Here is a 40,374-nt window from a genome sequence, read left to right on the forward strand (position 1 = left end):
AGCGCTGTGGTCCCACCCGATCCCATCCCGAACTCGGAAGTGAAACGCAGCCGCGCCGATGGTAGTGTGGCTTGTCCATGCAAGAGTAGGTCACCGCCAGGGGCTTTATCCAAAAACCCTCACCGATTTCGGTGAGGGTTTTTCTTTGCGCGGGCCTCAAAGCACGCGTCGCGCCGACGCGGGCTGCCCAATGCCGCGGTCGCGGGGATCTGAGCGCTTCCGCCAGCTGCGGTCCGGGATCCATCGCCACGCTGTGCGGGCTGGAATCCATCCGGTGCCCGCGCCGCGTCCGCGCACTGGCATGAGCGGGCCTGCCTGCCACGCAAGTCACGGTGTCAAACGCGGCAGGGTTCAGCCCTTCCTACCGGTCCCCGCGGCCCCGGCATCGCGGTCGCGCACAGGTGCGCTCCCACAAGAGCCCGGCGGACGGCGACTCAATTTGTTCGGTCGAAGTCAGGCTCGTCACCCTGGGCTGGCTAGACTGGCCGCAAGGAGGTGAGCCGTGGAGCATGCCGACGCGCGTTGGCTCGGGTGGTCGTTGCCGGCGCTCGCCTGGGTGGGCGGAAGCTTGGACGCGGTGAGCTATCTGGCACTCGGGCACGTGTTCACGGCAAACATGACCGGCAATACCGTATTGCTGGCCATGGCGCTCGGCTCGGGTGATCTCGCGCGTGCGCTGCGGTCGCTGCTTGCGGTGGCCGGCTTCGCGCTGGGTGTGGCTGCAGGAACCGGCATGCTGCTTGGGCAGGCGACCGGATGGAGCGCGCGGGTGAACCGCGTTCTATGGGTGGAAACCCTGCTGCTCGGTGCAGCGGTACTGATATTCGCGAGGGCCGGCCATGCCACATTGCCGACATCGTGGGTCCGAGGCGTGATCGTCCTGCTGGGCGCGGTGATGGGCATGCAAAGCGCGGCGGTGCGGCAGGTACACCTGGCTGGCGTGTGGACGACCTTCATCACCGGCACACTGACCGAAATGGTTGCCGGCCTGGTCGAACGCTCGCCGCCGAAAGGCCTGCCGCTGGTTAGCGTCCAGGCCACGGTCTATGCAACCTACGGCGTGGCCGCGCTGGTCACCGCGTGGGTGCAACAGCGCTGGCCACCCTGGGCAGTGGCGCTCCCTTGGCTGGTCCTGCTGGGCGTGGTCGTTTGCGGCGCGCGGCACACGCGGCGCGCCGAGCGGACTTAAAGCGCGTAGTCGAACTGCTCGCGGAAGGCTTCGGCGAACTCGTCGTAGGTAAAGCGCTGATTCTGCGTGCCCGGATGCTCGACCTTGAGCGCGCCCATCAGCGACGCCATGCGACCGATCGTCGGCCAGTCGTAGCCCCGCATGATGCCGAACATCAGGCCCGCCCGGTATGCGTCGCCGCAGCCGGTGGGATCGATCACCTGTCGCTCGCGGGCAGCAGGAATCTCGATCACCTTCCCGTCGGTGTGGATCAGCGAGCCGCGCGGACCCAGCGTCACGATGTAGGCCTGCGTGCGACTGGCGATCTCCTCGGCAGACCAGCCCGTGCGCTGCTGCAGCAGCTGCGACTCGTAGTCGTTGACGATGACGTAGTTCGCCTTGCCGATCATCGAACGGAATTCGTCGCCGTTGAACAACGGCATCGCCTGGCCGGGATCGAAGATGAAAGGCACGCCGCGGGCGGCAAAATCGTCGGTGTGCTGGAGCATCGCCTCGCGCCCGTCCGGCGCCACGATGCCGAACCGGGCGTCGGCCACGTCGCCGACGTGGTTGTGGTGCGAGCTGGACATTGCGCCTGGGTGGAAGGCGGTGATCTGGTTGTTGTCCAGGTCCGTGGTGATGAAGCACTGCGGGGTGAACTGGTCCTCGAACACGCGCACGCCTTCCAGACGGATGCCGCAGCGGATCATGTGTTCGCGGTAGGGACCGAAATCCTGCCCGACCGTCGCCATCGGCAGTGGGTCGCCCCCCAGCAACTTCAGGTTGTAGGCGATGTTGCCGGCGCAGCCCCCGAACTCGCGGCGCATCTGCGGCACGAGGAAGGAGACGTTGAGAATGTGGACCTTGTCCGGCAGGATGTGGTTCTTGAACTGGTCCGGAAACACCATGATGGTGTCGTAGGCCAGCGAACCGCAGATGACGGCTGACATGTTCGAGAAAACCCCAGTGTGAGCGGCGCGGACGGTAGTCGTCCGGCAAACCCTGCAATCGTAGCGCGACGCTTCGCCCAAGGCGACAGTCGGTTGCCCGACGAAGCCGCGGCGGGGCTCAGGAAATGCGCGCATCATCGCGTTCTACAAGGCTTTCTTAACGTCTTCGCGCTTGCGTGGGTAGGACCCGCTCACTAGACTGACGCGCTTACTTTTTCCCTTTCCAGCCGGCGCGCCAGGCCTCATGTTCAAGAAGTTCCGCGGCATCTTTTCCAACGATATTTCCATCGACCTCGGCACCGCCAATACGCTGATCTATGTGCGTGGGCAGGGCATCATCCTCAACGAGCCGTCGGTGGTGGCGATCCGCCAGGATCGTGGCCCGGGTGGCCCGCGTGCGGTGGCAGCGGTGGGTGGCGACGCCAAGCGCATGCTCGGCCGCACGCCGGGCAACATCGCCACGGTGCGCCCGATGAAGGACGGCGTCATCGCCGACTTCACCATGACCGAGGCGATGCTGCAGCACTTCATCAAGCAGGTGCACAAGTCGCGCATGCTCCGCCCCAGCCCGCGCGTGCTGGTGTGCGTGCCGTGCGGTTCGACCCAGGTCGAGCGCCGCGCCATCAAGGAATCGGCCGAAGGTGCCGGCGCCCGCGACGTGTTCCTGATCGAGGAGCCGATGGCCGCTGCTATCGGCGCCGGCATCCCGGTGCACGAGGCGCGCGGCGCCATGGTGCTGGACATCGGTGGCGGCACCTCGGAAGTGGCGGTGATCTCGCTCAACGGCATCGTCTATTCGCAGTCGGTACGCGTGGGCGGCGACCGCTTCGACGAGGCGATCATCAACTACGTCCGCCGCAACCACGGCACCCTGATCGGCGAGTCCACCGCCGAGCGCATCAAGATCGAGATCGGCTGCGCGTTCCCGCAGAGCGAGGTCAAGGAGATCGAGATCTCCGGCCGCAACCTCGCCGAGGGTGTGCCGCGGATGTTCACGATCAACTCCAACGAAGTCCTGGAGGCCCTGCACGAGCCGCTGTCGGGCATCGTGGCGGCGGTCAAGTCCGCTCTGGAGCAGACCCCGCCGGAACTGTGCTCGGACGTGGCCGAGCGCGGCATCGTGCTGACCGGTGGCGGCGCCCTGCTGCGCGATCTGGACCGGTTGATCTCCGAGGAGACCGGCCTGCACGTCCAGGTCGCCGACGATCCGCTCACCTGCGTGGCCCGCGGCGGCGGCAAGGCGCTGGAGCTGATCGACCAGCACGGCAGCGATTTCTTCGCGCCGGAGTGAGGCCAGGCATGGCTGCCGCGCTGCGGCGGCCGTGCTCGCGCAGGGGGATGCGAGCCGTGTTGCTGACATGGGACTGAGGCCGATCCGGCCACCCGTCCCGGGCCTCCTGTGCGATGGAGGGCGGCCCATCCGTTGTGCCATGCCGGTGCGTTCTGCCACGCTTGATGGCGACCGTCTGCGTCGCCCCTTCCTTTTCGGATTCTCTTGATGGGCCAGGAATCCTCGCCCCTGTTCGCCGGCTCGACCGGCACCCTGCGGCTGATCGGCTACCTCGCGCTGGCGATGGTGCTGATGGTGCTCGACCATCGCAACGGCTGGATGTGGCGCATCCGCTACGGCGCTGCCGTGGCGGTGGAGCCGCTGTACCGGCTCGCCGGCCTGCCGGTCGAAGGCATGCGCACGCTCTCGGTGGCCTTCGCCGACCGCCAGCGGCTGACCGATCAGAACCAGCGCCTGCGCGAAGACCTGTTGCTGGCCAACGCCAAGCTCAATCGCATGGCCGCCGTGGCACAGCAGAACGCACACCTGAAGGAACTGCTCGATACCCAGCGCAGCCTGGAGCTCAACGTGCAGCTTGCCCGCGTGGTCGGCGTCGACCTGGGCGCCTACCGCCATCGCCTGTTGCTCAATGTCGGCGCCCGCGACGGCGTCAAGCCCGGGCAACCGGTGATCGATGCGCGCGGCGTGATGGGCCAGGTCATCCAGACGCTGCCGACGACCTCGGTCGTGATGCTGATCACCGACCCGAACAACGCCCTGCCGGTGACCGTCGAGCGCACCGGCCTTCGCACCATTGCCTACGGTTCCCGCGAGGGCGACCGGCTGGTGCTGCCGACCATCCCGATGGCGGCCGACGTGCGTGAAGGCGACCGCCTGCTGACCTCGGGCCTGGGTGGTCGCTTTCCACCCGGCTTCCCAGTCGGCGAGGTCACCCGCGTGGCGCCCGCGGCCACCGGCATGTTCCTGGAAGCGCAGGCGCAACCCAGCGCGGACATCAGCCGCAGCGAGGACGTATTGCTGCTGCACGACCAGGCCGAGCCGGTCGGTCCGCCCGAGCCGGTGCCGCCGATGGGGCCACCGGCCGATCTGGCCCCCGCGGGAGCGGGCCAGGCCACCAAGACCGCCCCGCCGACGAAGGGACAGCCATGAACCGCCAGCGCCTGGCTCTGTGGTGGTTCGTCGGCACGCTGGTGATCGCGTTGCTGTCGATGCTGGTGCCGCTACCGGATGTCCTCGAGCCGTTCAAACCCTACTGGCCGGCGCTGGTGCTTTTGTACTGGTCGCTGGAATCGGGCGACCGGGTGACACTGGGACTGGCCTTCACCATGGGCCTGGCCGCCGACCTGCTCGACGGCGTGCTGCTGGGCGAGCAGGCATTGCGCCTGACTGCGCTGGTGTTCATCGCGCTGCGCTTCCGCTCGCGGCTGCGCTTCTTCCCGATGTGGCAGCAGACACTGGCAGTGCTGGCGTTGCTGGTCAACGATCGCATCCTGCTGACGATCGTGCGCGTGTTCGCCGGCGACGCGCTGCCGCCGGCCAGCTGGTGGATCTCGCCGTTCGTCGGCGCCGCCTTGTGGCCGTTCGTGTTCCTGCTGCTGGACGACCTGCGCATGCGCCTGCGCCTGCAATGAGATGAAGAAGCGGCGTGCCCTCAAGGACCCGCGCGGCGAGGCGGCGCTGTTCCAGCGACGCTCGCTGGTCGGCTTCGCCCTGATCGTGCTGGGCCTGATTGCGTTGTCCGGACGCTTCTTCTACCTGCAGGTGATGCGCCACGACGAGTTCGTGACCCGGTCGGAGAACAACCGCGTCAAGCCGAAGGTGATCCCGCCGGCGCGCGGCCTGATCTATGACCGTAACGGCGTGCTGCTGGCCGACAACGTGCCGGCCTTCCGGCTCGAAGTGGTGCCCGAGCAGGTCCCCGACATGAGCGCGATGCTCGCGCAGATCGGCGCCGTGGTGCCGCTGGACCCCGACGACGTCGCCGACTTCCGCAAGCGCCTGAAGCAGAGCCGGCGCTTCGAGAGCGTGCCGCTGAAAATGCACCTCTCCGAGGACGACATCGCGCGCTTCGCGATCAACCGCTGGCGTTTTCCCGGCGTGGACGTGGTGCCTTATCTCACCCGTCACTACCCCTACGGCGAGTTGTTCGCGCACGTAATCGGCTACGTCGGCCGCATCGACGCGGACGACCTCAAGCGGCTGGACCCGGACCGCTACCAGGGCACCAGCCATGTCGGCCGCAGCGGCATCGAGCGCTCCTACGAGGACATGCTGCACGGCACGCCCGGCTACGAGCTGGTCGAGGTCAATGCGGACGGGCGTACCCAGCGCGTGCTCGAGACCCATGCGCCGGTCCCGGGCAAGAACCTCTACCTGTCCATCGACGTGCGCATCCAGAAGGCCACGATGGCCGCGTTCGACGGGCGCGCCGGCTCGGCGGTGGCGATCGACCCGCGCAACGGCCAGGTGCTGGCGATGGTCAGCGTGCCGAGCTTCGATCCGAACCTGTTCGTCAACGGCATCAGCAGTGCCGATTACAAGGCGCTGACCACCGCGCCGGACAAACCGCTCTACAACCGCGCGCTGCGCGGGGTGTATCCGCCCGGTTCCACGGTCAAGCCGTTCCTCGCGCTGGGCGGCCTGGCCTACGGCATCCGCAAGCCGCAGGACACGGTGCTGTCGACCGGCGAGTTCTGCCTGCCCGGGGCGTCACGCTGCTACCGCGACGACAAGCGCGGCGGCGATGGCGTGGTCGACATGGTCGAGGCGATCGAGAAGTCCACCAACACCTACTTCTACAAGCTGGCGCTGGACCTGGGGATAGACCGGCTGAGCGACTGGATGGGCCGCTTCGGTTTCGGCAGGAAGACCGGCATCGACCTCGATGGCGAGGAGAACGGCATCCTGCCTTCACGCGAGTGGAAAATGGAGCACTCGCGCCAGCCCTGGTACCCAGGCGAAACCGTCATCGCCGGTATCGGCCAGGGCTACTGGGCGGTGACGCCGCTGCAGTTGGCACATGCGGTGTCGATCCTTGCCGGCAAGGGCATTCCGCGGGCGCCGAAGCTGGTCATGGCCACCCAGGATGGCGTCGATGCACCCAAGCTTGCCGTATCCAATCCGCCGACCGGGCCTTCGCTGGTCAGCGACCCGGCGCACCTGGACGTGATCAAGCAGGGCATGGAAGCGGTGGTGGCCAGCGGCACCGGCGCCAGGCAGTTCATCGGTTTTCCGCTGGTGGTGGCCGGCAAGAGCGGTACGGCCGAGCGCTTCTCGCGCACCAGCTCGGCCTACGACACCAACAAGAACACCGCCTATCTGGCTGCCCGTCACCGTGCCTGGTTCGAGGCCTTCGCGCCCGCTGACGATCCGAAGATCTCGGTGGTCGCCATGCTCGAGGCGGGTGCCTGGGGTGCCGAGGCGGCGGGGCCGATCGTGCGCACGGTGATGGAGACGTGGCTCACCACGCCGGAAGGGGCCTCGGCCAGACCGCCAGCGCCGGCGACTACGCCGCCGGCCGCGCCCGGGGACGCGCCGGTGCCGGCCGATGGGGGAGCCGCGCGATGATCGGCATGCTCTACGCGCGCATGCGCCGCTTCATACGCCGCATCCTGACCCGGCCGCGGATCGATCTACCGCTCGCCACCGGTTTGCTCATGCTGGCCACGGTCGGCCTGGTCACCCTGTACAGCGCCGGTGGCGGCGACCTCGGTCTGGTCGGTGGGCAGGCGGCGCGCTTCGTGCTCGGCGCGGCGCTGTTGCTGCTGATCTCGCGCATTCCGCCCACCGTGTTGCGGAGCTGGACGCCCTGGCTTTACGCCGGCAGCACCGCGCTGCTGGTGGTGGTGGCGATCCTGGGCGAGGGCCGCGGTGCCGACCGCTGGCTGGACCTGGGCTTCATGCGCTTCCAGCCGTCGGAGCTGCTCAAGCTCACCATGCCGATGATGGCCGCCTGGTACCTGCATCCGCGCCAGTTGCCGCCGAGTTGGAAGGACATGGCGGTGGTCGGTCTGCTGATCGCCGTCCCCGCCGGCCTGATCGCCAAGCAGCCGGACCTGGGTACCGCGCTGCTGGTCGCCGGCGCCGGCGCGTTCGCGCTGTTCCTCTCCGGCGTTGCCTGGTGGCGCATCGGCCTGCTGGTCGGGATCGCCGCGTCGATGGTGCCGGTGGGCTGGCACTTCATGCACCAGTACCAGCGCGACCGCGTGCTGACCCTGCTCAACCCCGAGGCCGATCCGCTGGGCAACGGCTGGCACATCATCCAGTCGCAGATCGCGGTGGGTTCCGGCGGCATCTTCGGCAAGGGCTGGCTGCACGGCACGCAGTCGCGGCTGGACTTCCTGCCCGAGCACACCACCGATTTCATCTTCGCCGTGTTCTCCGAGGAATTCGGCCTGGTCGGCGTGGTCTGCCTGCTGGCGCTGTACGCCTTCATCATCGGCCGCTGCCTGTGGATCGCGATGGAGGCGCGCGACACCTATTCACGCCTGCTCGCCGGCGCGATCGCGATGAGCTTCTTCGTCTACGTCTTCGTCAACGGCGGCATGATCGCCGGCATGCTGCCGGTGGTCGGCGTGCCGCTGCCGTTCGTCAGCTACGGCGGCACCTCGGCGGTCAGCCTGCTGAGCGGTTTCGGCGTGCTGATGTCGATCCACGCCAACCGCAAGATGCATGACTGAGCGGCGTCAGTCCGTCGCCCCGATTCCGCCCCGGATCGTGCGTGCACGCGTGTTAGGCTTGGGTGCGATGTCGATCCGCGCGGTGTTTCCCATGCCTTTTCTTCGCTCGTGCCGCCTGCCCGGCGTGCTCGCCGCCCTCCTGCTGGCCGTCGTGCCGGTCCACGCCGAAAAAACGGTCCATCCCGGCCAGCCCGAACTGGTGCGCGAGATAGCGCGCGACACCGGCAAGGACCCGGCGAAACTCAATGCGCTGCTCAGTGGCGCGCAGATGCAGCAGTCGATCATCGACGCGATGAACCGCCCGGCCGAAGCCAAGCCGTGGAAGGATTACCGGCCGATCTTCATCACGCCCAAGCGGATCGACGAGGGCGTGGCGTTCTACCGCGAGCACCGCGAGCTGATCGAGCGCATCGCCGACCAGTATGGCGTGGCGCCCGAGTACCTGGTCGCCATTCTCGGCGTGGAAACTTTCTACGGCCGCAACACCGGCAAGTACAAGGTGCTCGATGCGCTGGTCACGCTGGGCCTCTACTACCCGCCGCGCGCGAAGTTCTTCCGCGAGCAGCTGAAGGTGCTGCTGGAACTGCCGGCCGACCACCTGGCCGGCCCGGTGGACATGCTCACCGGCTCCTACGCCGGTGCACAGGGCTGGGGCCAGTTCATGCCCTCCAGCATCCGCGACTTCGGCGTGGACGGCGACCACGACGGCCGCATTGACATGCTCGGTTCGCTACCGGACATCCTGGCCAGTGTCGCCAACTATTTCGTCGGTCACGGCTGGGAGCGCGGCGGCCCGGTGGCCGCCCGGGCGCAGCCGGATAATGCGCCGCGTCCGCTGGAGGTGCCCGACGCGCAGCCGCGCTGGCCACTGGAGCAGCTGGAGGCCTGGGGCTACGCGCCGCTCGAAGCGTTCGATCCGGGCCGGATGACCAGCCTGCAGGCGCTCGAGGGCGGCAACGGCCCCGAGTACTGGTTCACCTTCCAGAACTTCTACGTCATCACCCGCTACAACAAGAGCCCGCTGTACGCCCTGGCCGTGCACCAGCTCGCCCAGGGCATTGCCGCCGGCGTGCGCTCGGCGGACGCCGTGCGATGAGCTGGCGCGCGGGCGTCCTGGTGATACTGGCGCTGGCGCTGGCCGGGTGTGGTGGTTCGCATCCACGCCCCTCGCGCGGCGGCAAGGCGGTGGGGCCGCGGGCGGAGGGCAGCCGCGGCGGTTTCCGCGACGACATCAGCCGCCCGCAGTCCAGCCGCTATAACCAGAGCAGCGACAGCGTCCCGCCGCCGATCGACGTCAGCCAGATTCCCGAACCGGTGCCGAAGGCCGAGCCGCGCTCGCTGTATGGCAACAAATCGCCCTATACCGTGCTCGGCAAGACCTACCGCGTGCTTTCCAGCGCGCGCGGCTACGACGAACGCGGCATTGCTTCGTTCTACGGTGCCAAGTTCCACGGCTACAAGACATCGAGCCTGGAGAACTACGACATGTACGCCTTCAGCGCGGCGCACAAGACGCTGCCGCTGCCGAGCTACGCCCGCGTGACCAACCTTCAGAACGGCAAGAGCGTGATCGTGCGCATCAACGATCGTGGGCCGTTCCACGAGAACCGGCTGATCGACCTGTCCTACGCCGCCGCCGTAAAAATCGGCATCTGGCCCAAGGGCACCGGCCTGGTCGAGGTGCACGCGATCGACCCCACGCATCCTGAGAAGGATGCACCGCCTGCGGAACTGACCGGCCAGCCGGCGGTCCCATCGGGTAGCGCCCATCCGGCGATCTGGCTGCAGGTGGGTGCCTTCTCGGACCTCGCCAACGCCGATCGCGTGGCCAGCCGGCTGCGCTCGGCCAGGCTGGCACCGGTGCAGGTGAGCGACGTGGAGGTCAACGGGCGCAACGTACGCCGCGTACGCGTCGGCCCGCTGGACGACGTCGACCAGGCCGACCGGATAACCGGGGAGATCGAAGAGCTCGGCCTCCCCCGTCCGCAGGTCGCGGTAGACTGAGCGATGCACATTCGCGCCGGCGCGCGGGGCGCCGGCCACAGCCACACTAATTGAAATGGGATCGAAACCGACGATGAGCTTTTTCCGCCGTACCCTAGCCACCTTCGCCGCCGCCGCGCTGGTCGTCGGCGCCGCGTTTGCGCAGCAGACGCCGCCGAAACCCTCGCCGGTGCCGCGCCCGACCGTGCCGGAGGCGCCGGTGCCGCCGCCGCCGGACGTCGACGGCAAGGCCTGGGTGCTGATGGATTACGCCACCGGACAGATCCTCGCCAGCAAGAACCCTGACGAACGCGTCGAGCCGGCCTCGATCACCAAGATCATGACCGACTACGTCGTGTCGGCCGAGCTTGCCAACGGCAAGATCAAGATGACCGATCCGGTCACCATCAGCGAGCACGCCTGGCGCGGTGGCGGTGCGGGCACCGACGGCTCGACCAGCTTCCTCAAGCTCAACAGCCAGGTCCCGCTGAAAGACCTGCTGTACGGCATGATCATCCAGTCGGGCAACGACGCGGCGATCGCGCTGGCCGAGCACACCGCCGGTTCCGAGGAGGCCTTCGCCAACCTCATGAATGCCTATGCCAAGCAGCTGGGCATGACCGGTTCGCACTTCGAGAACGCGTCCGGCTACCCGATCGAGAACCACTACACCACCGCGCGCGACATCGCGATCCTTTCGCGCGCGTTGATCCACGACTTTCCCGAGGACTACGCGATCTCCGCGGCCAAGCAGTTCGAGTGGAACGGCATCAAGCAGGGCAACCGCAACACCCTGCTGTGGCGCGACCCGAGCGTGGACGGCATCAAGACCGGCCACACCGCCGCCGCCGGCTACTGCCTGGCCGCCTCGGCCAAGCAGGGCGACTCGCGCATGATCGCCATCGTGATGGGCGCCAGCTCCGAGAAGGCCCGCGCCGATTCGGCCATGGCGCTGCTCAACTACGGCTTCCGCTTCTACGAGTCGCACAAGCTCTACGACGCCAACAAGCCGCTCGCCACGCCGAAGCTGTGGAAGGGCGAGACCGACACGCTGCCGATTGGCATCACCCAGCCGCTGGACGTGACGGTCAAGCGCGGGCAGTACGACCGGCTCAAGGCCACCATGGACATCCCCGCCACGCTGATCGCCCCGTTCAAGAAGGGCCAGCAGGTGGGCACCCTGCGCGTCACGCTGGATGGCAAGCCGCTGCAGTCGGCGCCGCTGGTCGCGCTCAATGACGCCCCCCAGGGCGGCTTTTTCAAGCGCCTGTGGGATTCCATCCTGCTGTGGTTCCACGGCGACAAGAAGGACGACGCTGCGGCCACGGCCCCTGCCGCGGACACAAAGTGATGCAAGAAATCGACTTCAGCCAGGCGAAGAAGGAAGGCAAGGGTTTCCAGTTCCCCGGTGAATTCGAGATCACCGCGCTGGGTGACGCCAGCGCGGACCTGCCCAGGCGCGTGCCACAGATCCTCGAGGCGCAAGGCCTGCATGTGCTGCACGAGACGGTCAGCCAGCGCCCCTCGCGCGAGGGCAAGTTCGTCTCGGTGACGGTCAGCTTCCGCTGCGACAACCGCGAGCAGTACGACGGCGCGCACGCCGCGCTGCGCGCCGATCCGGCGATCCGCTATACGCTTTAGGCTTTTGCTCCCTCTCCCCTCCGGGGAGAGGGCTGGGGTGAGGGGCCGCGCTTGCCTTGAACTTCAGCAACCGGCTTCCCCGCGAGCCCCGCCCCTCACCCAAACCCTCTCCCCGGAGGGGAGAGGGCTTCAACTCGCCGCCGCTTGCATTTCGCCCCGCGCGCCTCATCTGCTTCCCATTTCCCCGGTAGCGCCTGCATGCCCCCCGACTCCCGACCGCTTCTCATCCGCCGCCTCGGCCGCCAGCCCTACGAGCGCACCTGGAAGGCGATGAGCGCCTTCACCGACGCGCGCGGCCCGGACACGCCCGACGAACTCTGGCTGCTGGAGCACGACCCGGTGTTCACCCTCGGCCAGGCCGGCAAGATGGAACACGTGCTGGCACCGGGCGACATCCCGCTGATCCCGGTCGACCGCGGCGGCCAGGTGACCTACCACGGCCCCGGCCAGATCGTCGGCTACCCGCTGATCGACCTGCGCCGCACCGGCGTGGGCGTGCGCGAGCTGGTAAACCGCATCGAGCAGTCGCTGATCGATACGCTCGCGCACTGGTCGATCGAGGCCGCCCGGATGGAAGGGGCCCCCGGCGTCTACGTGGCCGGCGCCAAGGTGGCTGCCCTGGGCCTGCGCGTGCGCCGGGGCTGCAGCTTCCACGGACTGGCCTTCAACGTGGCCATGGACCTGGAGCCGTTCGGCCGCATCAACCCTTGTGGCTACAAGGGTTTGGCGGTCACGCAAGTGCTAGACTTGGGCGGCCCGTCGCAGTTGGCGCAAGTCGAGGACGTGCTGGTGGAACAGTTCTGCCGCCAGTTCGGCTTCCACGCGGTGCCGGCCGCCCCCGTCCTCCCCGAACTCCCCGCGCGCGCCGCGGTCTAGGCAGTCGCAGATGAGCGAAATTTCCTCCAGGGTCATCCCGATCAGCGTGGTCGACGCGCCCGAAAAGCAGGTAGGCAACGACAAGATCGCGCGCAACCGCGCCGCGTTCGACAGCAGCGTGCCGACCTTGCGCAAGCCCTCCTGGATCCGCGTGCGGCTACCGCAGGGCAACGCCGTGCAGGAACTGAAGGCGCGCCTGCGCGAGAACGCGCTGGTTACGGTGTGCGAGGAAGCCTCCTGCCCGAACATCCACGAGTGCTTCTCCAAGGGCACCGCCACGTTCATGATTCTCGGCGAGGTGTGCACCCGCCGCTGCTCGTTCTGCGACGTCGCCCACGGCCGCCCGCAGCCGCCCGATCCGCTGGAGCCGGCGCGGCTGGCGCAGACCATCGCGGACATGCGCCTGAAGTACGTGGTGATCACCTCGGTCGACCGCGACGACCTGCGCGACGGCGGCGCCGAGCACTTCGCCAGCTGCATCCGCGCCGTGCGCCATGCCAGCCCCAACATCAAGATCGAGATCCTGACGCCCGACTTCCGCGGCAAGGGCCGCATGGAGCGCGCGCTGGAGGTGCTCCAGGCCTTCCCGCCGGACGTCTTCAACCACAACCTCGAAACCGTCCCGCACCTGTACCGCGAGGTGCGCCCGGGCGCCGATTACCAGTGGTCGCTGGATCTCCTCAAGCGCTTCAAGGCGCAGCATCCGGCCGTGCCGACCAAGTCCGGCATCATGCTGGGCCTGGGCGAGACCTTCGAGCAGGTCATCGAGACCCTGCGCGATCTACGCGCCCATGACGTGGACATGATCACCATCGGCCAGTACCTGCAGCCCACGCCGCACCATCACCCGGTCGTGCGCTACTGGACTCCCGACGAATTCGACGCGCTGCGCGAGGCGGGCGAGGCGATGGGCTTCCATCACGTCGCCTCCGGTCCGCTGGTGCGTTCCTCCTACCATGCCGACCTGCAGGCCCATGCAGCCGGCGTCACCGAACTCGCCTGAGATCCCCATGACCCTGCGCCCCTCGCTCGCCCTGCTGCTCGCCCTCGTCCTGCCAGCCGCCCATGCCCAGGCGCAGGCGCCCGCCGTGCAGGGCGAGGAGGGCCACAAGGCTTCCACGCTGCCGCTGAAGTCTACGGACACCCAGGCCGATGCCGCGCAGCTTTCCGCGCGCTTCCTGACACGCTTCCACTACGACGCCAAGCCGCTCGACGACGTCATGTCGGCCAAGATCTACAAGGCCTACTTCGACATGCTCGACGGCGAGAAGGTGTTCTTCACCCAAGCGGACATGGCGCGTTTCGAACCGCTGAAGACCAAGTTCGACGACGCCATCTGGAACAAGGACCTGTCCGGTCCGTTCAGCGTGTTCAACCTGTACGTGCGCCGCGCGATCGACCGCATGAACTTCGCGCGCGGCCTGCTCAAGCAGGGCTTCGACCTGACCCGCGAGGAGAATTACACCTACGATCGCGAACACGCCGCCTGGCCGGCCGACGAGACCGCGCTGGACGACCTGTGGCGCAAGCGCACCAAGAACGACTGGCTGCGCCTGAAGCTCGCGGGCAAGAGCGACGAGGACATCCGCAAGACGCTGGACAAGCGCTACGCCGGCTACATTGACCGCGTGAAGCAGCTCGACGGCGAGGACGCGTTCCAGACCTTCATGAACGCCTACGCCGAAACCACCGACCCGCACACCGATTACCTCGGTCCGCGCGCGGCGGAAAATTTCGACATCGCCATGAAGCTCTCGCTCGAAGGCATCGGCGCGGTGCTGCAGGCGCGTGACGAGTACACCCAGATCCGCGAGGTCGTGCCCGGTGGCCCGGCCGACAAGTCCGGCAAGATCCACGTGGGCGACCGCATTGTCGCGCTCGGCCAGGGCACCGACGGTCCGATGGTCGACGTGATCGGCTGGCGCCTGGACGACGTGGTCGACAAGATCCGCGGCAAGAAGGACACCACCGTGCGGCTGGAAATCCTGCCTGCCGACGTCGGCCTGGACGGCAAGCACGAACTGATCACCCTGGTGCGCAAGAAGGTGAGCATCGAGGAGCAGGCGGCCAAGAAGAAGATCATCGAGGTCAAGGACGGTGACGTCACCCGCAAGATCGGCGTGATCGACCTGCCCACGTTCTATTCCGACTTCGGCGCGCGCCGCGAGGGCGACAAGGACTACAAGAGCGCCACCCGCGACGTCGCCAAGCTGCTCGGCGAGCTCAAGACCGCCGGCGTGCAGGGTGTGGTGGTCGATCTGCGCAACAACGGCGGCGGCTCGCTGGCCGAGGCCAACGAACTGACCGGCCTGTTCATCGATCAGGGACCGGTGGTGCAGGTGCGCGACGCACGCGGCCAGGTCGAAGTGCAGGGCGACGACGAGGCGGGCCTGACCTGGAGCGGCCCGATGGCGGTGCTGGTCAACCGTGGTTCGGCCTCGGCTTCCGAAATCTTCTCGGCCGCCATCCAGGATTACGGCCGAGGCCTGATCATCGGCGAGCCGACCTTCGGCAAGGGCACCGTGCAGAACCTGGTGGACCTTGACCGCTTTGCCCAGGGCGACAGCGAGAAGCCGCAGTACGGCGAGCTGAAGATGACCATTGCGGAGTTCTTCCGCATCAACGGCGGCTCGACCCAGCTGAAGGGCGTCACGCCGGACATCCAGTTCCCGAAGAACGGCGATGAGAAGGACTTCGGCGAGTCGACCTACGACAACGCGCTGCCATGGACGCAGATCCAGCCCGCGCCGTACAGCCAGGTTGCCGACCTCACCGCCTACCTGCCGCAGTTGAAGACGCGGCACGATGGACGCGTGGCCAAGTCGCCCGCCTGGCAGCTGATGCTCGACGAGCTTGCTCAGTACAAGAAGATGCGCGACCAGACCACGGTGTCGCTCAACCTCGCCGAGCGCCAGGCCGAGCGCAAGCGCCAGGACGCGATCCAGGCCGACTTCCGTGCCCGCCACAAGGCGATCGATGGCACCGACGGCAGCCTCGCCGGCGAGGAATCGCCGCTGGACGATGGCCTCAATGCCAACGAGCGCAGCCTCAAGGCCGAGCTCAAGCAGGAAAAACAGGCCAAGAACGCCAAGGATCCCGAGCTGCAGGAAACGGCGCACATCCTGTTCGACGCGATCGGCATGATCAAGGCCAACCCCAAGCTGGCGGCGGAGGTGCTGCCCTACGGCGGCAAGTTCTCCACCGCGGCGGTGACGCCACCGGAAAAGCCGGCGACCCAGCCTCGTTAAGCGAAAAAGCCCGGCCTAGCCGGGCTTTTTTTGGTTGGTTCTGCCATGCCTTAGAACCCTCTCCCCTGCGGGGAGAGGGCAGGGTGAGGGGCGGGGCTCGCGGGAAAGCCGGTCGATGCGGCAGCGCTCTTTACCGATGGCTCCGTCAGCAGGGCCGAGACCAGTGCGCCCCCTCACCCCAACCCTCTCCCCGCAGGGGAGAGGGAGCTGGCCGCGCGCAATCGGGTAAACACCCGCGGCCATGCCTTTGAACACTCTCCGCTGCCCGCGGCCATGCCTTTGAACCCTCTCCCCTGCGGTGATGGGCAGGGTGAGGGGCGAGGCTCGCCGTGAAGCCGGTCGATACGCGTGAAAGGGGCGAAGAGGATTCGGGGCGTCCCGCCCGACTCAACACCCTCAGTCCTTCTTGCCGCCCTTCTCCTTGGCCTTCTTTTCCGTCTTCTGCGCCTTCTCCCACGCCTGGAACGCCTCCGCGTGGGGCATCTCGCGCAGCACCTTCGAGCGCGGGTCCACGATCATCAGGCTTCCTTCCGGTACCTGCAGCTCGCCGGTCCCGTCGGCCATTGCCAGCGTATGCACGGTGTCGCCCAGCTGCACTTCAAGCGGCATCGGGAAAGGCTCGCCATGCCCGGTCACCCAACGGAACTGCAAGGTGTCGCCATGCCGGCTCGACTCCAGCCTCGGCAGCTTCGCGTCGTACAGGTACACGTCGAAGAACCACTTCAGGTCCTTGCCGGTCACCTGGTCGACGATGTCCATGTACTCCTGCGTGGTGGCGTAACGCGGCTTGAAATTGCCGGGCCTGGGATCCGGCCGCCCGTAAACCAGCCGTCGCACGCTCTCGAAGAACGCGTCGTCGCCGATCAGCCCGCGCAGCGTGTGCAGCATCAGCGAGCCCTTGTAGTAGATGTCCAGGCCCGGCCCGAGTTTGCCGTCGGACACGCCTTCCTCGGTCTTGGGCTGCCCCGACACGATCGGCACGGCGTTCGTCAGCTTCATCCGCTCGTCGTGCAGCATCGCGAAGTACGGCATGTCGCCATGGAGGTACTGCCCGTACAGCGGCTGCATGTAGGTGCCGAAGCCCTCGTGCAGCCACATGTCGTCCCAGTTGCGGTTGGTCACCTGGTTGCCGAACCACTCGTGCGCGAACTCGTGCTGCAGCAGCCAGTCGAAACCGTATTCGCTCTTCGGGTAGCCGTTGCCGTAGGCGTTGATGGTCTGGTGCTCCATCCCCAGGTGCGGCGTCTCGACCACGCCCATCTTCTCGTCGCCGAACGGGTAGGGACCGATCTCCTGCTCGAAGAAGTCGAGCATGCGCGGGAACTCGCCGAACAGCGCCTTGGCGCCCGCCTCGTGGCCGCGCAGGTACCACAGCTCCATCGGGATCGTGTTCCCGTAGCGGCTCTTGTAGTTGCCCTTGAGCTCCTCGAACGGTCCCACGTTGAGGGTGATCGCGTAGGTGTCCGGCTGCTTGATGCGCCAGTGCCAGGTTCGCGTGGCGCCGTTGTCCTTGATGCCGACCAGCACGCCGTTGCCCGGCGCAGCCAGCGCCTCGGGCACGGTCACCCAGGTGTCGACCAGGTCCGGCTCGCCGGTGGGCTGGTCGATACACGGCCAGAACAGGTCGCAGCCCTCGCCCTCGACGGCGCTGGCGATCCACGGCTGGCCGTCATCGGTATGGCTCCACACGAAGCCGCCATCCCAGGGCGCGCGCTTGGCGACGTGCGGCTGGCCACCGTATGCAATGGTGGTACTCACACTGCCGCCCTTGGCTAACGGCTTGGGCAAGTGAATGCGCAGGCGGCCGTCAGGATTGCTCCATGCACTGCGGGCCAACGTTTTGCCGTCGACGGCGATGCTGCGGATCGGCAGGTTCTTGTCCAGGTCCAGCAGCAGCACGTCGGTCGGCTCGCGCGCGGTGAAGCGCAGCGTGGCTTCGCCATCGAGATGGCGCCTGGCCGGATCGATCGTGAAATGCAGATCCGCATGATCGAAATGAAGGCGCGCCTGCTCGGCCGGCATGGTGCCGCCGGAAGCGAGCGTCTGCGCAGTGAGTTTGGGCTGCTCGACGGCGGCCGGTTCGGCGGCGTGCGCGCTGGCGGCCAGGCCGAGCGCGACACCAAGCGCCAGCAGGGACAGGCGTGGGTGCATGGGGGACTCCTTGGGGTTCGATCGACCAGCATGCCGCGTGCGCCGCTGGCGCGAGTAGGCCAGAAGTCACGCCGGCGCCGACGTCTCAGAGTGCGTAGCCGAACCGATCGATCAGTGGCCGCAGCAAGGGCAGCACCGGCGCGAACTGCTCGCGATAGCCGTGCCAGCGGTTGACCGCCCGCGGGTGGATGCCATGGGTGACCTGCGCATAGCTGGGCGTGCTGATGAAGCGCTTGCTCCGCGCATGCTCGGCGAAGCGGGTCATCGGCGAGACATCATCGACCTCGAGGAACGCGCCCAGCCGCGCGAGGTGCGTATCAAGATCGTCGACGACCGATTCGTAGCGCCACTCGAGCACCCGTGGCGCGAACACCTCTACCTGCCGGTACCACTGCTCGAAGGCCTGCACGTAACCCCGTGCCAGGCGCTCCAGCGACGAGCACAGCACCATGAACGCCGGTGAGCGGAACGGCTGCATGCTGCAGCTGAGCAACACGTCGCAGGGATGGCGCAGGCACAGGACGATCCGCGCCTTGGGGAACAGCCGCATGATCATTGGCAGGCACAGCATGTTGAGCGGATTCTTGTCGACCAGCCGATGCGGCTCGCGGTCGGGCAGCACGCGGTCGACCATGCGGAAGTAGGCAGCGCGCAACTGGTCGGCTTCCGCGCCGGTGAGGTTCGCCAGGTCGGAGGGATAGCGCTGACCGACCTGTTCCATGCGCTCGGTCAGCTCGTGGATGAAGGCGCGCTCGTCCATCGAGCGGAAGTCCGGGTGGGCGTCGAGCATCTGCTCCAGCAACGTGGTGCCCGAACGCGGAAAGCCGACCACGAAGACCGGACTCTGCCGACTGTCCGGCGCGCTCAGCGGCTGCCATCGTGCATAAGCGGCGTGGTCGACCTCGGCCATCTGCAGTGGCCGGCTGCCGGGTGCCAGCAGGTCGGGAAGGACGTTGCGTGCGATCTCCACCTGCCTGGCATGCGCGGTTTCCAGGGCTTGCCAGGCTTCCGCGTGCCGACCCAGCCGGTCGCACGCCGAGGCCAGCGCGAATGCGGCGCTGGCGCGGGTATCGTCGTCGTCGGCGTGCGCGAGTGCGCGTTGGTACAACGCCGCCGCCTCGCCATAGGCGCCGGTGCGCATGGCCAGCGCGGCGTGTGCGCGCCAGACATCCGCGCGCGCCTGGCGGGCATCCGGTGGCAACGCGTCGAGAGCGTCGAGCGGGAGCCGCTCCAGTTCATGCCGGGCCTGGTCGAGCTGATTGTTGCGTTCGTGCAACAGGACCCGCTGCGCCGTGATGCGCAACCGCAAGGAGCCCGCCACCGCTTCGCCGGGCAACTGGGCCCGCGCCAGCGTACGCAGTGCCGTTTCCAGATCACCCTGCGCCGACAGCATGGTGGACAGGATCAGCGCCTGTTCGCCCGGTTGCCCGGGCCAGTCGCTGGCGCCGTCGAGCATCGCCTCCTGGCAGGTGTTGTCACCGCAGACGTAGCAGGCATAGGCGGCCTGCAGGCGCGCCTCGATGACGTCCGGTGCGCGGTCGACCGCGTCGAGCAGGGTCTCCCGCGCCAACGGCCAGCGTCGCTGCTGGATGTAGAGCAGGCCCAGGTTGTAGAGCACGTCGGCGTCGTCCGGCGCCAGCGAAATCGCCCTGGCGAGAGCCTGCTCGGCGGCGGGCAGGTCACCGCTCAGCCGGCAGGCGACGCCCAGGTTGTTCCAGTAGGCGGAGGCGTCCGGTCGATGCTGCGCAAGGTGATGGAAGGTCGCCGCGGCCTGGCCGTAGCGGCCGGTCGCCTGTTGCGCCAGTCCGAGCAGCAACTGGATGCCTTCGTCCGTCCTGTCGCCCGCCTGGCCGGCGAGCGCGATGACGCGCTCCATGTCGCCGGCGTTGAAGGCGCCGGCCATGGCGTTGGCGAGCTCGGTGGCGGGGTGGGGCATGCATCCTCGGGCGCGGTCGGCCGAATCCCATTATGCAAGAGGGGCCGCGGACTGCTCCGCGGCCCCTCCTTGCGTCCGGTCAGCTCCGGCGGGCTCTCGTCAGAACTTCACCGTCGCACGGACCCAGTAATAGCGCCCGAGTACATCGTAGGTGGCGGTGTCGACGTTGTAGTTCGAACCGTTCTGGTAAAGCCGCGGCGGCTGCTTGTCGGTGATGTTGTCCACGCCGATGTCGAACTTGGTGTGGATCGCCGGCACGTTGTAGCCAAGCTGGATCGAGTGGTAGAGCACCGAGGCGACCGGGATGTCGACGCCGGCGATGGCGTAGTCGGCATTGAGCGCAGTCAGGTGGTTGATGTAGCGCGACTGCCACTGCGCGTTCCAGTTGCCCTTGTCCCAGTTCAACGTGACGGTGCCGCGCCAGCGCGAGATGTTGCCGAACTGCGGGGTGTAGGTGCCGGCGTAATTGACCGACTCCGCACCCGCTTCGCCCGGCGTCGCATTGACGTTGTAGGTGGCGGTGTAACTGGTGTTGAGGCCCGCCCGGAAGTTGCCCGGATCCATGCTGCCGACATCGAAGTGCGGGATCTTGTAGCGCAGCGTGTAGTCGATGCCCGAGGTGCTGAGCGTACCGAGGTTGACCACCGGCGTATTGATCAGGAACACCTGGCCCGGCTGGCGGCTGGTATTGTCCTGGCGCGTGATGAACGAGCAGTACGGGCTGGCGTTGTTGTTGTAGCAGGCGCTGACCACGGTGTCGGCCTGGATCGCCGTCAGCGTGTCGGACAGGTAGATGTGCCAGAAGTCGACGCTGGTCGACAGGCCCGGTGCCCAGTCCGGATCGTAGACCAGGCCGAAGTCGATCGACTTGCCCTTTTCCGGCTTCAGGCTCGCGCCCACGGTGGCCGCGCCCGAATAGAACGTGTTGACCTGCGCCGGCGAGTTGCCCGCCCAGTTCACCGGAACGAACTGGCAGGCGGCCTGGTGCGCCGCCAGCTCTTCGGCGGTGCGCCCGACGCAAGGATCGTTCAGCACCGGCTGGACCAGCGTGCGGCCGTCGTACAACTCATTGAGGTTGGGCGCGCGGAACACCTGCGAGACCGTGCCGCGCAACAGCAGGGTATCGGTCGGGCGCCACTCGATCGCGATCTTGCCGTTGGTGGTGGTGCCGGTGGTGCTGTAGTTGGAACTGCGCACGCCCAGGTCCAGGTACAGCGACTTGGCCCATGCCACGTCCGACACCAGCGGGATCAGCGTCTCGGCAAACAACTCCTTGACGTCGTAGCTGCCGCGCCCGGGCGAGCCGCAGGCTTCCTGCAGGATCTGGCAGGTGGTGGTGACCGGGTCGAGCACCGCGAAGTCGCTCACGGTGTAGTTCATGAACTGCTTGCGGTACAACGCGCCGACCGACAGCTGCATCGGCCCGGCGGGCAGGTCCCACAGCTCGCCGCTGGCGTCGAACTGCGCCTGCTTGGTCGACTGGGTGAACACGTAGATCGGCGTCTTCACGCCGGCGCTCAACACATCGCCGGCGTTCGCCTGGTCGAAGATGTTGGCTCCGGCATCGACCGCCGCCTGCAACGAGGGGATGTCCACCTCGTTGGTGTCGCGCTGGTCGCGCTTGGTGTGGCTGTAATTGATCGACGCGTCCCAGATCCAGCTGCTGTCCTGGCCGAAGGCCCCGCGCAGGCCCGCGTTCAACTGCCCGGTGTTGGTCGTGTAGCTGTGCACACGCGTGCCGGCACCGGTCAGGCGGGTCTGGAAGTTGTAGCCGCTGTTCGGATCGCCGGCGATCGCGCCCTGGCTGAAGGTGACGCCGAACGGGTTGATCGGGTTGTCGGCCGAAATGATCAGGCCGTCGCCCGTGCCGACCGGCGAGGGCGCGTCCTGGCCGCTGGATACCGTGTGGTTGTAGAACGCGTTGACGTACGCGCTCACGTTGTCGGTGATGTGGAAGTCCGCCAGCACGAAACCGTTGGTACGCTTCTGCGCGGTCTGGATGTAGTTGAGCGCGGCGTAGTTGTACGTGTCCGAAGAGAGTCGGCAACGGTAGTCGCCCAGGCTCGACCCGTCGCCCGAGGACAGCGTCACCTGGGCGGTTTGCGTCGCCGGGTCGACCGCGCAGCCGTACTGGGCGGCAATCGCGGCGGGCACCTGGATGCGGCCGGTCGGGATCGAGCTGGAACCGGCCGCCACCACCGAGCCGCTCGACAGATACAGCTGCTGCCGGGAGAACTTGCGGCGCGACGCGAGCGTCTCGTCGTACTTGTTGTAGTCGATGCCGGCGGCAATGCTGTAGCGCTCGCCGGTCATGCCGCCGGTGAGGTTGAAGCCGTGGCGCTTGGCGTCGCCGTGGCTGGAGATGCCGTCGTTGAGGCTGAACTGGACGCCCTTGAAGTCCTTGCGCAGGATGAAGTTGACCACGCCGCCGATGGCATCGGAGCCGTACACCGTGGAAGCGCCCTCGGCCAGCACGTCGACCCGCTCGATCATCTCCGGCGGGATCAGGTTGATGTCCGGGTTGGCCATGCGCTGGCCGTTGACCAGCACCAGCGTGCGGTTGTTGCCCAGGCCGCGCAACGACACGCGCGAAGCGCCGTCGCCAGCTTCCAGCAAGGGACTGGCCACGCCGCCGCCGTTGCTGTTGTTCTGCGGATTGGTGGCGTTGCCCGAGATGCTGGGCATCTGCTGCAACACATCGCCCAGGACGGGCTTGCCCGAATTGCTGAGGGCCGCGCGATCCAGCGTGATGACCGGGCTGGCCGTCTCGGCGTCAACGCGCCGGATCAGCGAACCGGTTACCTGGATCGACTCAAGAGTCTTGGCTTCCTTTTTGGAGGGGGCGGTCTGGTCCTGCGCAACCTGCTCGGACGAGGTCGGATTCTCCGCCGTCGTCACCTGCGCCTGAGCCACTCCCGCCACCGAAAAAACACCCGCACTCAACGCAAGACGCACTGCCAAAGACAAGTGATTCAAGTCGTATTTCATGTGCACTCCCCGGTGAAGTAAATCCCTGCTTCCCCCGCTCATGTCGAGCGCACCGAGTATGACAGCAACAACTGTTTAACAAGCAAGTGCCCATGCCCTCAGTCATGGGTAAAGCAGATGCGCGGCCAATCCGCCGGCTGGTCGGCTGTCATGGACACTATCTTCCGGCCGTATGGATGGCCGAACGTCGTCCCGATCAATCTCCGGGCACGGACCGGTTGAGGTCGCCGATGGCCGCGACGAGGTCGGCCACCGCCATGCGCTCCACTTCGCTGAGGTCGGGATTCCAGCTGTCGACAATCAGCACCACGCGGGTCTGAGCGCTGCGGTTCCAGGCTTCGTGCTCGAAGGTGTCGTCGAAGGTGACGCAGCGGCCCTCTTCCCACACATGGGTCTCGCCACCCACGCGCAACGCGCAATCGGGCGGCACGACCAGCGGAAGGTGCGTCACCAGGCGTGTATTGGTGACGCCACGGTGGGGCCGGATGTGCGTGCCCGGGCGCAGCACCGAGAACAGTGTTTCCGGTGCGTGGTCGCGCACCCGTACCAGCGGCATGCCGTCCAGCAGCGCGCTGGTGTTCGGGCAGCGCGCGCAGTTGGCGTCGTGGCGCACGCCGTGGCGATAGAAGAAGAAGGCATCCCACGCCGCCTCCTGCGGACCGGTGGCGTCGAGCAGCCGTGCCGCGACCGCGGCGGCCGAAGGCGCGCCCAGGAACGGCACCAGCGGATCGTCCACCTCCGACAACACCTCGCGAAGCTCTGCGCGGATCGCATCGACCGCCGCCTCCAGCCGTGCGTGTTCCGGAAAGCGCTCGCGCGGGTAGTAGGTCTGGCTGGGCACGCCGGGGAAGTACAGGAACAGGGGCCGCTGCCGCGGGTCGGGCAGGGGCGCGGGCTGCTCGTGCAGATAGATGGCCAGGCACTGGTCGACGCGGGCCAGCTCCGCGCGTCCGTAGCGCTGGCGCAGCGGCTCGATGACCGCGTCGAACAGTTCCCGCCGCCCGGCCGCGACGTATTGCGTGGCGTGCTTGACCGCCTCGCGCACGCCCGGCGCGGTGGTGTCGTCGCTGAGCCAGCGGCCCTGCGCCTGCGCCGCGTTGATCGCGCCGAGATAAGCAGTCACGGCCTCGTGCCGGCGCCCCTGCTGCTCGTACAGCACGCCCAGGCGCAGGCGCGCCACGAACATGCCCGGTGCAAGCGCCAGGCCCTTGCGCAGGCTGTCCTCGGCGCCACGCAGGTCGCCGGCCGTGACCTGCGCGGTGCCCAGCTGATGCAGGATCGCCGCGTCGTCAGGTTCGGCGCGGTGCGCGGCGTGCAAAAGGCCGATCGCCGCCTCCACGTCGCCGCGGCCGAGCTGGCAGGAGGCCAGGAACTGGAGCGCCTCGGCATCATCGGGCCGCTGTTCGAGCAGGCGCGAAAACGCCTGCTCGGCATGCGCGATGTCACCGCGCTGCATAGCGGCCAGCGCCTGCTCGCGGCAAGTCGCGGCGGTGGCGTCGTCCATCGGTGCGTTCATGCGCGGAGCGTAGCCGACAACGGCAGGCACCGGCGCATGCGGTGGAACTCGCCGGTGGCGAGCGACCACGCCGAGCCGTCGACATCAGGGGTGCGTACTCGATGGGGCGCGAGGCAAGGCCGCCCCCATCCGCCCTTCGGGCACCTTCCCCCGCAAGCGGGGGAAGGACCGGTTGCGTCGCGACCACACATCCCGTTCCCGTCCCGTAAGCGGCGGGAGACCAGCCGGGTCGCGACCACACATTCCGAGCCTCCCCTGCAAGCGAGGGCAGGACCGGTCGGTCGCGATACACATCCCGAGCCCTCCCCTGCAAGCGAGGGAAGGACCGGTCGGTCGCGATACGCATCCCGAGCCTTCCCCTGCAAGCGGGGAAGGGCCGGTCGGTCGCGATACACATCCCGAGCCTTCCCCGGCAACCGAGGGAAGGACCGGTCGGGTCGTGATACACATCCCGAGCCTTCCCCCGCTCGGCGGGGGAAGGTGCCGACAGGCGGATGGGGGTTACCGGAGCGTGAGACCCGACGTGCGGGCACCGTCATCCCCAATGCAGGATCAGCGCGCGGGGTAGGCTTGAGCCCACCCTCTCCTGCGGCGCGGGGAGGCGGGCTAAGCCCCACCCCACGAAACCGCGAAGCGGCAACTCAGCGCGCGTAGCGCTGCTGCAGGAACGCAAACATCGCGCGCAGGCCCATCGCTTCGCCACCGCGCGGGCGGCCGGGACGGTCGGCATCGTTCCAGGCGTAGGTGTCCAGGTGCAGCCACGGCAGGCCGTCGGGCACGAACCGTTCCAGGTACAGCGCCGCGGTGATGGCGCCGGCGTGCCGCGATGCGCCGGAGTTGGCGAAGTCCGCCACCGACGAGTCGAGCATCTTGCGATACGGACGCCACAGGGGCAGCCGCCACAACGGGTCGACCACGGCGCGGCCGGCATCCAGCACCCGTTCGGCCAGCGCATCCTGATTGGCAAACAGCACCGGCAGGTCCGGCCCCAGCGCCACGCGTGCCGCGCCGGTCAGGGTGGCGAAGTCGAGCATCAACTCCGGCTGTTGCTCGGCGCCGTAGGCGATCGCGTCGCACAGGATCAGGCGACCTTCGGCGTCGGTGTTGTCCACCTCCACCGTGTGGCCGGCGCGGGTGGTGATCACCTCGCCCGGACGCATCGCGTTACCGGCGATGGCGTTCTCCACCGCCGGGACCAGCAGGGTGAGGCGCACCGGCAGCTTCGCCTGCATCACCAGGCCGGCCAGCGCGATCGCGTGCGCGGCGCCGCCCATGTCCTTCTTCATGTTGCGCATGCCGTCGGACGGCTTGATATCCAGGCCGCCGGTGTCGAAGCAGACGCCCTTGCCGATCACCACCAGTTTCGGGTCCGACGCCTTGCCCCAAGTGAGCTCGACCAGCCGCGGCGCGCGATGGCTGGCACGGCCGACCGCGTGGATGGTGGGGAAGTTGGCCTTCAGCAGTTCCTCGCCGACCCACTCGCGCAGCTTGGCCTTGTGCGCCTTGGCCAGTTGCTTCACCGCGTCGGCCAGGTGTTCCGGGCCCATGTCTTCGGTCGGTGTGTTGACCAGGTCACGCACGCGGGCGGTGGCCTCGCTTATCGGCGCCAGCGCGGCGAGTTCCGCGCTCGGCACGGCCAGCGTGGCCGGCGCGCGCGTGCCCTTGCGATAGCGCTCGAAACGGTAGGCACCCAGCGCCCAGCCCAGCGCCGCCAGATGCATGTCGGTCAGTGCGCCGTTGTCGGCCAGGTGGTAGCTGCCCACCGGCAACGCGTAGGGCAGCCCCGCCAGGGCGGCCAACGGCTCGGACGGATCGACCGCCACCAGCACGCGGGCGAGCTTGCCGTTGGCATCGGGCAACAGCGCAAAGCGTCCGGGGCGCGGTTCGAAACCGGTCTGCTCCAGCCAGCGTCGCTGGCTGGCATCCAGGCGCTTGAGAGCGTCCTTGTAATGCGCGCTGTCGACGGCTTCGATGGCGATGCCCTGGGCCTTGCCGGCCTTGCGTTCGATCAGGGCGGACGGGGAGCTCTCCGGCATGGCTTCGTGCCTCTTCGGTTGCAGCGAGTCGGACATGATGCGCCGATGCGTGGGATATGCCAAACCATCGCAGGTAAGCCGAGGGGTGCGCTTTGGGGCACGCCGCCTTCCGGTTGCGTGTCCGCAAGCGGGGGCCATCGTCCCTGCAGGAGCGCGCTTGTGCGCGAGCGGGAGGCGTGGCGGTCGCGCACAGGTGCGCTCCTACAGCCCCCAGGCAGGAAGCGGCTTGCGCGATCTTGAGCCCTCTCCCCGCCGGGGAGAGGGTTGGGTGAGGGGCCGGGGCTTGCGAAGGAAGCCAGTGACGCTAGGACCCCTGGCTCCGCTCCAGCCAGTCCGCCAGTGCACCCATGTCCGGCAGATCCAGGTCCGGCGGCGCCCCCAGCCCGTCCGGCCAGGGGAGCCGCTCGCGGTTGATCCACGCCGTGCGCAAGCCCGCCGCGCGCGCCCCGCGCATGTCGAGGTCGGCGTCGTCACCCACGTGCAGGATGTGCTCCGGCGCCACGCCCAGCCGTTCGGCCGCCACCTGGAAGATCCGCACGTCCGGCTTGCCCACGCCGGTGTCCCGTGCGCAGACCTGGCAATGGAAGTGCGCGTGGATACCGATCCGCTCCAGGTCCGCGTTGCCGTTGGTCAGGCTCGCCACCGGCCAGCGCGCGGTGATGCGCTCCAGTGCCGGCAGCGCGTCGGTGTAGAGCTCCACGCGGTTGCGCGCGGCGAAGTAGACCTCCCACAACGCCTCGATCGGCACCTCGTCCAGCCCGCAGGCTTCGAAGGCGCGTCGCATGGTCAGGTGGCGCTGGGTGGTGAAGTCGTGCGCCAGGTCCAGCCGCTCGGCGGCCACCTGCGCACGCAACTGGCGCATTGCCGGGATCGGCCAGCGCGTGGCGACTTCCGGATGGTGCGTGCGCAGGTAGGCGTCCAGCTCGCGGTCGGCGCATTCCAGGGCCGGCAGTACCGGCCACAGGGTGTCGTCCAGATCCAGCGTCAGCGCGAGGATGCGCACGCGCGCACCCGTCGCTCAGCGCTCGCCGAGGCGCAACACCTGGCCGGCCTTCAGCTCATTGCCCTTCAGGTGGTTCCAGGCGCGCAGGTCGGCCACGTCGACCGCATGCGCGCGGGCGATCGAGGACAGCGTGTCGCCCCTGGCGACCTTGTAGGTGCGCGGCTTGGCGACGGTGGACTTGACCGTGGCGCTGGCGGTGACCTTGGCGAACGCCGGGCCGCGCGCAGCGGCGGCATCGATCGTGGTGGCCTCACCGTGGACGCCCTTCAGGCTGGCCTTCTCGGCGGCCTTGGCGCGACGTTCTTCCAGCGCGCGCTTGGCTTCGGCGGTGCGCTCGGAGGTCGGCGCGATCGCGGCGCGCGAGGCGTAGGTGGCGCCCGGCGCGGCGACCGGCGCGGCGCTGGGCGCCGACGGCTGCTGCGGTACTGCGCGTGCGCCTACCGCGGCGAGGATCTGCGCGCGGCGCGAGGCATCGGCCGCCGCCAGCGCGCTGCCGGCGTCGTAGGGCAGCGCATCGTCGCGGCGCACCACCGCCGCGGCCTTGTCGCCCTTGGCGAAATCGACGAACGCCTTTGCCTCGTCAGCGTGCGGGCTGTTCGGGTTGGTCACCAGGTAGAGCGGGGAGTAGAGCTTGTAGCTGCCGCTGGCGACGGTGGACACGCTGGGTGCGGTGCCGTCGATGCGGATCATCTTGACCTTGCGGTTGTCGGCCACGCGCGAGAGCGTGGTCACGCCGATCGCCTTCGGATCGAGCGTCACCGCCTCTTCCAGCTTGGCGGTGTTGACGTACAGGCGCGGCGCCGCCACCGGCTGGTTGCCGCGACCGAACAGGAGCTTGCGCAGGCTGAACTCCACGCCATCGCCCGGGCTCGCCACCGCGTACACGTGCATCGGCTCGCTGCGGCCACCGACTTCGTTCCAGTTGGTGATCTTGCCGTAATAGATGTCGTGCAACTGCTTGAGGGTGAGGTTGCTGACCGGGTTGTTCGGGTGGGTGATCATCACCAGCCCGTCCCACGCCACCGGCGTGAACACCAGCCCCGATTCCTGCGCGCTGCCGTTGCCCGGGCGTGCGCTGCCGGCGATGTCGGCGCTGCCACTGCGCAGCGCATCCAGGCCCGAAGCAGTGTTGAACGGCTGCACGTCGACCTTGCCGTGGCCACTCTTGGTCCAGGTGGTAGCCAGGTCCTGCACCAGGCCACGCGTGGTGGCGACGTCGCCGCGCAAGGTCAGCGTGGGCCCGGCAGCGAATGCGGCCGTAGTGAGGCAGGCGCCCAGCAGGGCGGCGACGGACAGGCGAACGGAACGGACGGGCATGACTTCGGACAACCTACGGCTTCGATGGATGGCGTGAGCGTGCCGTGAAGGCAGCATGCGCGCAGTGATGGGAGTCCGGTATTTCATCGGTCCCATCGCCAAACATCAAGCAGGGTCACAGGTTGGCGTTAAGGATGAATGTGCGTGGCGATACATCCGAAGCGACGCCGCCACCGAAATCTTCCCCGTTCGCGAGGGAATGGATCCCACCTGTGCCATCCAGCCCCCCGACCGACCCTTCCCCCGCGTTCGCGGTGGAAGGCTCCCACCTGTGCCACCCAGCGTCCCGACCGATCCTTCCCCCGTACACGGGGGAAAGGTGCCCGAAGGGCGGATGGGGGAAGCCTTGCCGCAGCCCTCCCGGACATCCCGCCCAAGAGCGCCCCCATCCGCCTATCGGCACCTTCCCCCGCGTTCGCGGTGGAAGGCTCCCACCTGTGCCACCCAGCGTCCCGACCGATCCTTCCCCCGTACACGGGGGGAAGGTGCCTGAAGGGCGGATGGGGGAAGCCTTGCCTCGGCCCTCCCTGACATGTCGCCCAAGAGCGCCCCCATCCGCCTGTCGGCACCTTCCCCCGCGTTCGCAGGGGAAGGCTCGAAGTGCGGCCCAAGGCCAGGGTCGTCACTCCAACCTCGCGGCAGGGGAGGGGGCTGATCCCGCGCGCTCAATCCATCGGCACGTACCGCACGCCCCCGTCGCTGTCCACCACCAGCACCAACTGCCGCGGCTGCATGGCGACCAGCCCGCGCAATTCGCGCAGGCTCGTCACGCGCCGGTTGTTCACGCCGATCACGATGTCGCCCTCGCCCAGTCCCATGCGGTCGGCACGGCTGCCGCCCTGCACCGAAGTCACCGCCACGCCGGCTACACCTTGGCCGCGCTGCGCCATCGACAACTCACTGAAACGCACGCCCGCCAGGCGCGCATCGAGCGTGGCGCCATCGACGCTGGCGAGCTTCTCCGGCGTCAGTGTCGCCTGCACCTGGTGCGGCTCGCCGTTGCGGGTGAGCTTCAGCGTGACCTGGCTACCCAGCGGCAGCAGCCCTTCGGCGTTGCGCAACTCATCGCTGTCGTGCAGCGGCTTGCCGTCGATCGCCTGCAGCACGTCGCCCGGCGAGAGTCCCGCGTGCGCGGCCGCCGAATCGGGCGCTACGCGCGTCACCACGACGCCCTGGCTGGTCGACAGATTCAGCAACTTGGCAATACGCGGCGTGATGTCCTGCGTCTGCACGCCCAGGCTGCCGCGCACCACCTTGCCGTGCTCGATCAGCTGCCGCATGACCTGCGTGGTGAGGTCGCTCGGAATCGCGAAGCCGATACCCACGTTCCCGCCCGAAGGCGACAGGATCATCGTGTTGATGCCGACCAGCTCGCCATTGAGATTGACCAGCGCGCCACCCGAATTGCCCGGATTGATCGACGCATCGGTCTGGATGAAGTTCTGGTAACCCGAGCCACCCAGCCCCGAGCGACCCAGCGCCGAGACGATGCCCGAGGTCACCGTCTGCCCGAGCCCGAACGGATCGCCCACAGCCACCACGAAGTCGCCCACGCGCAGGTTCGACGAGTCCGCCACCGGCAGCGCCTTCAGCCCCTTGGCCGGGATCTGCACCACGGCCACGTCGGTATCCGGATCGGTGCCGATCAGCTTGCCCTTGAACGTGCGCCCATCCTGCAGCGTCACCGTGATGTCGTCCGCGCCGCCGACCACGTGGTTGTTGGTGAGCACATAGCCCTTGGCCGCGTCCACGATCACCCCCGAGCCCAGGCTCTGTTCCACGCGCTCGCGCGGCGAGGAGGGCAGGCCGAAGAACTGGCGGAAGATCGGATCGTCGAAATACGGGTCGCGCACCGCCACCCGTGTCTTGGTGGAGATGTTCACCACCGCCGGCGTCACCTTCTGGAGCATCGGCGCCAGCGAAGGCAGCGGCTGGCCGGACACGCTCGCGGGCAACGCGGCGCGACTGGCGGCGGGCCAGCCCAGCAGCAGTGCGCTGCAAAGGGCGAGGGCGGACGAAAGGCGACGGGCGCTCATGCAATCTCCTTGAACAAAAAAAACGTACCCGACCTGCGACTGTAAACCCGGCATCCGGGTTCCATGGTGACGGCGATGCGACGCGCGATCGGCGCCAACCCGCGCAGTCGCTGGACCACGGAAATTTCAGTTGACGCCTACGCAACCCGGCGATACCGTTCATGCCCGGTCGCACCACAACATCTTGTGTGAGTCGTTCGGGCTCCCACCCAAGTGCTGTGTCGATGCGGCAACCTCGGGGGAGGACGCCGCAAGGCCGGATATTCAAGGAAAACGCACGCGCAACGCCTCGCCAGGCCCCTCGGGAACCGGCAGCGCAGCGGGCGGCGTTGGTCAAAACAACAGTTGGGTCGCAAGGCCGGGAGACAGACAATCGATGAGCACCGCGCGCGCACCACTTGCCGCCACCCGTGATACGGCCATCCCGCTGCAGCCGGCCTCCTACGACATCTGGGACAAGAAGTACCGCCTGCGCACCAAGTCGGGCGAGCCGGTGGACGGCACCATCGACGAGACCTGGCAGCGCGTCGCGCGCGCCCTCTCCGACGTGGAAGCGACCGAGGAGCTGCGCGCGCACTGGTACGAGCGCTTCCTGTGGGCGCTGCGCCGCGGCGCGATCCCGGCCGGCCGCATCACCTCCAACGCCGGCGCGCTGGAGCACAAGCCGGCCACTTCCACGATCAACTGCACCGTGTCCGGCACCATCCGCGACTCGATGGACGACATCCTGGAGAAGGTCCACGAGGCGGGCCTGACCCTGAAGGCCGGCTGCGGCATCGGCTACGAGTTCTCCACGCTGCGCCCGCGCGGCGCGTACGTGTCCGGCGCCGGCGCCTACACCTCCGGCCCGCTGTCCTTCATGGATATCTACGACAAGATGTGCTTCACCGTGTCGTCGGCCGGTGGCCGCCGCGGCGCGCAGATGGGCACCTTCGACATCTCCCATCCGGACGCCAAGGAATTCATCCGCGCCAAGCGCGAGGACGGCCGCCTGCGCCAGTTCAACCTGTCCCTGCTGATCACCGACGGCTTCATGCAGGCGGTCGAGCACGACCAGGACTGGCCGCTGGTCTTCCCGGTGCACGTCAAGGAGCGCGAGGAGATCGACCTCACCGACCCGACCAAGGTCGTCTGGCGTGAGTGGCCCACCCACGAGAACTACGTCGACCGCGAGGACGGCCTGGTCGCCTGCAAGATCTACGGCACCATCCGCGCGCGGCACCTGTGGGACATGATCATGGTCTCGACGTACGACTACGCCGAGCCGGGATTCATCCTGATCGACAAGGTCAACGAGATGAACAACAACTGGTGGTGCGAGCACATCCGCGCCACCAACCCCTGCGGCGAGCAGCCGCTGCCGCCGTACGGCTCCTGCCTGCTCGGCTCGATCAACCTGACCACCTTCGTGCGCGACCCGTTCGGCCCGAAGGCCCGCTTCGACTGGGACGAGTACCGCGACGTGGTCAAGGTGTTCACCCGCATGCTCGACAACGTGGTGGAGATCAACGGCCTGCCGCTGGAGCAGCAGCGCAACGAGATCATGTCCAAGCGCCGTCACGGCATGGGCTTCCTCGGCCTGGGCTCGACCCTGACCATGCTCAAGATGCGCTACGGCTCCGAACAGGCGGTGTCCTTCACCGAAGACGTCTCGCGCGAGATGGCCGTGGCCGGCTGGGAAGTGGCGCTGGACCTGGCCAAGGAAAAGGGCGCCGCCCCGGTGCTGGCCAAGGAGTACACCGTCACCGGCGACATGCTGCGCAAGCGCCCGGAAATGGCGAAGGACGGCTACAAGATCGGCGACACCATCCGCGGCAGCGTGCTGCACGCCAAGTACAGCCGCTACATGCAGCGCATCGCCACCGTCGCCCCCAACCTGGTCAAGGAACTTGCCGAGACCGGCGCGCGCTTCACCCACCACAGCTCGATCGCACCGACCGGCACCATTTCGCTGTCGCTGGCCAACAACGCCTCCAACGGCATCGAGCCCAGCTTCGCCCACCACTACTCGCGCAACGTGATCCGCGAGGGCAAGAAGTCCAAGGAAAAGGTCGAGGTCTACAGCTACGAGCTGCTCGCCTACCGTGCCCTCATCAATGCCGACGCGCTGCCGTTCACCGACGAGGCGGCCAACAAGCTGCCGGAGTACTTCGTGGCTGCCGACGACATCAGCCCGAAGGAGCACGTGGACATCCAGGCCGCCTCGCAGAAGTGGATCGACTCGTCCATTTCCAAGACCGCCAACGTCCCCACCGACTACCCCTACGAAGACTTCAAGGACATCTACTTCTACGCCTACAAGCAGGGCCTGAAGGGGTGCACCACCTTCCGCTTCAACCCCGCCGCGTTCCAGGGCGTGCTGGTCAAGGAAACCGACCTTGCCAACACCCTCTACCGCTTTGAATTGGAAGACGGTAGCGTTATCGAACTGAAGGGTAATGAGCAGGTGGAATATGACGGCGAAATGCACACCGCCGCCAACCTGTTCGATGCCCTGAAGGAAGGCTATTACGGCAAGTTCTAGCCAACGCAGGTCTCACACAAAAAACCTAAGTCGGAGGGGAAGACCAGATGTCCATCGATACCGAGAACCAGGCGCAGAACAATTCCATGCCGCCCGTCGGCGATCCGCCGTCCACCGAAGCGCCGGTGGGTTCGCCCGCTCCGCAAACGCCGATGAAGGCTGCGCCGAAGAAGGCCGCTGCCAAGAAGGCCGCGCCGAAGAAGGCCGCCGCCAAAAAGGCTGCGCCGAAGAAGGCCGCCGCCAAGAAGGCTGCGCCGAAGAAGGCCGCGGCCAAGAAGGCGGCTCCGAAGAAGGCCGCCGCCAAGAAGGCTGCGCCGAAGAAGGCCGCGGCCAAGAAGGCGGCTCCGAAGAAGGCTGCTGCCAAGAAGGCCGCGCCGAAGAAGGCCGCCGCCAAGAAGGCGGCTCCGAAGAAGGCTGCCGCCAAGAAGGCAGTCCCGAAGAAGGCCGCTGCCAAGAAGGGCGCTTCGAAGAAGACGGTCGCCAAGAAGGCACCGGCCAAGAAGGTCAGCAGCAAGAAGACGGCCGTGAAGAAGGCCGCTCCCAAGAAGGCGGCAGGGAAGAAGTCCGCCAGCAAGAAGACCGTCGCCAAGGCGTCGGTCAAGCGGTCCACTGCCAGCAAGAAGGCGGCGCCGAAGAAGGCTGCCCGCCGCAAGTAAGCCGTACCGCCTCCGGCCCGGGTTCGCCCGGGCCGGAGTCTTCCTCACCACCCGCGCCGCGCGCACCGCCCTCCCGCCAGGGACCGCGAACCGAAAGCCACCACCGCGCGTGCTGCCTCCCCGCACAAGCGGAAATCCATTTGCTCCTGCCCTTAGAAGGGCCGCCCCAGATGGATTCCCCCTTCTGCGAGCTTCAACGCATCGTCCAACCACCGGCCGCCCGTCGACGGCCCGCCAGAGAAAGAGAAAACACCCATGACGATCAAGATCGAAAAGAAGATCAAGGGCTACCAGGTCGTCAAGCCCGAAGACAAGGCCGCCCCGGTCGCCGCCGCGCCCGAGAAAAAGGCCGCCGAGCCGCGCCAGGCCGAAATCATCCAGATGCACGAGAGCGTCGAGCGCCCCGAATCGCTCGTCGGCTCCACCTTCAAGATCAAGTCGCCGCTGTTCGAGCACGCGCTGTACGTCACCATCAACGACATCGTGCTCAACCAGGGCACCCCGCACGAACAGCGCCGCCCCTTCGAGATCTTCATCAACTCGAAGAACATGGACCACTTCCAGTGGATCGTGGCGCTCACCCGCATCCTCTCGGCCGTGTTCCGCAAGGGCGGCGACGTGACGTTTATCGTCGAGGAGCTGAAGGCGGTGTTCGATCCGCGTGGTGGGTACTTCAAGGCCGGTGGGGTCTACATGCCGAGCATCGTGGCTGAGATCGGGGCGGTGATCGAGCAGCACATGAAGAACATCGGGCTCATCCATGATCCGGAGATGGACGAGGCGCAGAAGAAGCTGGTGGCCGAGAAGCGGGCGGCGTATGAGGCGGCTTCGGCGGGGAAGAAGGCGGTTGAGGCTGCCTCTAACACCGAGAGCAATGCCAGCGGGTTTCCGCCGGGGGCGACGTTGTGCGCCAAGTGCAATACGCAGGCGCTGGTGCTGATGGATGGGTGTCAGACTTGTTTGAATTGTGGGTATTCGAAGTGCGGGTGAATGGATCTTGAGTAATGTCGAAGAAGGGTAGCTTGGCGGCTACCCTTTTTTTATGGTGGCAAAGTGGCACATCAAAAAGAGCCATTTTACAAGGGGAGAGATCATGACCGATGCTACCGACGCTTATCCAGGAGGATCCAAGTCGCGCGTCAACCGAGCTGGCGAGGCTGTCCGAGCGCAAGCTGCAACACCAGAGGACTTGGTAATAATTGAATCTTGGCGCGCTGCTCATCGGGCCGTGCTAAACACCTTTCAAGCAATTCTTCGGACCCGCTTGCGCGGGCGGGACGTAATTGTCGCGCAACGGCATAAACGTAAAAACACCATTTTTGATAAGTTGCGCCGGCTTCCCGGTATGCAACTCGCTCGCATGGATGATGTCGCTGGTTGCAGGCTAATTTTTAAAGACACAAAAGAACTTAATCGTTTCAGGAACGAGTTTCGTGAGGCGAAATTTAACCACAGTTTGCGGAACGATCCGAGCAAATACAACTATATAGACCACCCAAAGCAGACGGGCTATCGCGGCATACATGATATCTATGAGTACGATGTTAAGTCTGACGCGGGTAGGGGTTTAAAGGGGCTTTACATCGAAATTCAATACCGTACGCTGGTGCAGCATGCGTGGGCTACCGCTGTAGAGGTGGTCGGGTTCATCACCGAAAGCCAGCCGAAGTTCGAAAGGGGCGATGATCGCTATCGGCGCGCAATGGCTTTCGCCAGCGAGATTTTAGCCCGCGCTCACGAGGCCTCGACCGGGCCTTTTCCGGAACTCTCCGATCGGGATGTTCTAAAGAGCTTTCTTGAACTTGATGACGGCCTAGCGCTTATGCAGACACTACGAGGCTTGCATGAGGCAAAGAGTGATGTTTCGGACAAAAAGAACAGCATTTTGATTTTCAGTCCAAGCGGTGATCTAACCGTTAGAAGCTTCCGCGACGCAACAGATGCCCTTCGAGAACTTTTCGATCTAGAGAAGAGGATGCCCAATAGCGACATTGTGCTAGTACGGGCTGACACGGGCGAAGACGTTAGGACGGCTTTCCGTAACTACTTCAAGGATGCGCGCGAGTTCGTCAAGCTCATGGATAGCGCGTGTGCCAAGTTGAGCGGTCACCAACGTCGTTTGCGTCGGACGTAATTGCACCATATTCAAATTGCCTAGCTTGGGTTCGATGATGAATGACGACACTGGCTGCACAAGAAAGTCCCTTGAAGAAGCAATGGAAACGTGCCGCCCCGAGGTTGAGCGCATAAGGCGGCTTTCGGGTGCGTATGTAGCTGCCGCGCCGATGACCTTGTTGTTAAATAAGTACGGCTTAGATGTTCGGCGCGTTTGGCTCGAGCAGTGGGCATACGATTGGCTATATGGCTTTTTGTCGCGGCTTTGCGGAGTTCGCCCTGGTGAAGTAGATCCGTCGCTGCGGGATATTGCTGAAAAAGCTTTCGAGGTCTCGTCCTCGGGCTACGATGGCAGGTTCTTTCTGCAAGTATTGGAAGCTGGACTTACCGTGTCGCTAGCTTTTCGTGGCGGCTGGTACGACGCCGATCACTTTTTAGGGGGTGGCTCAATTTGCTTTTATGCCTTACGAAGTCAATGCGTTAAGGCGGCCTCCTTCGAAGTAGGTGATACTCCCGATGGACCAGCTAAGCTCAGTTTTCACGAAGACTACGATGATTTGGATATGCGGTGAGAAGGGCAGAAAACAAAAAAAAGGGGTCACCATTTCGGTGCCGGGGTCAATAGGTACAAGGCTCTTAACGAAAAAAGGGGTCGGGTTCATTTTAATTGGCCATTGTTCTGGACAGGCTAGACAATTATGATCACATCGCGCCTAGTTGATCCAGATAGATTAATCGGGATGGTCGTGGGTGGCTGCGGATTTTTAGCTGGCGAACAGATGAGCATACTGGCGCTTTGAGGATCGAATATGGCAGACAGCCACAAGTGGAAAAGCAAACTCGTCTCTTCAAGTGTTCCAATGGAGTTTGAGATTGCGAAGACGCTTGTAGCTTTAGGTTTTTCTGTATCGTCGGATTATGCGTATGCGAGAGACGATTCCGGGGTGGTCAAAGATTTTTCCGTGGACTTGCACGCGACCGCCTATGCGCCGTTCGGACGTTCTGACAGAGTCGAGGCGCAGTTGAACCTGCTTGTCGAATGCAAGCAACGCCGCGAATCGGTCCGCTGGCTGTTCTTCCCGGATCCTAATATCCCGGACTTTTCTCCGGTTGCTTTGGGTCGAACCCTCTCGAAGACGGACGAGTTTTCTTACGCGTTCTTTCCTTCAAATGCGACTGCTGATTTCGATGACGACGCGGTTCACTGCTACAAGGCAGTGGAGATAGATGAGGCTGACGGGCGCGTCTATGATGCTGAGATCAGGCATGGCCTTTTGCAACTGCAATATGGCTTGCCGAGGTTGGTGTCTGACACTGCCCTCTTTGGCTTACATTGTCATCCCGCCGATAACGCGCCCTTTATGAATTGCGCGATCCTGGTGACCTCCGCGAAGCTCATGGTCGCAGATCCGAGCCTGACTCGGTCGAAAATCGAGGCGGCAAATGACATTGGCGAGTTTTCCCGCGAGATTCCTTATCTCGTAATGTATGTGGATGTCGGGCCTGATTTTCAAAAGCACTGTTCAAGAGAATTCGGTGTGTTGGGCCGAGTAAGCGAAGCCGTCTTGTCGGAACTAGACTCTTATCGCTCGAAGCGAGGAGAATATGACTTCAAGCTACCTTCTCGCGTGGCGAGATCCCTCGCTTCCGGAGATCCGAGTGAACTGATCCCTCGTTTCACCCAATTGGTTGTTTGTAGCGAAGCTGGCTTCCCAGCCCTCGTGGATGCTATTAAGCGTTCTGTTGGAAGCGCCTGCAGAAAGCTACGGCGTTCGAGAAAGCGCTCGCGTTACAGCGTCGATAGGTAGCGAAAAATGGGTCAGGTTCGTTTAATGGTCCGCACAAATGCAATTAAAAAAAGGTGTCAGGGACAATTAGTGGCCACGGAAAAAGGGGCGTGGCTAGTTAAGTTGGCGGTCCTCCGGGCTTACGAGCGGAGAAGAACGGGGTCAGGTTTACTTTCTAGGCCTCGAAAATGAACCTGACCCTCTTTCTTGCTCGATGTTTGAGGTTGAAGCTCTGGACGTAACACTGGCCGAGGCGGCGCATGGCCATTGAAACGCCCCGGGCCGATGGGCCATCAACAAGAAGATGGACGTGGTTGTCCATGAGCACAAAGGCATGCAAGGCAACCTCGTGACGCCGGAACGCATCTTTCATGAGTCGCCGGAATCATGCCGATCTTGTCGTCGAGGAAGATTGCCCCTTTGTTGATTCCGCGCTGGGTGACGTGGAGCGGAATACCAGGCAGCAGCAGACGTGGCATCCGTGGCATGGTCGGGCTTCCTTCGAACGGAGTCGCCACCATGCAGCGGAAGGGAGCAGGGGTCTGTCCGGGAAGTCTTCCGGCTGTTGCAGCAAACAAAGGTGCCAGGGACAATTTTGCCCACCAGGGACAATTTTGCTCAAAGCCACTCCGAATAAAACAAAACAAAACAAAGGTGCCAGGGACAATTAATAGCTAGAAAACAAACAAAGAACAACAAAGGTGTCAAGGTGAGGTGGCCCGGCTTTTTCGGACACGTTAGTTAAGGGCGCTAACGGGGCTAGGTTCACTTTCCTAGGATAGGGGCGTATGGGTAACGAGCATTCCAGCGATCCCACGTGGGTGCGCCGGCACACGAACGTCGCCGACTTGCTGGACGATGGCATGGAAAACGGAAGCGACCTGGGCGCGCCCTTAGGCAGTGGCGAAGGCGCGGCCGATGAGCGTATCGACACCATGATTGCGGTCCGTTCCACGGTCGATCCGGTCGAAGTCCAGTTCGCGGGCGCGACGCTCGTGGACAAGGTGCAGAGCCCGCATGCCACGCCGGGTGAAACTGGGGTCAGAGTGCACTTTTAAAGTCAACTCTGACCCTTGTTTCGCTAACGGGGCCAGACCTCTTTTCGAACTCACGCGGCGGAAAACAGTAGCTTGTTGGGAGCAACGGATGAACAAACAAAGGTGCCAGGGACAATTTAATACCGAGAAACAGAGAAACAAAGGGGACGGAGGGAATTAAGGCGACATAGATCCCTCCGCCCCGTTTCCTTCTTTTCAAACAGAGAAACAAAGGGGACAGAGTAAAAGGGGTCAGGTTCATTTTCTAGGCCTCGAAAATGAACCTGACACCTTTCTTTTTCGAAAGCGCTTCCTTGAGCCCTGAAACTGGGGTCAGAGTGCACTTTTAAAGTCAACTCTGACCCTTGTTTCGCTAACGGGGCCAGACCTCTTTTCGAACTCACGCGGCGGAAAACAGTAGCTTGTTGGGAGCAACGGATGCGCCGAATTAGTCTTTTGCTTGTCACCACGCTACTGCTTGCCGGCTGCGCCACGGTACGGCCACCTATGCCGATGGTCTGCAAGAGACCTGCGCTGGTGTCATCTTCGGCGGCAAGTCAGTCCGGGCAGGATGCTTACGACCGGGGGGACTTCGCGCGGGCCTTGGCGCTGTGGCGGAAGGCAGCGGACGCCGGTGATGCTCGGGCGCAAGACAACCTTGGCTACCTGTATTTCATGGGCAAGGGTACCCGGAAGGATGAGGCGCGGGCGCTCTACTGGGGACGCCGCGCAGCGGAGCAGGGTGACATGTCCGCACAGACCCGGATCGGCCATCTGTATCGCTTTGGTGTAGGCATCGAGGCGAATCAGCGAGAAGCCTTCAAATGGCTGAGGAAGGCGGCCTTGCATGGGAGCGTGCTGGCCGCCAAGTACCTCGGCTCGATGTACGGCGGTGGAGAGGGCGTCCGGAAGAGCTGGCGCACCGCGGGGCTCTGGTACCAGCGCGCAGCCGACTGTGGAGATGCCGACGCCCAGGAGATGCTTGGCGCCATCTATGAGGAAGGGGCCGGGCGCCCGCAAGACCTGACGAAGGCCATTTACTGGTATGAGCGAGCCGCGGCAGGCGGCAATGCCGACGCCGCGGACGATCTCGAGCAGCTTTACCGGCGAGCCGAAAAAAAAGGGGATGTGGCTAATTAAATGTGAGGAAACAAAGGTGCCAAAACAAAGGTGCCAGGGACAATTCCGACCGCACTAACGGGGCCAGGTTCACTTTCCTAGGACAGGGGCGTATGGGTAACGAGCATTTCAGCGATCCCACGTGGGTGCGCCGGCACACGAACGTCGCCGACTTGCTGGACGATGGCATGGAAAACGGAAGCGACCTGGGCGCGCCCGTGGGCAGTGGCGAAGGCGCGGCCGATGAGCGTATCGACACCATGATTGCGGTCCGTTCCACGGTCGATCCGGTCGAAGTCCAGTTCGCGGGCGCGACG

At 65.8% G+C, this 40,374-nt stretch carries 32 protein-coding genes and 1 rRNA gene; 23 read left to right on the forward strand and 10 right to left on the reverse strand.

The genetic code is table 11. The features are described from left to right. Together rrf and ACFWZ3_RS16650 are read left to right on the forward strand one after the other, a co-directional pair. Positions 1-102: ribosomal RNA gene (gene rrf, locus ACFWZ3_RS16645) — 5S ribosomal RNA — on the forward strand; the annotation flags it as partial. Between the two features lie 400 nt (positions 103-502). Continuing rightward, positions 503-1,189: a YoaK family protein gene (locus ACFWZ3_RS16650; RefSeq protein WP_439708796.1), complete on the forward strand. Its 687-nt coding sequence runs from the start codon at positions 503-505 to the stop codon at positions 1,187-1,189. Here ACFWZ3_RS16650 and ACFWZ3_RS16655 read toward each other — a convergent pair. Further along, positions 1,186-2,118 (reverse strand): carbohydrate kinase family protein, encoded by a 933-nt coding sequence (locus ACFWZ3_RS16655; RefSeq protein ID WP_439708797.1) that lies wholly within the window; start codon positions 2,116-2,118, stop codon positions 1,186-1,188. The genes ACFWZ3_RS16650 and ACFWZ3_RS16655 overlap by 4 nt on opposite strands. Positions 2,119-2,362: 244 nt before the next feature. Between ACFWZ3_RS16655 and ACFWZ3_RS16660 the strand changes: the two genes are divergently transcribed. The 12 genes from ACFWZ3_RS16660 (at position 2,363) to ACFWZ3_RS16715 (ending at position 15,836) form a co-directional block, all read left to right on the forward strand. After that, a complete protein-coding gene (locus ACFWZ3_RS16660) occupies positions 2,363-3,409 on the forward strand; it encodes a rod shape-determining protein (protein WP_209615758.1) in 1,047 nt (348 codons plus the stop codon). 207 nt (positions 3,410-3,616) lie between these two features. Further along, positions 3,617-4,558 carry a rod shape-determining protein MreC gene (mreC, locus tag ACFWZ3_RS16665; protein ID WP_439708798.1) on the forward strand — a complete coding sequence of 314 codons (942 nt, stop codon included), beginning with the start codon at positions 3,617-3,619 and terminating at the stop codon, positions 4,556-4,558. Beyond that, the gene (mreD, locus tag ACFWZ3_RS16670; RefSeq protein ID WP_439708799.1) at positions 4,555-5,040 is read left to right on the forward strand and encodes a rod shape-determining protein MreD; all 486 of its coding nucleotides are present in this window, start codon (positions 4,555-4,557) and stop codon (positions 5,038-5,040) included. The genes mreC and mreD overlap by 4 nt, the downstream gene beginning before the upstream one ends. Position 5,041: 1 nt before the next feature. Continuing rightward, entirely contained in the window at positions 5,042-6,976 is a 1,935-nt protein-coding gene (gene mrdA, locus ACFWZ3_RS16675; RefSeq protein ID WP_439708800.1) for a penicillin-binding protein 2, read from the forward strand. Then, positions 6,973-8,088 (forward strand): rod shape-determining protein RodA, encoded by a 1,116-nt coding sequence (gene rodA, locus ACFWZ3_RS16680; protein ID WP_439708801.1) that lies wholly within the window; start codon positions 6,973-6,975, stop codon positions 8,086-8,088. The genes mrdA and rodA overlap by 4 nt, the downstream gene beginning before the upstream one ends. Positions 8,089-8,179: 91 nt before the next feature. Beyond that, positions 8,180-9,184 carry a lytic murein transglycosylase B gene (mltB, locus tag ACFWZ3_RS16685; protein ID WP_439708802.1) on the forward strand — a complete coding sequence of 335 codons (1,005 nt, stop codon included), beginning with the start codon at positions 8,180-8,182 and terminating at the stop codon, positions 9,182-9,184. After that, positions 9,181-10,092 carry a septal ring lytic transglycosylase RlpA family protein gene (locus ACFWZ3_RS16690; RefSeq protein WP_439708803.1) on the forward strand — a complete coding sequence of 304 codons (912 nt, stop codon included), beginning with the start codon at positions 9,181-9,183 and terminating at the stop codon, positions 10,090-10,092. The genes mltB and ACFWZ3_RS16690 overlap by 4 nt, the downstream gene beginning before the upstream one ends. Before the next feature lie 73 nt (positions 10,093-10,165). Beyond that, positions 10,166-11,422 carry a D-alanyl-D-alanine carboxypeptidase family protein gene (locus tag ACFWZ3_RS16695; RefSeq protein WP_439708804.1) on the forward strand — a complete coding sequence of 419 codons (1,257 nt, stop codon included), beginning with the start codon at positions 10,166-10,168 and terminating at the stop codon, positions 11,420-11,422. Continuing rightward, positions 11,422-11,712 carry a YbeD family protein gene (locus tag ACFWZ3_RS16700; protein ID WP_439708805.1) on the forward strand — a complete coding sequence of 97 codons (291 nt, stop codon included), beginning with the start codon at positions 11,422-11,424 and terminating at the stop codon, positions 11,710-11,712. Before ACFWZ3_RS16695 ends, ACFWZ3_RS16700 begins: the two co-directional genes overlap by 1 nt. Positions 11,713-11,910: 198 nt before the next feature. Then, positions 11,911-12,588 carry a lipoyl(octanoyl) transferase LipB gene (gene lipB, locus ACFWZ3_RS16705; RefSeq protein WP_439708806.1) on the forward strand — a complete coding sequence of 226 codons (678 nt, stop codon included), beginning with the start codon at positions 11,911-11,913 and terminating at the stop codon, positions 12,586-12,588. 10 nt (positions 12,589-12,598) lie between these two features. Next, entirely contained in the window at positions 12,599-13,591 is a 993-nt protein-coding gene (gene lipA, locus ACFWZ3_RS16710) for a lipoyl synthase (protein ID WP_439708807.1), read from the forward strand. A gap of 7 nt (positions 13,592-13,598) precedes the next feature. Then, positions 13,599-15,836 carry a carboxy terminal-processing peptidase gene (locus ACFWZ3_RS16715; protein ID WP_439708808.1) on the forward strand — a complete coding sequence of 746 codons (2,238 nt, stop codon included), beginning with the start codon at positions 13,599-13,601 and terminating at the stop codon, positions 15,834-15,836. Positions 15,837-16,232: 396 nt separating this feature from the next. Here the strand turns inward: ACFWZ3_RS16715 and ACFWZ3_RS16720 are convergent, their stop codons facing one another. The 8 genes from ACFWZ3_RS16720 to ACFWZ3_RS16755 form a co-directional block, all read right to left on the reverse strand. Then, entirely contained in the window at positions 16,233-17,987 is a 1,755-nt protein-coding gene (locus tag ACFWZ3_RS16720) for a M1 family metallopeptidase (protein WP_439708809.1), read from the reverse strand. Positions 17,988-18,072: 85 nt separating this feature from the next. Then, entirely contained in the window at positions 18,073-19,923 is a 1,851-nt protein-coding gene (locus ACFWZ3_RS16725) for a sulfotransferase (protein ID WP_439708810.1), read from the reverse strand. Positions 19,924-20,022: 99 nt separating this feature from the next. Next, positions 20,023-22,911 (reverse strand): TonB-dependent receptor domain-containing protein, encoded by a 2,889-nt coding sequence (locus tag ACFWZ3_RS16730; protein ID WP_439708811.1) that lies wholly within the window; start codon positions 22,909-22,911, stop codon positions 20,023-20,025. A gap of 196 nt (positions 22,912-23,107) precedes the next feature. Then, entirely contained in the window at positions 23,108-24,427 is a 1,320-nt protein-coding gene (locus tag ACFWZ3_RS16735) for an aspartyl/asparaginyl beta-hydroxylase domain-containing protein (RefSeq protein WP_439708812.1), read from the reverse strand. Positions 24,428-25,068: 641 nt separating this feature from the next. Next, positions 25,069-26,463 carry a leucyl aminopeptidase family protein gene (locus ACFWZ3_RS16740; protein ID WP_439708813.1) on the reverse strand — a complete coding sequence of 465 codons (1,395 nt, stop codon included), beginning with the start codon at positions 26,461-26,463 and terminating at the stop codon, positions 25,069-25,071. 304 nt (positions 26,464-26,767) lie between these two features. After that, complete coding sequence (locus ACFWZ3_RS16745; protein WP_439708814.1) at positions 26,768-27,466, reverse strand: HAD family hydrolase; 699 nt, start codon at positions 27,464-27,466, stop codon at positions 26,768-26,770. A gap of 15 nt (positions 27,467-27,481) precedes the next feature. After that, complete coding sequence (locus ACFWZ3_RS16750; protein ID WP_439708815.1) at positions 27,482-28,783, reverse strand: LysM peptidoglycan-binding domain-containing protein; 1,302 nt, start codon at positions 28,781-28,783, stop codon at positions 27,482-27,484. 665 nt (positions 28,784-29,448) lie between these two features. Beyond that, positions 29,449-30,819, reverse strand: a complete 1,371-nt coding sequence (locus ACFWZ3_RS16755) for a Do family serine endopeptidase (RefSeq protein ID WP_439708816.1) — start codon at positions 30,817-30,819, stop codon at positions 29,449-29,451. Positions 30,820-31,195: 376 nt separating this feature from the next. Between ACFWZ3_RS16755 and ACFWZ3_RS16760 the strand changes: the two genes are divergently transcribed. The 6 genes from ACFWZ3_RS16760 (at position 31,196) to ACFWZ3_RS16785 (ending at position 37,922) form a co-directional block, all read left to right on the forward strand. Continuing rightward, the gene (locus ACFWZ3_RS16760) at positions 31,196-33,343 is read left to right on the forward strand and encodes an adenosylcobalamin-dependent ribonucleoside-diphosphate reductase (protein WP_439708817.1); all 2,148 of its coding nucleotides are present in this window, start codon (positions 31,196-31,198) and stop codon (positions 33,341-33,343) included. Between the two features lie 152 nt (positions 33,344-33,495). Beyond that, positions 33,496-33,999, forward strand: coding sequence for a histone H1-like repetitive region-containing protein (locus tag ACFWZ3_RS16765; RefSeq protein ID WP_439708826.1), 504 nt, complete (start codon positions 33,496-33,498; stop codon positions 33,997-33,999). A gap of 255 nt (positions 34,000-34,254) precedes the next feature. Beyond that, complete coding sequence (locus tag ACFWZ3_RS16770; RefSeq protein ID WP_439708818.1) at positions 34,255-34,989, forward strand: TSCPD domain-containing protein; 735 nt, start codon at positions 34,255-34,257, stop codon at positions 34,987-34,989. A 103-nt stretch (positions 34,990-35,092) separates the two neighbouring features. Continuing rightward, the gene (locus tag ACFWZ3_RS16775; protein WP_439708819.1) at positions 35,093-36,133 is read left to right on the forward strand and encodes a RelA/SpoT domain-containing protein; all 1,041 of its coding nucleotides are present in this window, start codon (positions 35,093-35,095) and stop codon (positions 36,131-36,133) included. 37 nt (positions 36,134-36,170) lie between these two features. Further along, complete coding sequence (locus ACFWZ3_RS16780) at positions 36,171-36,686, forward strand: hypothetical protein (RefSeq protein ID WP_439708820.1); 516 nt, start codon at positions 36,171-36,173, stop codon at positions 36,684-36,686. 237 nt (positions 36,687-36,923) lie between these two features. Then, a complete protein-coding gene (locus tag ACFWZ3_RS16785) occupies positions 36,924-37,922 on the forward strand; it encodes a hypothetical protein (RefSeq protein ID WP_439708821.1) in 999 nt (332 codons plus the stop codon). Between the two features lie 154 nt (positions 37,923-38,076). Here the strand turns inward: ACFWZ3_RS16785 and ACFWZ3_RS16790 are convergent, their stop codons facing one another. Further along, positions 38,077-38,274 carry a transposase gene (locus ACFWZ3_RS16790; RefSeq protein WP_439708822.1) on the reverse strand — a complete coding sequence of 66 codons (198 nt, stop codon included), beginning with the start codon at positions 38,272-38,274 and terminating at the stop codon, positions 38,077-38,079. Between the two features lie 415 nt (positions 38,275-38,689). Here ACFWZ3_RS16790 and ACFWZ3_RS16795 point away from each other — a divergent pair, with 415 nt between their 5' ends. The 3 genes from ACFWZ3_RS16795 to ACFWZ3_RS16805 form a co-directional block, all read left to right on the forward strand. Continuing rightward, entirely contained in the window at positions 38,690-38,959 is a 270-nt protein-coding gene (locus ACFWZ3_RS16795) for a hypothetical protein (RefSeq protein ID WP_439708823.1), read from the forward strand. Between the two features lie 486 nt (positions 38,960-39,445). Continuing rightward, a complete protein-coding gene (locus ACFWZ3_RS16800; protein WP_439708824.1) occupies positions 39,446-40,078 on the forward strand; it encodes a tetratricopeptide repeat protein in 633 nt (210 codons plus the stop codon). A 92-nt stretch (positions 40,079-40,170) separates the two neighbouring features. Further along, positions 40,171-40,374 (forward strand): hypothetical protein (locus ACFWZ3_RS16805; protein ID WP_439708825.1); only part of this gene is annotated, 204 nt, incomplete at its 3' end.

Origin of the sequence: Frateuria sp. GZRR35 (assembly GCF_051900415.1) — a bacterium.
Taxonomy (GTDB): Bacteria; Pseudomonadota; Gammaproteobacteria; order Xanthomonadales; family Rhodanobacteraceae; genus Frateuria_A.

Bases quoted from the DNA above. Each gene is read 5' to 3' on its own strand.
- ACFWZ3_RS16655 (WP_439708797.1), bottom strand. From the start codon at position 2,118: ATGTCAGCCGTCATCTGCGGTTCGCTGGCCTACGACACCATCATGGTG.
- ACFWZ3_RS16660 (WP_209615758.1), top strand. From the start codon at position 2,363: ATGTTCAAGAAGTTCCGCGGCATCTTTTCCAACGATATTTCCATCGAC.
- mreC (WP_439708798.1), top strand. From the start codon at position 3,617: ATGGGCCAGGAATCCTCGCCCCTGTTCGCCGGCTCGACCGGCACCCTG.
- mreD (WP_439708799.1), top strand. From the start codon at position 4,555: ATGAACCGCCAGCGCCTGGCTCTGTGGTGGTTCGTCGGCACGCTGGTG.
- mrdA (WP_439708800.1), top strand. From the start codon at position 5,042: ATGAAGAAGCGGCGTGCCCTCAAGGACCCGCGCGGCGAGGCGGCGCTG.
- rodA (WP_439708801.1), top strand. From the start codon at position 6,973: ATGATCGGCATGCTCTACGCGCGCATGCGCCGCTTCATACGCCGCATC.
- mltB (WP_439708802.1), top strand. From the start codon at position 8,180: ATGCCTTTTCTTCGCTCGTGCCGCCTGCCCGGCGTGCTCGCCGCCCTC.
- ACFWZ3_RS16690 (WP_439708803.1), top strand. From the start codon at position 9,181: ATGAGCTGGCGCGCGGGCGTCCTGGTGATACTGGCGCTGGCGCTGGCC.
- ACFWZ3_RS16695 (WP_439708804.1), top strand. From the start codon at position 10,166: ATGAGCTTTTTCCGCCGTACCCTAGCCACCTTCGCCGCCGCCGCGCTG.
- ACFWZ3_RS16700 (WP_439708805.1), top strand. From the start codon at position 11,422: ATGCAAGAAATCGACTTCAGCCAGGCGAAGAAGGAAGGCAAGGGTTTC.
- lipB (WP_439708806.1), top strand. From the start codon at position 11,911: ATGCCCCCCGACTCCCGACCGCTTCTCATCCGCCGCCTCGGCCGCCAG.
- lipA (WP_439708807.1), top strand. From the start codon at position 12,599: ATGAGCGAAATTTCCTCCAGGGTCATCCCGATCAGCGTGGTCGACGCG.
- ACFWZ3_RS16715 (WP_439708808.1), top strand. From the start codon at position 13,599: ATGACCCTGCGCCCCTCGCTCGCCCTGCTGCTCGCCCTCGTCCTGCCA.
- ACFWZ3_RS16720 (WP_439708809.1), bottom strand. From the start codon at position 17,987: ATGCACCCACGCCTGTCCCTGCTGGCGCTTGGTGTCGCGCTCGGCCTG.
- ACFWZ3_RS16725 (WP_439708810.1), bottom strand. From the start codon at position 19,923: ATGCCCCACCCCGCCACCGAGCTCGCCAACGCCATGGCCGGCGCCTTC.
- ACFWZ3_RS16730 (WP_439708811.1), bottom strand. From the start codon at position 22,911: ATGAAATACGACTTGAATCACTTGTCTTTGGCAGTGCGTCTTGCGTTG.
- ACFWZ3_RS16735 (WP_439708812.1), bottom strand. From the start codon at position 24,427: ATGAACGCACCGATGGACGACGCCACCGCCGCGACTTGCCGCGAGCAG.
- ACFWZ3_RS16740 (WP_439708813.1), bottom strand. From the start codon at position 26,463: ATGCCGGAGAGCTCCCCGTCCGCCCTGATCGAACGCAAGGCCGGCAAG.
- ACFWZ3_RS16750 (WP_439708815.1), bottom strand. From the start codon at position 28,783: ATGCCCGTCCGTTCCGTTCGCCTGTCCGTCGCCGCCCTGCTGGGCGCC.
- ACFWZ3_RS16755 (WP_439708816.1), bottom strand. From the start codon at position 30,819: ATGAGCGCCCGTCGCCTTTCGTCCGCCCTCGCCCTTTGCAGCGCACTG.
- ACFWZ3_RS16760 (WP_439708817.1), top strand. From the start codon at position 31,196: ATGAGCACCGCGCGCGCACCACTTGCCGCCACCCGTGATACGGCCATC.
- ACFWZ3_RS16765 (WP_439708826.1), top strand. From the start codon at position 33,496: ATGAAGGCTGCGCCGAAGAAGGCCGCTGCCAAGAAGGCCGCGCCGAAG.
- ACFWZ3_RS16770 (WP_439708818.1), top strand. From the start codon at position 34,255: ATGACGATCAAGATCGAAAAGAAGATCAAGGGCTACCAGGTCGTCAAG.
- ACFWZ3_RS16775 (WP_439708819.1), top strand. From the start codon at position 35,093: ATGACCGATGCTACCGACGCTTATCCAGGAGGATCCAAGTCGCGCGTC.
- ACFWZ3_RS16780 (WP_439708820.1), top strand. From the start codon at position 36,171: ATGAATGACGACACTGGCTGCACAAGAAAGTCCCTTGAAGAAGCAATG.
- ACFWZ3_RS16785 (WP_439708821.1), top strand. From the start codon at position 36,924: ATGGCAGACAGCCACAAGTGGAAAAGCAAACTCGTCTCTTCAAGTGTT.
- ACFWZ3_RS16790 (WP_439708822.1), bottom strand. From the start codon at position 38,274: ATGAAAGATGCGTTCCGGCGTCACGAGGTTGCCTTGCATGCCTTTGTG.
- ACFWZ3_RS16795 (WP_439708823.1), top strand. From the start codon at position 38,690: ATGGGTAACGAGCATTCCAGCGATCCCACGTGGGTGCGCCGGCACACG.
- ACFWZ3_RS16800 (WP_439708824.1), top strand. From the start codon at position 39,446: ATGCCGATGGTCTGCAAGAGACCTGCGCTGGTGTCATCTTCGGCGGCA.